This window comes from Serratia sp. TSA_105.2 (genome assembly GCF_052692115.1).
On record NZ_JBQZFT010000004.1, the window covers coordinates 168,474 to 222,794 of the forward strand.

General features: G+C 62.0%; 57 protein-coding genes (2 of these 57 running past the window's edge). 36 read left to right on the forward strand and 21 right to left on the reverse strand.

Annotated features, from left to right (window positions below; all coding sequences use genetic code 11):
* The 4 genes from ACUTSC_RS14980 to ACUTSC_RS14995 all read right to left on the reverse strand — a co-directional run.
* A protein-coding gene (locus ACUTSC_RS14980) for an ABC transporter permease (RefSeq protein ID WP_443006765.1) crosses the window boundary here: on the reverse strand, positions 1-1,033 show its 5' portion. Its footprint begins 578 nt before the window's first position; the window shows 1,033 of its 1,611 coding nt (coding positions 1-1,033); its start codon is at positions 1,031-1,033; the stop codon falls past the left edge of the window.
* A 593-nt stretch (positions 1,034-1,626) separates the two neighbouring features.
* Positions 1,627-2,316 carry a trehalose-6-phosphate synthase gene (locus ACUTSC_RS14985; protein ID WP_197658021.1) on the reverse strand — a complete coding sequence of 230 codons (690 nt, stop codon included), beginning with the start codon at positions 2,314-2,316 and terminating at the stop codon, positions 1,627-1,629.
* A 13-nt stretch (positions 2,317-2,329) separates the two neighbouring features.
* Positions 2,330-2,740, reverse strand: coding sequence for a GNAT family N-acetyltransferase (locus ACUTSC_RS14990; RefSeq protein WP_060440842.1), 411 nt, complete (start codon positions 2,738-2,740; stop codon positions 2,330-2,332).
* A 29-nt stretch (positions 2,741-2,769) separates the two neighbouring features.
* Complete coding sequence (locus ACUTSC_RS14995) at positions 2,770-4,140, reverse strand: glutamine synthetase (protein ID WP_197767067.1); 1,371 nt, start codon at positions 4,138-4,140, stop codon at positions 2,770-2,772.
* A 245-nt stretch (positions 4,141-4,385) separates the two neighbouring features.
* Between ACUTSC_RS14995 and ACUTSC_RS15000 the strand changes: the two genes are divergently transcribed.
* The gene (locus ACUTSC_RS15000) at positions 4,386-4,703 is read left to right on the forward strand and encodes a hypothetical protein (protein ID WP_041037744.1); all 318 of its coding nucleotides are present in this window, start codon (positions 4,386-4,388) and stop codon (positions 4,701-4,703) included.
* Here the strand turns inward: ACUTSC_RS15000 and ACUTSC_RS15005 are convergent.
* Genes ACUTSC_RS15005 through ACUTSC_RS15015 form a run of 3 tightly spaced genes read right to left on the reverse strand, consistent with a single transcriptional unit; the run spans position 4,694 to position 6,503 of the window.
* The gene (locus tag ACUTSC_RS15005; RefSeq protein ID WP_197767066.1) at positions 4,694-5,089 is read right to left on the reverse strand and encodes a hypothetical protein; all 396 of its coding nucleotides are present in this window, start codon (positions 5,087-5,089) and stop codon (positions 4,694-4,696) included. The two genes, ACUTSC_RS15000 and ACUTSC_RS15005, sit on opposite strands and share 10 nt — an antisense overlap.
* A gap of 13 nt (positions 5,090-5,102) precedes the next feature.
* Positions 5,103-5,495 carry a hypothetical protein gene (locus ACUTSC_RS15010; RefSeq protein ID WP_123893274.1) on the reverse strand — a complete coding sequence of 131 codons (393 nt, stop codon included), beginning with the start codon at positions 5,493-5,495 and terminating at the stop codon, positions 5,103-5,105.
* A gap of 3 nt (positions 5,496-5,498) precedes the next feature.
* A complete protein-coding gene (locus tag ACUTSC_RS15015) occupies positions 5,499-6,503 on the reverse strand; it encodes a hypothetical protein (RefSeq protein WP_445653419.1) in 1,005 nt (334 codons plus the stop codon).
* A gap of 271 nt (positions 6,504-6,774) precedes the next feature.
* Between ACUTSC_RS15015 and ACUTSC_RS15020 the strand changes: the two genes are divergently transcribed.
* Together ACUTSC_RS15020 and ACUTSC_RS15025 are read left to right on the forward strand one after the other, a co-directional pair.
* Positions 6,775-7,125, forward strand: a complete 351-nt coding sequence (locus ACUTSC_RS15020) for a type II toxin-antitoxin system RelE/ParE family toxin (RefSeq protein ID WP_033645671.1) — start codon at positions 6,775-6,777, stop codon at positions 7,123-7,125.
* Between the two features lie 3 nt (positions 7,126-7,128).
* Positions 7,129-7,428 (forward strand): helix-turn-helix domain-containing protein, encoded by a 300-nt coding sequence (locus ACUTSC_RS15025; protein WP_019453270.1) that lies wholly within the window; start codon positions 7,129-7,131, stop codon positions 7,426-7,428.
* Here the strand turns inward: ACUTSC_RS15025 and ACUTSC_RS15030 are convergent.
* A complete protein-coding gene (locus ACUTSC_RS15030) occupies positions 7,418-8,335 on the reverse strand; it encodes a LysR family transcriptional regulator (RefSeq protein WP_047572821.1) in 918 nt (305 codons plus the stop codon). The genes ACUTSC_RS15025 and ACUTSC_RS15030 overlap by 11 nt on opposite strands.
* Before the next feature lie 168 nt (positions 8,336-8,503).
* Here ACUTSC_RS15030 and ACUTSC_RS15035 point away from each other — a divergent pair, with 168 nt between their 5' ends.
* The 7 genes from ACUTSC_RS15035 (at position 8,504) to ACUTSC_RS15065 (ending at position 15,734) form a co-directional block, all read left to right on the forward strand.
* Positions 8,504-9,202, forward strand: coding sequence for a CoA transferase subunit A (locus tag ACUTSC_RS15035; protein WP_049212496.1), 699 nt, complete (start codon positions 8,504-8,506; stop codon positions 9,200-9,202).
* 11 nt (positions 9,203-9,213) lie between these two features.
* On the forward strand, positions 9,214-9,867 hold the full coding sequence (locus tag ACUTSC_RS15040) for a CoA transferase subunit B (protein ID WP_197767065.1): 654 nt from the start codon (positions 9,214-9,216) through the stop codon (positions 9,865-9,867).
* Between the two features lie 14 nt (positions 9,868-9,881).
* Positions 9,882-11,066: an acetyl-CoA C-acyltransferase gene (locus ACUTSC_RS15045; RefSeq protein ID WP_197767064.1), complete on the forward strand. Its 1,185-nt coding sequence runs from the start codon at positions 9,882-9,884 to the stop codon at positions 11,064-11,066.
* Positions 11,067-11,084: 18 nt separating this feature from the next.
* Entirely contained in the window at positions 11,085-12,008 is a 924-nt protein-coding gene (locus tag ACUTSC_RS15050; RefSeq protein WP_060422138.1) for a 3-hydroxyacyl-CoA dehydrogenase family protein, read from the forward strand.
* Between the two features lie 45 nt (positions 12,009-12,053).
* Positions 12,054-13,445 (forward strand): GntP family permease, encoded by a 1,392-nt coding sequence (locus tag ACUTSC_RS15055; protein ID WP_033641736.1) that lies wholly within the window; start codon positions 12,054-12,056, stop codon positions 13,443-13,445.
* 12 nt (positions 13,446-13,457) lie between these two features.
* A complete protein-coding gene (locus tag ACUTSC_RS15060; protein WP_197767063.1) occupies positions 13,458-14,228 on the forward strand; it encodes a 3-hydroxybutyrate dehydrogenase in 771 nt (256 codons plus the stop codon).
* 369 nt (positions 14,229-14,597) lie between these two features.
* Positions 14,598-15,734, forward strand: a complete 1,137-nt coding sequence (locus ACUTSC_RS15065; RefSeq protein WP_060440835.1) for a porin — start codon at positions 14,598-14,600, stop codon at positions 15,732-15,734.
* Between the two features lie 38 nt (positions 15,735-15,772).
* Here the strand turns inward: ACUTSC_RS15065 and ACUTSC_RS15070 are convergent, their stop codons facing one another.
* A complete protein-coding gene (locus ACUTSC_RS15070) occupies positions 15,773-16,594 on the reverse strand; it encodes an AraC family transcriptional regulator (protein WP_019453262.1) in 822 nt (273 codons plus the stop codon).
* Positions 16,595-16,714: 120 nt separating this feature from the next.
* On the opposite strand from ACUTSC_RS15070, the gene ACUTSC_RS15075 reads away from it, so the two are divergent.
* From ACUTSC_RS15075 to ACUTSC_RS15085, 3 genes are all read left to right on the forward strand, one after another.
* Positions 16,715-17,092, forward strand: a complete 378-nt coding sequence (locus tag ACUTSC_RS15075; RefSeq protein ID WP_033648561.1) for a hypothetical protein — start codon at positions 16,715-16,717, stop codon at positions 17,090-17,092.
* A gap of 10 nt (positions 17,093-17,102) precedes the next feature.
* Positions 17,103-17,978, forward strand: a complete 876-nt coding sequence (locus ACUTSC_RS15080; protein WP_033652832.1) for a helix-turn-helix domain-containing protein — start codon at positions 17,103-17,105, stop codon at positions 17,976-17,978.
* A gap of 232 nt (positions 17,979-18,210) precedes the next feature.
* On the forward strand, positions 18,211-19,131 hold the full coding sequence (locus tag ACUTSC_RS15085; RefSeq protein ID WP_063991649.1) for a L,D-transpeptidase family protein: 921 nt from the start codon (positions 18,211-18,213) through the stop codon (positions 19,129-19,131).
* A 92-nt stretch (positions 19,132-19,223) separates the two neighbouring features.
* Here ACUTSC_RS15085 and ACUTSC_RS15090 read toward each other — a convergent pair whose 3' ends face one another.
* Entirely contained in the window at positions 19,224-19,640 is a 417-nt protein-coding gene (locus tag ACUTSC_RS15090; RefSeq protein ID WP_060422158.1) for a MarR family winged helix-turn-helix transcriptional regulator, read from the reverse strand.
* Positions 19,641-19,823: 183 nt separating this feature from the next.
* On the opposite strand from ACUTSC_RS15090, the gene ACUTSC_RS15095 reads away from it, so the two are divergent.
* From ACUTSC_RS15095 to idi, 4 genes are read left to right on the forward strand one after another with little or no spacing between them, the layout of a single operon-like run.
* Positions 19,824-20,411, forward strand: coding sequence for a non-oxidative hydroxyarylic acid decarboxylases subunit B (locus ACUTSC_RS15095; RefSeq protein WP_197767062.1), 588 nt, complete (start codon positions 19,824-19,826; stop codon positions 20,409-20,411).
* Positions 20,412-20,413: 2 nt separating this feature from the next.
* Positions 20,414-21,841, forward strand: coding sequence for a non-oxidative hydroxyarylic acid decarboxylases subunit C (locus ACUTSC_RS15100; RefSeq protein ID WP_084826895.1), 1,428 nt, complete (start codon positions 20,414-20,416; stop codon positions 21,839-21,841).
* Positions 21,842-21,850: 9 nt separating this feature from the next.
* Positions 21,851-22,078, forward strand: coding sequence for a non-oxidative hydroxyarylic acid decarboxylases subunit D (locus ACUTSC_RS15105; protein WP_149570994.1), 228 nt, complete (start codon positions 21,851-21,853; stop codon positions 22,076-22,078).
* 42 nt (positions 22,079-22,120) lie between these two features.
* A complete protein-coding gene (idi, locus tag ACUTSC_RS15110; protein ID WP_197767061.1) occupies positions 22,121-22,702 on the forward strand; it encodes an isopentenyl-diphosphate Delta-isomerase in 582 nt (193 codons plus the stop codon).
* Positions 22,703-22,752: 50 nt separating this feature from the next.
* On the opposite strand, the gene ACUTSC_RS15115 is transcribed toward idi, so the two are convergent.
* Positions 22,753-23,055, reverse strand: a complete 303-nt coding sequence (locus tag ACUTSC_RS15115) for a DUF5862 family protein (RefSeq protein WP_004933246.1) — start codon at positions 23,053-23,055, stop codon at positions 22,753-22,755.
* Between the two features lie 530 nt (positions 23,056-23,585).
* Here ACUTSC_RS15115 and ACUTSC_RS15120 point away from each other — a divergent pair.
* Genes ACUTSC_RS15120 through ACUTSC_RS15140 form a run of 5 tightly spaced genes read left to right on the forward strand, consistent with a single transcriptional unit; the run spans position 23,586 to position 28,955 of the window.
* Complete coding sequence (locus tag ACUTSC_RS15120) at positions 23,586-23,993, forward strand: ExbD/TolR family protein (RefSeq protein ID WP_033636945.1); 408 nt, start codon at positions 23,586-23,588, stop codon at positions 23,991-23,993.
* Position 23,994: 1 nt separating this feature from the next.
* Positions 23,995-24,732: an energy transducer TonB gene (locus ACUTSC_RS15125; protein ID WP_197767060.1), complete on the forward strand. Its 738-nt coding sequence runs from the start codon at positions 23,995-23,997 to the stop codon at positions 24,730-24,732.
* A 39-nt stretch (positions 24,733-24,771) separates the two neighbouring features.
* Entirely contained in the window at positions 24,772-27,015 is a 2,244-nt protein-coding gene (locus ACUTSC_RS15130) for a TonB-dependent receptor domain-containing protein (RefSeq protein WP_197767059.1), read from the forward strand.
* A gap of 46 nt (positions 27,016-27,061) precedes the next feature.
* A complete protein-coding gene (locus tag ACUTSC_RS15135; protein ID WP_197767058.1) occupies positions 27,062-27,712 on the forward strand; it encodes a MotA/TolQ/ExbB proton channel family protein in 651 nt (216 codons plus the stop codon).
* Positions 27,705-28,955 (forward strand): phospholipase D-like domain-containing protein, encoded by a 1,251-nt coding sequence (locus tag ACUTSC_RS15140; protein ID WP_197767057.1) that lies wholly within the window; start codon positions 27,705-27,707, stop codon positions 28,953-28,955. Before ACUTSC_RS15135 ends, ACUTSC_RS15140 begins: the two co-directional genes overlap by 8 nt.
* A 36-nt stretch (positions 28,956-28,991) precedes the next feature.
* On the opposite strand, the gene ACUTSC_RS15145 is transcribed toward ACUTSC_RS15140, so the two are convergent.
* The 4 genes from ACUTSC_RS15145 to ACUTSC_RS15160 all read right to left on the reverse strand — a co-directional run bounded on the left by ACUTSC_RS15145 (position 28,992) and on the right by ACUTSC_RS15160 (position 34,467).
* Positions 28,992-30,101, reverse strand: a complete 1,110-nt coding sequence (locus ACUTSC_RS15145) for a P1 family peptidase (protein ID WP_197767056.1) — start codon at positions 30,099-30,101, stop codon at positions 28,992-28,994.
* A gap of 2 nt (positions 30,102-30,103) precedes the next feature.
* A complete protein-coding gene (locus ACUTSC_RS15150) occupies positions 30,104-31,480 on the reverse strand; it encodes an APC family permease (RefSeq protein ID WP_060440827.1) in 1,377 nt (458 codons plus the stop codon).
* A gap of 127 nt (positions 31,481-31,607) precedes the next feature.
* Positions 31,608-33,116 (reverse strand): CoA-acylating methylmalonate-semialdehyde dehydrogenase, encoded by a 1,509-nt coding sequence (locus ACUTSC_RS15155; RefSeq protein ID WP_197767055.1) that lies wholly within the window; start codon positions 33,114-33,116, stop codon positions 31,608-31,610.
* Positions 33,117-33,126: 10 nt separating this feature from the next.
* Positions 33,127-34,467: an aspartate aminotransferase family protein gene (locus ACUTSC_RS15160; protein ID WP_047729079.1), complete on the reverse strand. Its 1,341-nt coding sequence runs from the start codon at positions 34,465-34,467 to the stop codon at positions 33,127-33,129.
* Between the two features lie 135 nt (positions 34,468-34,602).
* Between ACUTSC_RS15160 and ACUTSC_RS15165 the strand changes: the two genes are divergently transcribed.
* Positions 34,603-35,532, forward strand: coding sequence for a LysR substrate-binding domain-containing protein (locus tag ACUTSC_RS15165; RefSeq protein WP_197767054.1), 930 nt, complete (start codon positions 34,603-34,605; stop codon positions 35,530-35,532).
* A gap of 134 nt (positions 35,533-35,666) precedes the next feature.
* Here the strand turns inward: ACUTSC_RS15165 and ACUTSC_RS15170 are convergent, their stop codons facing one another.
* Positions 35,667-36,794, reverse strand: a complete 1,128-nt coding sequence (locus tag ACUTSC_RS15170; RefSeq protein WP_197767053.1) for an iron-containing alcohol dehydrogenase — start codon at positions 36,792-36,794, stop codon at positions 35,667-35,669.
* 229 nt (positions 36,795-37,023) lie between these two features.
* Between ACUTSC_RS15170 and ACUTSC_RS15175 the strand changes: the two genes are divergently transcribed.
* From ACUTSC_RS15175 to ACUTSC_RS15185, 3 genes are all read left to right on the forward strand, one after another.
* The gene (locus tag ACUTSC_RS15175) at positions 37,024-37,782 is read left to right on the forward strand and encodes a LuxR C-terminal-related transcriptional regulator (protein ID WP_197767052.1); all 759 of its coding nucleotides are present in this window, start codon (positions 37,024-37,026) and stop codon (positions 37,780-37,782) included.
* Positions 37,783-38,002: 220 nt separating this feature from the next.
* Positions 38,003-39,304 carry an NAD(P)/FAD-dependent oxidoreductase gene (locus tag ACUTSC_RS15180; protein ID WP_064291110.1) on the forward strand — a complete coding sequence of 434 codons (1,302 nt, stop codon included), beginning with the start codon at positions 38,003-38,005 and terminating at the stop codon, positions 39,302-39,304.
* An 18-nt stretch (positions 39,305-39,322) separates the two neighbouring features.
* Positions 39,323-39,688: a cupin domain-containing protein gene (locus ACUTSC_RS15185; RefSeq protein WP_019454941.1), complete on the forward strand. Its 366-nt coding sequence runs from the start codon at positions 39,323-39,325 to the stop codon at positions 39,686-39,688.
* Positions 39,689-39,729: 41 nt separating this feature from the next.
* Here ACUTSC_RS15185 and ACUTSC_RS15190 read toward each other — a convergent pair whose 3' ends face one another.
* The 4 genes from ACUTSC_RS15190 to ACUTSC_RS15205 form a co-directional block, all read right to left on the reverse strand.
* Complete coding sequence (locus tag ACUTSC_RS15190) at positions 39,730-40,536, reverse strand: alpha/beta fold hydrolase (protein WP_197767051.1); 807 nt, start codon at positions 40,534-40,536, stop codon at positions 39,730-39,732.
* A 94-nt stretch (positions 40,537-40,630) separates the two neighbouring features.
* Complete coding sequence (locus tag ACUTSC_RS15195) at positions 40,631-41,743, reverse strand: class II histone deacetylase (RefSeq protein WP_060428708.1); 1,113 nt, start codon at positions 41,741-41,743, stop codon at positions 40,631-40,633.
* On the reverse strand, positions 41,740-42,927 hold the full coding sequence (locus tag ACUTSC_RS15200) for an MFS transporter (RefSeq protein ID WP_197767050.1): 1,188 nt from the start codon (positions 42,925-42,927) through the stop codon (positions 41,740-41,742). Before ACUTSC_RS15200 ends, ACUTSC_RS15195 begins: the two co-directional genes overlap by 4 nt.
* A 140-nt stretch (positions 42,928-43,067) precedes the next feature.
* The gene (locus tag ACUTSC_RS15205; protein ID WP_197767049.1) at positions 43,068-43,715 is read right to left on the reverse strand and encodes a LuxR C-terminal-related transcriptional regulator; all 648 of its coding nucleotides are present in this window, start codon (positions 43,713-43,715) and stop codon (positions 43,068-43,070) included.
* Positions 43,716-44,197: 482 nt separating this feature from the next.
* Between ACUTSC_RS15205 and ACUTSC_RS15210 the strand changes: the two genes are divergently transcribed.
* From ACUTSC_RS15210 to ACUTSC_RS15240, 7 genes are all read left to right on the forward strand, one after another.
* Complete coding sequence (locus ACUTSC_RS15210; RefSeq protein ID WP_197767048.1) at positions 44,198-45,910, forward strand: sulfatase-like hydrolase/transferase; 1,713 nt, start codon at positions 44,198-44,200, stop codon at positions 45,908-45,910.
* Positions 45,907-47,091, forward strand: a complete 1,185-nt coding sequence (locus tag ACUTSC_RS15215; protein ID WP_197767047.1) for an anaerobic sulfatase maturase — start codon at positions 45,907-45,909, stop codon at positions 47,089-47,091. The genes ACUTSC_RS15210 and ACUTSC_RS15215 overlap by 4 nt, the downstream gene beginning before the upstream one ends.
* Positions 47,092-47,220: 129 nt before the next feature.
* Positions 47,221-48,714, forward strand: a complete 1,494-nt coding sequence (locus ACUTSC_RS15220) for an APC family permease (protein ID WP_100396024.1) — start codon at positions 47,221-47,223, stop codon at positions 48,712-48,714.
* Positions 48,689-49,279 (forward strand): DUF3156 family protein, encoded by a 591-nt coding sequence (locus tag ACUTSC_RS15225; protein ID WP_197767046.1) that lies wholly within the window; start codon positions 48,689-48,691, stop codon positions 49,277-49,279. The genes ACUTSC_RS15220 and ACUTSC_RS15225 overlap by 26 nt, the downstream gene beginning before the upstream one ends.
* Entirely contained in the window at positions 49,272-50,054 is a 783-nt protein-coding gene (locus ACUTSC_RS15230; RefSeq protein ID WP_197767045.1) for an SDR family oxidoreductase, read from the forward strand. Before ACUTSC_RS15225 ends, ACUTSC_RS15230 begins: the two co-directional genes overlap by 8 nt.
* 11 nt (positions 50,055-50,065) lie before the next feature.
* Entirely contained in the window at positions 50,066-50,863 is a 798-nt protein-coding gene (locus ACUTSC_RS15235) for a MoaF C-terminal domain-containing protein (RefSeq protein ID WP_197767044.1), read from the forward strand.
* 4 nt (positions 50,864-50,867) lie between these two features.
* Positions 50,868-51,659 (forward strand): SDR family oxidoreductase, encoded by a 792-nt coding sequence (locus ACUTSC_RS15240; RefSeq protein ID WP_197767043.1) that lies wholly within the window; start codon positions 50,868-50,870, stop codon positions 51,657-51,659.
* A gap of 56 nt (positions 51,660-51,715) precedes the next feature.
* Here ACUTSC_RS15240 and hpaR read toward each other — a convergent pair whose 3' ends face one another.
* Positions 51,716-52,168, reverse strand: a complete 453-nt coding sequence (gene hpaR / locus ACUTSC_RS15245; protein WP_004933183.1) for a homoprotocatechuate degradation operon regulator HpaR — start codon at positions 52,166-52,168, stop codon at positions 51,716-51,718.
* A gap of 327 nt (positions 52,169-52,495) precedes the next feature.
* Here hpaR and ACUTSC_RS15250 point away from each other — a divergent pair, with 327 nt between their 5' ends.
* The 3 genes in view from ACUTSC_RS15250 to hpaE are tightly spaced (each overlapping or abutting the next) and all read left to right on the forward strand, a layout consistent with a single transcriptional unit that may run on beyond the window.
* Complete coding sequence (locus ACUTSC_RS15250; protein ID WP_197767042.1) at positions 52,496-53,128, forward strand: fumarylacetoacetate hydrolase family protein; 633 nt, start codon at positions 52,496-52,498, stop codon at positions 53,126-53,128.
* Complete coding sequence (locus ACUTSC_RS15255; protein WP_197767041.1) at positions 53,125-53,889, forward strand: fumarylacetoacetate hydrolase family protein; 765 nt, start codon at positions 53,125-53,127, stop codon at positions 53,887-53,889. The genes ACUTSC_RS15250 and ACUTSC_RS15255 overlap by 4 nt, the downstream gene beginning before the upstream one ends.
* A protein-coding gene (gene hpaE / locus ACUTSC_RS15260) for a 5-carboxymethyl-2-hydroxymuconate semialdehyde dehydrogenase (RefSeq protein ID WP_033636981.1) crosses the window boundary here: on the forward strand, positions 53,886-54,321 show its 5' portion. The gene runs 1,019 nt beyond the window's last position; only the first 436 of its 1,455 coding nucleotides appear in the window; its start codon is at positions 53,886-53,888; its stop codon lies off the right edge, out of view. Before ACUTSC_RS15255 ends, hpaE begins: the two co-directional genes overlap by 4 nt.

A 54,321-nucleotide genomic window follows, 5' to 3' on the forward strand; every position in this document is an offset into this window, starting at 1 on the left:
TGAGCAGCATGGCCGCGGCCACGCGCGCGGTGGTGAGCAGCATCCATTCCGGCAGCATCGCGAAGTACTGTTTGGGGAAGTATTCCCACAGCCGGTAACCGAACCAGACGCAGGCCAGCACCACGCCGAGATACCACAGGCTGCGCCACAGCCAGTTCCCCTTGGCGGCGAGCCTGAACAGGCGGTGCAGGCCGAGGGCGTACCACAGCCGCGGCAGCTTGAACAGCCACAGATCAGCCAGCGCGCGCAGCGCGCGGCCGAGCGCCGCGCCGACGTGCGAGAAGGCCAGGCTGTTGTAAAACCACGGATTGCCGAGCGGCCGGCTGGCGGTGACGTCCTCATATTTGAAGCGGGCGGTGTAGCGTACCAGCGGGCGGAAAACCAGCTGATCGAGCAGCACGATGTTGGCGGCCAGCGCGACGATCGCATACAGGATCGCCGGCACGTTCTGCTGCGCCAGCGCTTCGGCGATGTAAGAGCCGACTCCAGGCAGTTCGACCGAGCGATCGCCGACCGGAATGGCCTCGGAGGCCACCAGGGCGAACCAGGCGGCGGATTGCGACACCATGGCGTTCCACAGCAGGCCCGGCACCGAATAGATGAACTCCAGCCGCCAGAAGCGTTGCCACGGGTTGTAATTGAAGCTGCGTGCGGCTTCATCCAGCTCCTTGGGCACGATGCGCAGCGTCTGATACAGCGTCAGCATCATGTTCCAGGCTTGGCCGGTAAACACCGCGAAGATGGCGGTGCACTCCAGCCCCATCACGCTGTGCGGGTAGAGGTTGAGAAAATACACGGTCGTGAAGGTCAGGAACCCCACCAGCGGCACCGACTCCATAAAGTTGACGAAGGGCAGGATCACCCGGCGCAGCGGTGTATAGCGCGCGGCCAGCACGGCGAATACCACAGAAAACAGCAGCGACCAGGCCATGCCGAGGAGAAAGCGCATGCTGGTTCTGAGCGAATAATAAAGCAGGTTCCAGGCATCAAGACTGATGGCAGAGACGTTTTGTTCATTGAAGTCACCGTGCATGTCACCCCAGGCACGAATAAAAAAGGCAATGAAAAAAACACCGATGGCGATAACGATAAAGTCGTTTAAATAAGACTTTCTGAAAATAGATGTACCCCGGTTATTTTGCATAACGCAATACCTTATTTTTCCCATAAGAAATCCGTCGCCGCTCGGGGAATATGCCCGGCGACACCAGATAAATACCGCCGTAGCGGTTGAGACAGACGTTGTTTTCGCAGCGGGGCGATGGGTGGGCAGGCAAAGCGGGAAAGGCCGTCAGAAGGGGAGCGGTTGCCGCATTCCGTGTCTTTCAGAATGCAACCTGGATGGCATTACTGAAAGACGCCCAATAGCATTAGCGTAAAACTAAAACTTTCATCGCCCATGGGGCCCTCCTCGGTTTAAATATGGCAGGGAGAGGGTAATGTGTTTTACTAATAAAAAGCAATTGGCGAAATAGGGTTTTTACGGTTGATATGTAACAGGATGAATATTCATTTTTTAATCGCTATATCCGGAAAATGAAATAACGCATGGTGATGGCAATAAAGGCGGTAAAAATAAATCGCGGCGAAATAAAACGGCGCGCCTGAAGGGCGCGCCGCCGTAAATCAATAAACCTGCCTGCCGTTGATGCCGGCGGGGAAAATGCCGGTGGCGAACAGATGCCCGTTGGCCTGGATCTGATCGTCGGGCAGCATCTCCAGCGGGAATTCGGCCGCCAGGCAGCTGAGAAAGGCGTTGCGATCGTCGGTGGTGGTAAAGCCGATCAGATCGTAGAACAGCAGCGAAGCGATCAGCTGGCGATGTTCCGGGATGCGCCGCAGCAGCGCCGCCGACGGGAACGGCAGGTGGAAGAAGAACGCGCAGGCGTTCAGCAGCCCTTGCTCCTTCAGCGCCTGGGCGCAGGGCAGCAGCTGATAGTCGTCGATGCAGACGATGTCGCCGGGGCACAGGTGCTCGCAGGCGATATCGGCAAAACGGAGGTTCAGCTGCCGGTAGGCGCGGTAGTTTTCCGGCGTGAAGTGCGCCTTCTCCGGCTGGTTGTGAAACACCGGCCACAGGCCGTCGTGGTAATAGCCCTGATAGTGGCGGCGAAACTCCTCGATCGACAGCGGAAAGGTCACCTGATCGTAACCGGTACCTTGACGGCAACTGATCGGGCGCTGTGCGAAATTCTGCACGTCGCCGTTCCAGCCGAGCCATAGCCCCGGTTCGGCGTCGGCCGCCAGCGTCTGGCCGGCGCAGGCCAGATCCTTACCGTCGCACTGCTTGTTGGAAATCAGCACCAAACGAGACATGGAGGCCTCCTTATCAGTGAAGGGCGCGCAGGGCGTGCGCCGAACCATCGGCGCGCCAGGGCGCCTGCAGCGCGGGCAGCGTGACGCGCAGGCCGCGCAAGGCCGGATGCGCCAGACAGCAGCGCGTCAGCCAGCTTCCCAGCCCGACGCCGCGGTATTCGGCGCTGACGAACAGTTCGCTCACCGACGCGAAGGTGGCGTAATCGGTCACCATGCGGGCGAAGCCGAGCAGGTGGCGCTTGCGGTACAGCCCGAAGCACAGGCCGTGGTGCACCAGACGCTCGGCCGCCGCCCGATCCGGCAGGCTGAGGAAACGCTGGATCGCCTCGATATCCAACAGCTGCCGATCGGTGCTGATATGAAAAACGCCTTTGCGCCAGCAGAGCAGCGGCTGTACGGGCGCCCGTTGCGATTGCATATTCATGATTATCCTTAGGTTAATGAACCGGGTGGTTACAGCATCCAGCCGAGTTCGGCGGCGGTGACCTGTTCCTCGAAGCGGCGCAGTTCGGCGCTTTTGCAGGTGTGCCACAGGGTGCAGAACGCCGGGCCGAGCAGCTCACGCAGCGGATCGCTGTGGCGGAACAGAGCCAGCGCCTCCTGCTGGCCGAGCGGCAAGGGCGCGGCGTTGTCGCTCTCGCAGCCGTTGGCTGCGGGCGGCAGCGGCAGCGGGTTTTCCAGCCCGTGCAGCAGGCCGCCGAGCATCACCGCCAGCGCCAGATAGGGGTTGGCGTCGGCGCCGGCCAGGCGGTATTCGATGCGCTGGTTGGCGCTGTCGGCGCAGGGTAGGCGCAGCGCCACCGTGCGGTTGTTGTGGCCCCAGGAGGCGCGCAGCGGCACGTGCATGCCGGGGCGGAAGCGGCGGAACGCGTTGATGTTGGGCGCCAGGATCGCCATCGAGGCCGGCATCAGCGCCAGCATGCCCGCCATCGCCAGCTGCATATTGTCGCTCAGTTCGCCCGGCGCGCCGGTCAGCAGGTTCTCGCCGTGCTCGTCCTGCAAACTGATGTGGAAATGCAGCCCGCTGCCGGCTGCGTGGGCGCAGGGCTTGGCCATAAAGCAGGCGTGCTGGTGATGTTGCTCGGCAATCTGCCGCGTCAGGCGTTTCAGCGCCATGATCTGGTCGCAGGCTTCCAGCACGCGCCGGCTGTGATGCAGATTCAGCTCGTACTGGCCGGAGGCGGCTTCGGCCACCACGCCGGTCAACGGCAGGTTTTGCAGGCGGGCGTGCCGTTCGATGTCGCTCAGCAGCGCATGGTGGCGCTCGGGCGCATCCACCGCGAAGCTCTGCGTTGGGCAGGTTTCCGCCTCGGCGGGGTGCTGCGGATCCTGCAGGTAGAACTCCAGTTCGGCCGCCACCACCGGGAAGCAGTTGCGCTCGTGCAGGCGCTTCAGCACCCGTTGCAGCACCACGCGCGGCTCCAGCTCGCAGGCGCCGCCGTCGGCATTTTGCATCGTCAGCAGCAGTTGGGCGTGGCGTTCGGGATCGCGCGCGCAGGGGCGCAGCGTGCCGGGCACCGGCAGGCACAAACGGTCCGGCTCGCCCGCCCGCTGCCCCAGCCCGCTTTCTTCAATCACCCGGCCGTGCAGATCCAGGGCGTAGATCGACAGCGGGAAGTAACAGCCTTTCTCCAGCCCAAAGGCTTCGGCGATCGGCAGCCGCTTGCCGCGCAGCTGGCCGTTCAGATCGTGCAGATAAATATCCAGCTGCTCGGTCTGCGGATAGCGCTGCAGGTAGTGTTCCAGCTCTTTGTGGAAGGCGCGCGTTGGCGAAGCGGGCAGCTCCGCCAGCAGCGGATTGAAGCCGATGATATTAGAATGCATGGCGCGCTCCAGAACGACGGCCGGTCACGGCCAGAGGCAGGGATAAACGCATGGGACAACTCTCTTGTGAGGCCATAGCGGCGATGTGAAAAGGGTATCTGCGGCGGCAAAAACTGTCTGTAAAAACGCCGTAACGTTAACGGGGCGCGGAATAAAAATGCCGTAAAGAGTACGGCGGCGTTGGCGGGTTGGCCGCGCCGGCACGGTCTATACTGGCGAGACGGGCCGTTGAAGGAGAGATAACGATGAAGAGAATAGGGCTGCTTATCGCCGCGCTGGCCGCGTTCAACGCCACCGCGTCTTCCCCACAGGCGTGGGCCGAGAGCGAAAGGGCGATGCGCGCCGCCTGCCTGAAAGCCAGCGGGCTAAAAAACGCCAGGGTGGAAGGGGCGATCGTTCACTACGGTGATGACGTCGGCTATTCGGCGCTGTTTATCGGCGGGCGCTACCCGCAGCCGTTTATGAAAAACAAGCCGGGCAGGGAGCTGTGCTTATATCAGCGCGCTACGCAGAAGGCGGCGGTGCAGGCGGTGGAGGGGAGCAACGCGTCTGCTCAACCTTGATGCTTGATGAGGTAAATAAAAATACAACCCACGGCGATAATAACGGCCTCTACGAGCAAAAGTATAAAATCCATCACCAGCCACTTCTGTAGCTCAGGAGAGGCAGTTTTTTGCACGAAATCGTAGGTTTTCGCATCGAGCCAAACTTGATCCTTTATTTTTATTTTTTTCCTTTTCAGAATCCAAAGAAACCACTGTGCTTTCAATGAGGTTCCAAGCATGCCGAGGCTATCGGCAAAGGCGACGTAGGGCGGAATAAAATGTCCGCTGCCGGCGTAACGTTGATAGAAAGCGTCAAACTCTTTTTTATGGCGACGGTAACCAATGAACTGGATGAAGGCGCTTAAAACCAGCAGCGTTAAGCATAATATGACAAGGGTTTTCATTGAGTAGCCTGAATCACGATATTCTCGCTATCATCATAAAGATCAATGCCATGATGAAGAGCACGCCTTCCAGCGCCAAAAGCGTGCCGTTGTTTTTCATCCAGGTCTGCAAGCGTTCAGATGATGAAAGACGAACAAATTCATAGGTCTTGGCGGGAAGATATTGGTTTTTCTTCACCTTGATTTTCTTGCCGCAAAGGATCCATCTGAACCATTGGACTTTGATGGAAGTACCTAAAGAGCCAAGGCCATCGGCAATCGCGACGTGGGCAGGGACAAAGTGGCCCTGTTGGGTATAGCGTTGATAAAAAACATCGAACTCACGTTTATAGCGACGAGAGTAAATATATTGAACAAGCCAACAAAGTAAGAGCAGCACGGCTGCAATAAGTGATGCTGTTTTCATGAGTCAGTCACCAAAAATAAAACCTGTAGCCGTATCAGATAAAGAACCACCGAGCCAACCACCGGCGGCTCCACCAGCAGCCGCACCCGCTATGCCACATGCTAACGACCCAACGCCACCAGTGGCGACGCCTAATACAACTCCGCATAGTAACATTCCCCCAGCGGCACCTAATTCGCCGCCTTTGATACCGAAGGCAGTACTTGCCGCAAAATGACTGTACCCCTTCACCGCGATCTTGGCGCACTCCTGTTCGCGGCCGGTGGTGCAAGCATTGTAGACGTCGTTGGTGGCATTCAGCCCGCTCAATCCGATGCCGATCCAGCCGCCGGCTTTCATAAACTTGGCCGCACGGCTGGCGCTGTCGACGTAGTTCGAATAGCCCTTGATGGCGCCGACGCCGGCGGTACTCCATTCATGCACCAGCGATTTACTGGAGAGCCCCAGCGCGTGTTTGATTTGCGCATACTCTTTCATATTGAGTTGAGCACGAGTAAGGCGATTCAGTAACGGTTTTAATGTACCGAACAGCCGCGCTCGTTCCACCTGAAACTGAGTACCAATCAAAGCGCCACTCGTGCGGAACTGATTTTGGTAGGTTGTTTCAATTTCGACCAAGATATTTTTGATCTGACTGAAGTAGCGTTCTCCGGCATCCGAAGCCAGCCCGACGACCGTTTCCCCATAGCTGGTGAAGGCGGCGATAGCGGCGTAATTGCGGTGCAAGAAGGCAGAGAAATCGCTGTCACCGGCTTTCACCGCTTTGCTGGTGCGGCTCTTGGCCTGCATTAGGGCGGCGATCTGCGTAGATTGATGATGATTGCGCGGATCGGCGACGATCAGCATTTGCCCCAGTTGAACCAGCGTCGTATCGGCATTGAGCTGCATAAAAAAGCGTGCCGCTTCCGATGGCTTGCCACCGAACAGGTAGTTGGCGTGGAAGGCGAGCGGGCCGGTTTGTTGGGCGATGCAATAGCCCGGTGCGATGTTGCTGGACTTCTGTTCCATGTCGAAAAGCCTCCTAATTTTTAGGAAACTTAACATTTTCTACAGGGTGGTAACAGGTTCTGGCTCACGCTCTCGATCGGAGAATCATCTGAAAACATCGACATTTCGCTAAATTTGCCTCTCCTTTCCTTATTTGGTTGAACTGATAGGCGATGGTCCTATCGGTTACTTTTGCGAGCTGCCAGGCAAAACGCCAATGGCGGTCTGGAGAAAATTATATATTCCGGTCTATCGTCTTGTCATAGATTGTAATCTATAATCAGGAGATGCCATGTGGACGGTAATGACAACGGAAGAGTTTGATCGGTGGCTCTGTGAACAGGATGAATCGACGCAGGAAAAGGTGTTGGCCGCGCTGGTGATGCTCGAGCGTGCAGGGCCTTCTCTTCGGCGGCCTTTTGTCGACGTGCTGAAAGGCTCGTTGCATCCCAACATGAAAGAGCTGCGTATTCAGCACAAAGGGCGGCCGATTCGCGCTTTTTTCGCCTTTGATCCGGCGCGGCAGGCGATTGTGCTGTGTGCGGGCGACAAAACGGGTAATGAGAAGCGGTTTTATAAAGTGATGCTGCCCATCGCGGATGCGCAGTTCACCCAATATTTGATGTGTTATTTCAAGGAGTAACCCATGAGCACCTTAAAGCAACTGCTGGCCTCCCGCACCCCGGAGAGCCGCCGGCGCATCGAGGAAATGGCCGAAGAGATGCTGTTTGAAGCGCACCTGCACCAGTTGCGGGAAGCGCTGAATATTTCCCAACAGGAATTGGCGAAAACGCTAGGCATTTCCCAGCCTTCGGTCGCGGCCATCGAAGGGCGCGGCAATGAGCTGAAGATTTCGACCCTGAAACGCTACGTGGAAGCGATGGGCGGCACGCTGCGCCTGGACGTTGAGCTGCCGGGCGGCAAGCACGTCGGGTTTACGGTTTAAGCGCAGGCTGCCCGCCACTCCCCGCCATTTCCCGTTCGATCACCGTCGCCAGCGCCTGCGCGGCGGAAGAGAGTTGGTGCTGCGCCAGGCGGATCAGGCCCACGCGCCGTTCGATGATCGGGCCGATCAGCGGCACGCAGACCGCCCCCAGCTCATCCATCTGTTGCTCGCACAGCGCCGGCACCGCGCTGGCGCCGAGGCCGTTGGCCACCATGCGCCCGACCGTCACCAACTGGTGGCTTTCAAACGCCACCTCCAGCGTTCGCCCGCTGCGGGCCAGCTCCTGCTCCAGCAGCAGCCGCACCGCCGATGGCCGCTGCAGGGTGATGAAATCCAGCGTCAGCAGCTCCTTCCAACTGACCTGCGCCTTGCGCGCCAGCGCCGAATCCTTCGGCACCACCGCCAGAAAGCGATCGCGGCACAGCGGGGTGAAGTGCAAGGTGTCGCTCGGCTCCGGCTCGAAGGCGATGCCCATCTCTACCCGGCCTTCGCGGATCATTTCAAACACCTGTTCGTTGATGACGTCGTGCACCGCCACGTTGATGCCGGCGTAACGATCGCGAAACGCTTTGAGGATCGGCGGCAACGGGTTGCCGGCGAACGACGGCATGGCGGCGATCGCCACCTTGCCCATCTGCAGGGTGAAGCGCTGGCGCATCGCCTCTTCCGCGTTGTCCCAATCCGCCAGCAGCTGGCGCGCCATCGGAAAGAAGGTTTCCCCCTCCGGCGTCAGCGTCACCCGGCGGGTGGTGCGCAGCAGCAGCGGCCCGCCCAGCGCGTCTTCCAGCCCACGGATCGCCAGGCTGAGCGCCGGCTGAGAAATATTCAGCCGCTCGCTGGCCTGGGCGAAATTCAGAGTGTGAGCTACCGCTAAAAACGCGCGTAACTGCTTGATGCTCATTTTCATTTTGGCTGGCGTTAACTCTTTGTTAATTGTCGGTTAACGAGTGATTAATAAAAATTCTAAATGAATGCGGCATAAAAACAAAATTAACAAATCATTTTTGTGACCTGAAGATGCCCTCACGCAAGCCAGGGCATTTCGCCCTGCGCCGCAACATGCAGGGGCAACGATATGGCAGGGCTCGACAAACGCGTCGGCAGCTACCAGGAAGCGCTGGCAGGCCTGACGGACAACATGACGGTGCTGGCGGGCGGCTTTGGCCTGTGCGGCATCCCGGAAAATCTGATCGAAGAGATCCGCCGGCGCGGCGTGCGCGGGTTGACGGTGGTCTCCAACAACTGCGGCGTCGATGGGTTCGGCCTCGGGCGGCTGCTGGAAACCCAGCAGATCCGCAAGGTGGTGGGATCTTACGTCGGCGAAAACGCGCTGTTCGAGCAGCAGGCGCTCAGCGGCGAACTGGAGGTGGATCTCACCCCACAGGGCACGCTGGCGGAGAAGATCCGCGCCGGCGGCGCCGGTATCCCGGCGTTCTTCACCGCCACCGGTTACGGTACGCCGATCGCCGAAGGCAAAGAGGTGCGCGAGTTCAACGGCCGCCCTTACATCATGGAAACCGCCATCACCGGCGATTTCGCCATCGTTAAGGGCTGGAAGGCCGATCACTTCGGCAACGTCATCTACCGCCACACCGCACAGAACTTCAATCCGCTGATGGCGACCGCCGGGCGCATCACGGTGGTGGAAGTGGAAGAGATCGTCGCGCCGGGCGAGCTGGATCCGGCGGCGATCCATACCCCCGGCATCTACGTCGATCGGTTGATTCAGGGCACCTTCGAAAAGCGTATCGAACAACGCACCCTGCGGGCATAAGGAGAATTCGCATGCTTACCCGTGAACAAATGGCGCAGCGCGTGGCGCAAGAGCTGAGGGACGGTTACTACGTCAACCTGGGCATCGGCATCCCGACGCTGGTGGCCAACTATGTGCCGGCGGGCATGGACGTGATGCTGCAGTCGGAAAACGGCCTGCTGGGGATGGGCGAGTTCCCGACCGAGCAGCAGCTGGACGCCGACATGATCAACGCCGGCAAGCAGACGGTCACCGCGCGCCTCGGCGCGTCGATCTTCGATTCGGCGCAGTCGTTCGCCATGATCCGCGGCGGCCACGTCGATCTGACCGTACTGGGGGCGTTTGAAGTGGACGTCGGGGGCAACATCGCCTCGTGGATGATCCCCGGCAAGATGGTCAAGGGCATGGGCGGCGCGATGGATTTGGTGGCGGGGGCGGAGAACATCATCGTGGTGATGACCCACGCCTCGAAGGGCGGCGAGTCCAAGCTGCTGCCGCGCTGCACGCTGCCGCTGACCGGCGCCAACTGCATCCGCAAGGTATTGACCGATCTGGCCTATCTGGAAATTGAAGACGGCGCCTTCGTGCTGCGCGAACGCGCGCCGGGCGTCAGCGTGGCGGAGATTGTCGCCAAAACCGCCGGCCGGCTGATCGTGCCGGAGCATGTGCCGGAAATGCGTTTCTGAAACGGGAGGTGAATGTGCAACAACGTGAAGTGGTGATTGTGGCGGCGACGCGCACGCCGGTCGGCAGTTTTCACGGCGCGCTGGCGCCGCTGACGGCGGTGGAACTGGGCACGGCGGCGGTGCAGGGGCTGCTGGCGCAAAGCGGCGTGGCGCCGCAGCAGATCGATGAAGTGATCCTCGGCCAGGTGCTGACCGCCGGCTGCGGGCAGAATCCGGCGCGCCAGACCGCGCTGAATGCCGGGCTGCCCGTGACGACGCCGGCGCTGACCATCAACAAGGTGTGCGGCTCTGGTTTGAAGGCGGTGCATCTGGCGGTGCAGGCGATCCGCAGCGGCGACGCCGAGGCGGTGATCGCCGGCGGCCAGGAGAGCATGAGCCAGTCGCCTTACCTGATGGCCGGCGCGCGCGCCGGTCTGCGCCTCGGTCACGCGCAGATGGTCGACAGCGTGATCCACGATGGCCTGTGGGATGCCTTCAACGACTACCACATGGGCATCACCGCCGAGAACCTGGCGGAGAAATACGCCATCAGCCGCGCCGAGCAGGACAGCTTTGCGCTGCGCTCGCAGCAGAAGGCGCAGGCGGCGCAGCAGGCCGGGCGTTTCGCGCAGGAGATCACGCCAGTGACGGTGCCGAAGCCGAAGGGCGAAGCGTTGCTTGTTAAGCACGACGAACAGCCGCGCGACACCAGCCTGGAGGCGCTGGCGCGGCTGCGCCCGGCGTTCCGTAAGGAGGGCACGGTAACCGCCGGCAACGCCTCGTCGCTCAACGACGGCGCCGCCGTGGTGCTGCTGATGAGCGCGGAAAAAGCCGCCGCGCTGCGTTTGCCGGTGCTGGCGCGCATCGCCGGTTACGCGTCGTCGGGCGTCGATCCGGCGATCATGGGCATCGGCCCGGCGCCGGCCGCGCGCCGCTGCCTGGAGAAAGCCGGCTGGCGGCTGGACGAGGTCGATCTGATCGAAGCCAACGAAGCCTTCGCCGCGCAGGCGCTGGCGGTGGGCAAAGAACTGGGCTGGGAGGCGGAGCGGGTCAACGTCAACGGCGGGGCGATCGCGCTGGGGCATCCGATCGGCGCGTCCGGCTGTCGCATTTTGGTGTCGCTGCTGTACGAAATGCAGCGCCGCGGGGTGAACAAGGGGCTGGCGACGCTGTGCATCGGCGGCGGGCAGGGCGTGGCGCTGGCGGTAGAGCGCCCGTAAACAACCGAGGAGGGCACGATGCAGTCATCTGACTATGCGGTACTGGGCGCCGGATTGATGGGGGTGGGCATCGCCACCCACTTTATTCGCCACGGCCATGAGGTGCTGCTGTATGACCCGGATCCGCAGCGGCGGGTGGAGGCGCCGGCGGTGGCGAGCGGCATTCTGGCCGAGCTGAGCGACGTCGGGCAGTTTGATAACGCTGAGCGCGACGCGGCGCTGGCGCGCCTGCGCGTGACCGGCGAGCTGAACGACGTGGCGCGCGCCCGGCTGCTTATTGAGGCGATCCCGGAACGGCTCGAGCTGAAGCACGCGCTGTATGAGCAGTTGGAAGGGCTGATCGCCGACGACGCGGTGATTGCCAGCAACACCAGCGGCCTGCCGCCGGACGAGCTGGCGGCGCGCATGACCCACCCGCAGCGCCTGCTGATCGCCCACTTCTGGCACCCGCCGCACCTGATCCCGTTGGTGGAGATCGTGCCCGGCCGCGCCACCGATCCGCGCCATCTGGCGGCGGTGCAGGCGCTGCTCGGCGGGATGGCGCTGGAGGCGGTGCTGCTGGAGCGCGCCGCGCCGGGGTTTGTCGGCAACCGGCTGCAGTTTGCGGTGCTGCGTGAGGCGCTGCACATCGTCCACAGCGGCATCGCCAGCGCCGAGGTGGTGGATCAGGTGATGCGCGCCTCGCTGGGGCGGCGCTACGCCATGGTCGGCCCGCTGGAGGCCGCCGACATGACCGGGCTGCCGACGGTGGCGGACATCGCCCGCCACCTGTTCCCGGAACTGGCGACCGGCGACGAGATGATGGCGCTGGTGGAACAGCGGCTGCAGCGCGGCGATACCGGCCAGCGCAGCGGCCGGGGATTTTATCTTTGGGATGACGCACGCAGGGAACGCATTCAACGGCGACGGGCGCATCAGCTGCGCTTTGCGCTGAAACCGTAATTTCGCACTCCGTACCTGACAATAACAACGATACTGAGGTGACCGATGAGCGTTTTGATTGCCCTGGCAGCACTGGGATTACTGATGCTGGCCGCCTACCGCGGCTACAGCGTGATTTTGTTCGCCCCGATCGCCGCGCTGGGCGCGGTGCTGTTGACCGATCCCGGCGCGGTGGCGCCGACTTTCACCGGGCTGTTTATGGAGAAGATGGTCGGCTTCGTGAAGCTCTACTTCCCGGTGTTCCTGCTGGGGGCGGTGTTCGGCAAGCTGATCGAGCTGTCCGGCTTTTCCCGTTCGATCGTCGCGGCGGCGATCCGCATTCTCGGCCGGCGTCACGCCATTCCGGTGATCGTGCTGGTGTGCGCGCTGCTGACCTACGGCGGGGTGTCGCTGTTCGTGGTGGCGTTCGCGGTCTATCCGTTCGCCGCCGAGCTGTTCCGCCAGAGCGGTATCCCCAAGCGGCTGATCCCGGCCACCGTGGCGCTCGGCGCCTTCTCCTTCACCATGGACGCCTTGCCCGGCACGCCGCAGATCCAAAACATCATCCCGACCAGCTTCTTCGGCACCAATGCCTGGGCCGCGCCGTGGCTGGGGCTGATCGGCTCGCTGTTCATCATCGCGGTCGGTCTGCTGTATCTTGAACGCCAGCGGCGCAAGGCGCAGCTGAAGGGAGAAGGGTACGGTACCGATCTGCTGAACGAGCCGGAAACTCCGGACGACATCAACCTGCCGAACCCGCTGATCGCCATCCTGCCGTTGATTTTGGTCGGGGTATTCAACCTTGGCTTCACCCATTGGATCCCGCAGTGGTACGGCGCCAGCCACGAGCTGACGCTGCCGGGGCTGGCCAAACCGATCACCACCGACGTGGCGAAAATCACCGCCATCTGGGCGGTGGAAGCGGCGCTGGTGTCGGGTATTCTGCTGGTGGTGGTGTTCGGCTTTCGCAATATTCGCGGCCGGCTGGCGGAAGGCAGCAAGACGGCGGTCGGCGGCGCGATCCTGGCGGCGATGAACACCGCCTCCGAATATGGCTTCGGCGCGGTGATCGCCGCGCTGCCGGGCTTTTTGGTGCTGTCGCAGGCGCTGTCGGCGATCCCCAATCCGCTGCTGAACGAAGCGATTAGCGTCACCCTGTTGGCCGGCATCACCGGATCGGCCTCCGGCGGCATGAGCATCGCGCTGGCGGCGATGTCCGACAGCTTTATCGCCGCCGCCCATGCGGCACAGATTCCGCTGGAGGTGCTGCACCGGGTGGCCTCGATGGCCAGCGGCGGCATGGACACCTTGCCGCACAACGGCGCGGTGATCACCCTGCTGGCGATCACCGGCCTCAGCCACCGGCAGGCCTACGGCGGCATCTTCGCCATCACCCTGATCAAGAGCGCCGCGGTGCTGTTCGTGATCGGCGTGTTCTACCTGACCGGCATTGTTTAAAGGAGCGATACCATGAGTGTACAAGGCAAAACCGCGCTGGTGACCGGCTCGACCAGCGGCATCGGCCTCGGGATAGCGTCCGTGTTGGCCGCCGCCGGCGCGCGCGTGATCCTCAACGGCTTCGGCGACGTGGAGCAGGCGCAAGCGCAGGTCGCGCGGCTGGGCGCCGCGCCGGGTTATCACGGCGCCGATCTCGGCGATGCGGGCCAGATAGCTGACATGATGCAGTATGCCGAACGCGAGTTCGGCGGCGTGGACATTCTGGTGAACAACGCCGGCATTCAGCACGTGGCGCCGCTGGATCAGTTCCCGGTGGAGAAATGGAACGCCATCCTCGCCATCAACCTGTCGGCGGTGTTCCACACCTGCCGATTGGCGCTACCGGGGATGCGCGAGCGCAACTGGGGGCGCATCATCAACGTGGCGTCGGTACACGGGCTGGTGGCGTCGAAAGACAAGTCGGCCTATGTGGCGGCCAAGCACGGCGTGGTGGGGCTGACCAAGACGCTGGCGCTGGAGACCGCGCGCACGCCCGTCACCTGCAACGCCATCTGCCCCGGCTGGGTGCTGACGCCGCTGGTGCAGCAGCAGATCGACAAACGCATTGCCGCCGGGACCGATCCGCAGCAGGCGCGCGATGAACTGTTGGCGGAGAAGCAGCCTTCGCAAGCGTTCATCACGCCTGAGCAGCTCGGCGAGCTGGCGCTGTTCCTGTGCAGCGATGCGGCGGCGCAGGTGCGCGGCGCCGCCTGGAACATGGACGGCGGCTGGCTGGCGCAGTAGTGAATTCTCTCTCGGAGCGCGCAACGCGCTCCGTCGTTATTTCCCCTCATCAGTTAATTCCACTGCGTGACGGTTTACCTGCGGCAATAATATTTATTTGTTATTTGCTATTTTTATTCCCGGATAATCACGCCGGTTTATTTTGGGTGAAACGTGCGGATTGGTTTGTTTCGTGCTGCGGTTATTACATTATTTTTCTCCGCGTTACAGATGAACACGTTTTTGCTGAAATTAAATCCAACCTGAAATAATGACAGGTTATGGCGTGAATTTTTATATCTTGAGTGCGCTGTTCACATCGGGTAATTATTTCTGCGTGGCTTAAGACCACCGTGTTTATAACAATAATTTTTTCGGGCAGGGGTAATAATGAGAAAAAATACAACGCCAATATTCATTGGCGGCGTCTTGCTGTCGGCGTTATCCGCCGGCGCACAGGCCGAGATCACCATTCTGGATAAAAACCCGCAGAGCAATGTGTTGCTGGCGCCGCTCAGTGTAAAGGTGGGCGGCAGCATTCGCCCCGAGTGGATCTTCAATAACGGCCCGGAGCCGGGCTATGACAAAAACGGCCACGACGGCGGCACGCGTTTTCGCTTCAGTGGCGACTATGCGCTGACGCAGGATACCTCGATCATCGGCTATTACGAGTGGGGTGTCGATCTGGCGCACGCGCTCAGCTGGGACGGGCACTATAACGAAGACGGCAAGCGCGACTATCAGCGCCAGCTGTACGCCGGTTTCAAAGACGATCGTTACGGCACCCTGACCTACGGCCATCAATACGGCATCTATTATTCGGTGGTCGGTATCAAAAGCGACGTCTGGGATAACGATGGCCATGCAGGCGGCACCGGCATCGGTATTTCCGGCGATTATGACGGCGGCAATAAACCGAAAAACAGCATCAAGTACACCAATGATTTCGGGCCGGTAACGCTGTACGCCAACTATTTATTGCCGGAAGACGATCTGCACACCGCGGATAACCTGATTTATCGCCGCAAGGGCGGTGGCGGGCTGGGCTTCGATTACAAGGTGACGAAAGATTTCACCTTCAGCGCTGCCTACAGTTATACCGACGCGAAGATCAAAGACAATCTGTACAGCGAAAAGGATTATCACCAGCAGCTGTCCGGCACCGCGTTGACCTGGCAGCCGAACAACTGGTACATCGTCGGCACCGCCAGCTACTACAAAGACTATGTGCCAAGCACCCGCCAGCGCACGCTGTCGCACTTCTTCGCCGGTGACGGCTACGGGCTGGAAGGCTTCGTCGGTTACACCTTCAATATCGACAAGCCATTCCTCAAATCGATCCAGCCTTACGTGGCGGCGGACTCGCTGCGGCTGAAAGGTGACGAGGCATATCACGCCAACCACGTTTACCTCGGCGCGGGCACCACCATCGGTTACGGTCTGTCGGTGTATGTGGAGCGCACGCTGGCCAACAGCAGCGACAACGAGCCGGACTCCACCTGGATTACGGTGTTCTACGACTTCTGATTCTCACCTGCTCCAAGCCGGCGCCTGCGCCGGCTTTTTTACATGGTGATCGCGCCGCCCAGGGTTTCTCCAGAGGCGTTGCGCTCCGCCAGGTAGCGCGCCGGCGGTTTGCCCACCGCCTTTCTGAACATGGTGACGAAGCCGCTGGCGCTCTCGTAGCCCAGATCCAGCGCCACCGTCTGTACGCTCTCGCCCTGCGTCAGGCGCTGCAGCGCCAGCATCACGTGCAGCTGGCGTCGCCAGTGGCCGAAGCTCATGCCCATCTGCTGTTGCAAGGTGCGGCTGAGGGAGCGCTCGCTCATGCCGATGCGCTGCGCCCACTGCCCGAGGGTGGATTTGTCCGCCGGGCTGCTCAGCATGCCTTCGGTCAACTGCCGAATGCGCGCGTCGTCGGACACCGGCAGATGCAGGTTCTCGATCGGCGCGGCCGCCAGCTGGTCCAGCAATACCGCCGTCAGGCGCCCTTCGGCGCCCTGTTCGTCGTAGAGCGGCTCGAAGGTGCTGGCCTGCAGCAGCAGCTCGCGCAGCAGCGGCGAGACCGACAGCGTGCAGCAGTTTTGCGGCAGACCGGCGGCGGCATGTTGATCGACGAACAGGCAGTAGGCCTCGGTGGAGCCGGCGCCCTGAGCGTTGTGCAACACGTTGCCCGGCATCCACAGCGCGCACTGCGGCGGCACCAGCCACAGCCCGTTTTCCACTTCGCAGCGGATCATGCCGCGTACCGTATAGATCAGCTGCGCCTTCTGGTGGCGGTGCGGCTCGACTTCCCAATCCTGCTCAAGGGTCGAACCTTGCAGGGCAAACAGCGGACGCGGCACCTGATCGATATCCAGACAGTGACGGGGGATCTGTACTTTCATGAGAACAATTCTCAATTTGGCGGAATTGAAAAGTATTATGTCCTGATTGCGCAATGTGGTCTAGCGCCGGTGCCGATAAAGTAAGCGCCAGTCCTAAACCATTTCCTGAGGAAACTGATTATGTCATTGGATACCGCCGATTTTCCGCTGGTATGGATGCGCCAAAGCGGGCGCGATACCCAGGCCGAACTGGCCGAATTCAGCGCGCTGCTGGCACGCGCCGAACCCTTTGTCCTGATGACCGACCGCAGCGTCGGCGATGAAGAACAAGAACATGACCGCGATGCCCGCACCCAGGTCGCGCTGTGGAAGCGCGATAACCGCGAGGCGCTGAAGCTGTGGGTGAAAGGCATGATCATGCTGGAGCCGGACGACGCCAAACGCGCGGCGGCGGAAGAGTTTGCCGAATACGGCGCCAAATTTTGGGGCTACCCGGTGCTGGTGGCCGCCGATGAAGCCGCAGGCCGGGTATTGGCGCAGACGTTATTGTTAAAATAAGGGGAATACCATGCACCAGCAACAGGTGATTGAACAGCTGCTGGCCTGGATCGAGCAGAGCCTGGATCAGCCGCTGACGCTGGACGACATTGCCGCCAAGTCCGGCTACTCCAAGTGGCATTTGCAGCGGATGTTCAAGCAACATACCGGCCATATTCTCGGCACTTACGCCCGCCGCAGAAGGCTGACCGCCGCCGCGCGCGAACTGCGCCTGACCGGCACCAGCGTGGCCTGCATCGCCGATACTTACCAGTTCGATTCGCAGCAGACCTTCACCCGTTGCTTCCGCAAACAGTTCGGTCTGCCGCCGGCCAGCTATCGCCGCAGCCAGGATTGGTCGAGCTACGGCCTGCAGCCGCCGCTGCGGCTGACCGAAACGCCGTTGCCGCAGGCCGACATCGTGACGCTGCCCGCCATGCAGCTGGTGGGCAACACCCAGCGCCGCAGCTTTACGCTGGGGCAGCTGGCGGCTTCCAAGTGCGAGCTGCGCCGCCATGCCTGGCGGCAGCTGCTGCAGCCGCAGGCGCTGCCGGAGGTGGTATACGGCCTCACCAGTCTGGAGGTCGACAGGCAACGCCGGGGTAACCCGCGCATGGCCTATACCGCCGCTCTGCCGGACGAAGGGGCGATGGGGGAGCGGGTGACTATCGAACAGGGGGAGTATGCCCGTTTCACCTATCAAGGGCAGGCGGAAGGGTTACAAAACTTTATCGTGCGGCTGTACGACACCGCGATGCCGCAGATGAACGCCGTTCGCCGGCCGGGGCAGGATATCGAGCGTTTCTACCCGGCGCAGGAGGGCAGCTGCCCGCTCGGCGGCGCGGCGATCCGCTGCGAATATCTGATCCCTATTCGGCGGGTGGAAGCGTTGGCCGCCGCCGGTTAGACGGCGGTTCTCGCAAAAAGTCGCCTTCGTGGCGCGTCAGGTTACAAAAAATTGCGATATTACATCGGTAATGGTTCACACTTTGATTGATGTGCACATATAATGCGCATCCGGTCAAATCCCCCTGGCTTTTCAGGCCGCAGCGCCGTTGGCTGCCGGCTGAAATTCATCGGGGCAAGGTGGCCGTAGAAACCGATATCCCTAATCGCCAGTGGCCTTGACCAACACGAAGATGAAAATGAGCATTCGCGCGTTATTAACCCTGTTTACGGCACTGGTTGCATTCAGCCAGGCTGCCTTCGCCGTCGTTTACCCGCTGCCGCCAAAAGACAGCCGTTTGGTGGGCGAGAATATCCAAATCACCGTACCGGAAGACAGCAAACTGCCGCTGGAAAGCTTTGCCGCCCAGTATCAGATGGGGCTGAGCAATATGCTGGAGGCCAACCCGGGCGTGGATCCGTTCCTGCCAAAGGCCGGCAGCACCCTGACCATCCCGCAGCAGTTGATCCTGCCGGATGCGCCGCGTGAAGGCATCATCATCAACAGCGCCGAGATGCGTCTGTACTACTACCCGAAAGGGTCCAACACCGTGGTGGTGCTGCCGATCGGTATCGGCCAGCTGGGTAAAGACACCCCGCTGAACTGGACCACTACCGTACAGCGCAAGAAAGACGGCCCGACCTGGACGCCGACCGCCAAGATGCGCGCCGAATATGCGGCCGACGGTGAAATTCTGCCTGCGGTGTTCCCGGCCGGCCCGGACAACCCGATGGGGCTGTATGCGCTGTATGTCGGCCGCCTGTACGCCATCCACGGCACCAACGCCAACTTCGGCATCGGCCTGCGCGTGAGCCACGGCTGCGTGCGTCTGCGCGCCGACGACATCAAGTACCTGTTCGATAACGTGCCGGTCGGCACCCGCGTGCAGTTCATCAACGAACCGATGAAAGCCACCGTCGAACCGGACGGCTCGCGCTACGTGGAAGTGCACAATCCGCTGTCGGCCAACGAAGAGCAGCTGCAATCGAAAGATCCGGTGCCGCTGACCATCTCCGCGCCGGTCGGCAAAGTGCTGATGGACGCCGGCGTCAACCAGAGCGAAGTGGACGCGGCGATCAAGGCCCGTTCCGGTATGCCGGTGAAAGTGAACTGATCGCCTCGGGCTTCAGTGAACGCGATAAAAAGACGCCTGCGGGCGTCTTTTTTTATGGCTGTTGAACCTTTATCTCTGCCGAGAGGGTTAATTTATTTTTTTCCCACCATCGTCTGTAAAGCGAAAAGCGCCGACTCATATTGCTCTTTATTGACCCGTTCAAGGTACCTGTTATCAATCGCGTCGGCGATTGGGCGGCTGGCTTCGAACAGCGCCTGTCCCGCAGGCGTCAGGTAAATAAATCGGCGGCGCTTGTCCTGCTCGCCTGCTTCACGCTTTAACAGACCTTTCCCTTCCATTCGGCTGAGTAATTCAGCCAGCGCGGCTTTACTGCTGATTGCCGCCTCCATTAACTCGACTTGCTCAATACCCGGAGTTTCTGAAACGGTGGCCAGAATGGAATATTGCTGTTTACTGAGTTCAGGGAGCGATTTCTGCCATTGAGAACTATGATCCTGAAGCAACTCGCGGATGAGATGGAAAAAAGTATTGGCCAGCGTTCTGTTCATACGTTTATTCCTTAAGAGGAAAAAAGCGAGCAATAATATCAATATAACAAAACTGACCGCTAAGAGATACTTGCCCTGGCAGGTCGTTCGTTTACGAACGGTTACATCTTGCCCGCTTGTTTTATCCCGATCCCAGGGCTAGATTTGACATATTGTTCGTATACGAACTTTGTCGGGGTAGGCATGAGATTAACGATCGCGATGACGGGCGCTACCGGGGCACCGCTCGGTACGGCGCTTCTCCAGGCCCTGAAAGATATCGAAGGTATAGAGACGCATTTGATCTTGAGCCGGTGGGCCAAAAAGACCATTGAACTTGAAACAAAGCACAGCGTACGTGACGTGATGGCGATGGCTGATGTCACACACAGTGCGGCCGACCAGGCCGCCACGATCTCCTCGGGTTCATTTCGCATGGATGGCATGATCATTATTCCCTGCAGCATGAAAACGTTGGCGGGAATTCGCGCGGGTTATGCCGAGGGGCTTATTGGCAGAGCGGCGGATGTCATGATTAAAGAAGGGCGGAAGCTGGTGTTGGTTCCAAGGGAAACGCCGCTGAGCGCTATCCATCTGGAAAATATGCTGGCGCTCTCGAAGCTGGGCGCTTCATTGGTCCCCCCGATGCCCGCTTATTATAACCATCCCACTCATATTGATGACGTCACCGATCATATTGTCGCACGGGTTCTGGACCAGTTTGGCCTTGATTACAGCCGGGCAAAACGCTGGGCTGGATTAAAAAAAGAGGTTTACAGTCAGGAGGGTTAAATATGGCTTATGACGATCTTCGAAGTTATTTGGCGGCATTGGATAAGGCCGGGCAATTACTCGACATTGCCGAGGAGGTGCAGGCGGAACCGGATATCGCCGCGGCGGCCAACGCCACCGGAAGAATCGGTGAGGGCGCCCCCGCCATTGCATTCAGGAACATTAAAGGCTTTGAACATGCGCATGTGGTGATGAACACCCTCGGCTCATGGCAGAATCACGCCATCGCGCTGGGCCTGCCGCCGACCACGCCGGTGAAACAGCAAATCGATGAGTATATTCGCCGCTGGGATCATTTCCCTGTCTCTGCAGAGCGCCGCGATAATCCGCCCTGGGCGCAGAATGAGGTCAACGGCGAGGAGATTAATCTGTTTGAAATCCTGCCGTTGTTTCGCCTAAACGACGGCGACGGCGGTTTTTATCTGGATAAGGCCTGCGTCGTTTCCCGTGATCCTGAAGATCCCGCTCATTTCGGCAAGCAAAACGTCGGCATTTACCGTATGGAGGTGAAGGGCAAACGCAAGCTGGGTTTGCAACCGGTGCCGATGCACGACATCGCGCTGCATCTGCATAAAGCCGAAGAGCGCGGTGAGGATCTGCCGATTGCCATTACGCTGGGCAATGATCCCATCATTACGCTGATGGGGGCGACGCCGTTGAAATACGATCAGTCGGAGTATGAGATGGCCGGCGCCCTGCGCGAAAGCCCCTATCCGATAGCGACGGCCCCTTTGACCGGCTTCGATGTGCCGTGGGGGTCTGAAGTGATCATCGAAGGGGTGATTGAAGGCCGCAAGCGCGAGATTGAAGGCCCGTTCGGCGAATTTACGGGCCATTATTCCGGCGGCCGCAACATGACGGTGGTGCGTATCGATAAGGTTTCTTACCGAACACGGCCGATTTTTGAATCCCTGTATCTGGGCATGCCCTGGACAGAAATCGACTATCTGATGGGGCCGGCCACCTGCGTGCCGTTGTATCAGCAGCTGAAAGCCGAGTTTCCGGAAGTGCAGGCGGTCAATGCGATGTATACCCACGGGCTGCTCGTCATCATTTCCACCAAAAAGCGTTACGGCGGCTTCGCGCGCGCGGTGGGGATGCGGGCAATGACCACGCCGCACGGATTGGGCTATGTGAAAATGGTGATCATGGTCGATGAGGATGTCGATCCCTTCAATCTGCCGCAGGTCATGTGGGCGCTGTCCGCCAAGGTCAATCCGGCCGGCGATCTGGTGCAATTGCCGAACATGTCCGTGCTGGAACTGGATCCCGGCTCCAGCCCTGCGGGGATTACCGACAAGTTGATCATCGACGCGACAACGCCGGTGGCTCCGGATGCGCGTGGCCACTACAGTCAGCCGGTCAAGGATTTACCTGAGACCGCCCTGTGGGTGGATAAATTAACCGCCATGTTGGCTAACCGTCCTTAAGGAGCTCCTATGATTTGTCCTCGTTGTGCCGATAAACAGATAGACGTCATGGCGCGTTCACCGGTCAAGGGCGTATGGACGGTATACCAGTGCCAGCACTGTCTTTATACCTGGCGGAATACCGAACCCGCCCGCAGAACGGAACGGGAGCATTATCCGCCTGAGTTTCGTATGACTCAGCAGGATATCGATAATGCGCCGGAAGTGCCGGCCATTCCTCCTCTTTTGACGAAATGAACCCAAAGACGGGCAAGAGCCCGTCTTTTGATGGAAATCGCGATGATGAATAACGAAGACGTCGTTTTGCTCGATGCCGCCTGGCAGCCTTGCGGAACGATGCCGAAAAATCAGGTGCACACGCATCATACGCCGCTGCATTTGGCCTTTTCATGCTATCTCTTTACCCCAGAGGGCAACGTGCTGGCCACAAGACGTGCGTTGAGTAAAACCGCCTGGCCGGGGGTTTGGACCAATTCCTTTTGCGGCCATCCTCTGCCGCAAGAGGCGCTGGCACAGGCGGTGATGCGCCGTGCCCAGGTTGAACTGGGCACGGAGGTGGAGCAGATAATGTTGCTGAGCGAAGCTTTCAGCTATCAGGCTACCGATGCGTCCGGCGTAATGGAAAATGAAGTTTGCCCGGTATTTGCCGCGCAAATAAAAGGCGCGCTCCATCGCAATCCGGATGAGGTCGCGGATTATGCCTGGGTCGAGCTCAATCATTTAATGGCGGCGGTAAAATTAACGCCTTTCGGTTTTAGCCCGTGGATGGTTTCGCAATTAAATACCGACGCGATAGCCGCAGGTTTGAAAGAATATCGGGATGCGATAATGGTCAAGTATTCAGCGGGCGGCGTAGGGTGAGGGCGGCAATAAAATAAATAGCCACCGCGGGGGTGACTATCTATTCGTGCTTACAGGCTGCCGCCGACCGAGGTCGAGGTGGAGCCGATAGTTTCGCGGAAATGTTTTGCGTAGTCCGCCACTTCCTGCTGCGTATGGGTCAGGCCATACAGCCCCAGCCCCACACCGCCTGCGACGCCGCCGATGATGGTACCGACCAGTTGGCCGACGGCACCGGCAATAAAGCCGCCGGCCCCTGCGGATTTGCCTGCAATCAGCGCGCCGGTCATGGCGCCGTCCAGCAACCCATCCCAGGCCGCGTTCAGATCGCCACCGCTAACGTACTGCTCTTCATATTGACTAAGTACTTTCATATACAATCCTTATAAATAAAAGGGTGACTTAGTGGGGTTAATTAATACCGAGAATAACGCTGTGGCGCTATTCCACTTTAAAAATATAACAGCTGATAATCTGTTGGCAATAATATATCCAATGAGGAATGTTGTTTGGTTATATATGCGACTATTTATTTTCTGTCGATATTTTTATGACAGGGGTTGAGAATATTCTTGGTTAAAAAAGGCGATATCACTGGAAACCCCATCATGCCCTTATTGCGGACGGGCTGAGGCGATTTCTTCTTGTCGTTGCCGTGGGCCCGCCGTGGCTGTCACTATTTTCACATTTCAGGCCCTGTCACCGGTGAGGAGAGTACGTCCGCCCTGTGATTATTCCATTAAAAACTATAGCTAATTAATGGGTTATATCTCCGCGCTCGCCTCCCGTCATTGAAAAAATTCTCGCAAAAAAAACCACACTGTGAAAATAAGATCACACAAGCGTAACAAAAGTTAAACATACCCCTCCTATATTGGCTGCTTCGCTTTTGGGAGGGAGTGTCATGCGTAACTGGAACGAACCGAAAAAGAACAAAGCGCACATCGAACTGATCCCGATGATCGACGTGATGATGTTTTTATTAGTGTTTTTCGTCTTGATTAGCCTGAACGTCATTCCGGCGCTCGGGCTGAAAACGCAGCTGCCGTCCGCCGGCAGCGCGCAACAGCTGAAACCGCAGAAGAAAGCGATCATCACGCTGGGGGCCGACGAACAGCTGCAGCTGGATGGCCAGCCGATCGCGCTCGGCGCGTTGGTCAACACGCTGAAGCAACAGCAGCAGGCCAACCAGACCACCACCATCATCGTCAACAGCGACAAGGGTGTGGCGGTCGAGCGGCTGGTGGCGGTCATGGACAACCTGCGCCAGGGCGGTTTCTTCTCCGTCTCCATCGCGACACGGAAGCTGTGACATGTATCTGCTCTATCGCTCACGTCATCTTTTCAGCTGGCTGCCGGCGCTGATTGTCGCCGGTTGCCTGCTGTTCGCCAGCCAGCAGGCGGCGCTGAAGATCCAGCCGCGCTACGACGAAACCGCCATCGAACTGGCGCTGGTGGAGCCTGAACCGGCGCCTGAACCCCAACCGGAAACGCCGCCGGAACCCCAGCCCGAACCGCCGCCGCCCGAGCCGGAGCCGATCCCCGAACCGGTGGTGCCGGCGCCGGAGCCGATCGTGGAAGCCAAACCGGTGCCGAAACCGCAGCCGAAGCCCAAACCCAAACCGGTGAAAGAGAAAGCCAAACCGGTAGAGAAGCCTAAAGCGACGCCGGCGCCTGCCGCCCCGCGCGCGCTGGTGAGCAAACCGGCGGCGCAGCCCGCACCGGCCGCGCCGAAGGTGAACGCGCAGGCGATTGAAAACGGCTATCTGCTGGCCTTGCGCCGCGAGCTGGAACAGCGCAAGCGCTACCCGAGCGGGCGCCAGGCTTCGCTCGAGCGCCCGCAGGGCAACGTCGAAGTGTGGCTGGAGGTCGATCGCAGCGGGCGGGTGCTCTCTTCCGGCATCGCCAACAAAGCCGCCAGCATGTTGCTGAACCGCGCGGCGATGAGCAGCCTGCAAAGCATCAGTTCAGTAAAGCCGTTCCCGAGCGAGGCATTCGCCGGGCAAACAACCAAAAGATTTACCGCGACGTTCAATTATCAGGCGCCTTAGCGCAAGGGTTAATCGTTTGATTTTTATGGGATGCACACAATGAAATCGTTTAATCGTTCTGGGATCTATCTGGCGGTGATGTCGGCGATGCTGCCGGGCACCGCGCTGGCGGCCGACGCCACCGATGTCGGCACCATCAGCGTCAAGGGGCAGTCGCTCGGCGGCGGCATGATGGTGCAGGATGACAGCGCCAAGGCGCGCTCCACCGTCACCAAAGAGGCGATGGAAAAAATGCCGTCGGCGGCCAACGCCATCGACAAGTTGAAATACACGCCGGGCCTGAACGTCAACAGCAACGACGCCAGCGGCCTGAGCGGCGTGGACTACACCATGCGCGGCATGAATTCCGATCAGATCGGCCTGTCGATGGACGGCATTCCGATCAACGACTCCGGCAACTACGCGGTATACCCGAACCTGCTCGGCGATGCCGAGAACCTGGAAGAGGTGTTCGTCACCCAGGGGTCTTCCGAAGCGGACGGCCCGCACATCGGCTCCAGCGGCGGCAACATCGGCCTGGTGACGCGCCGCCCGGCGAAAGACTTCGGCGGTTTCGTCAAGCAGACGCTGGGCAGCAACAGCCTGAGCAAAACCTTCGCCCGCCTGGAGACCGGCGAGTACAACGGCTTCAGCAACTGGCTCTCCTATTCGCACACCGAGGCGAAGAAGTGGCGCGGCGAGGGGCGGCTGTACTCCGACAAGTTCGAGATGAACTCGCTGTACGAAGACGGCAACGGCAACAGCAGCAATCTGGTGATGAAGTACAACCGCCAGAACAACACCAACTACAACACCCTGAGCAAGGCGCAGTTCCAAAACGACGGCCGTGACACCGATTATGTCACCTCGCCGGAGTACAACAGCAAAGGGCAGTTGAACAAGTATTACAAGATTGAACGCAACCCGTTCGAGAACTTTACGCTGTCGTTCACCCAGAAACTGCAGCTGCGCGACAACCTGTCGCTGACTCTGCAACCGTATTACTACTGGGGTAACGGCGGCAGTTTCAACGGCCAGACGGCGTCGGTATTGTCCAGCACCTCGGACAGAGCCGGGCAGTATGACCTCAGCAACCTGCAGTCCAACACCTATTACCGCCCGTCGTGGACCCAAACCTGGCGGCCGGGTATCACCACCAAACTGAAGTGGGACATCAACGAGCAGCACAGCCTGGACGTCGGTTATTGGTACGAGCGCGCGCGTCAGCTGCAGACTCAGCCGTTCATCAGCATCAAGGGCGACGGCAACCCGTCGCAGATTTGGGGCCAGCCGGGCGACTCCGATCAGGTGAAGGACGCCAACGGCAACACCGTTCAGGGGCGCAACCAGTACACCATCACCCCGGCGCAGAAGGTGTGGCTGCAGGACACCTGGTTCGCCACGCCGGACTGGACCTTCGTCGGCGGCCTGGCCTATCAGTACGTCGAGCGCAAAGGGGACAACCGCGGCAGCCTGTACAACGTGCCGGAGAAGCGTAAAGCCACCTATCACGAATTCCTGCCGAACTTCAGCGCCAGTTATAAGGTGAACCAGGAAAACCAGGTGTTCTACAACCTGACGCGCAACATGCGCACACCGCCAAACTACGTGCTGTACAACGTCGGCGACTCGCTCAGCACCAAGCCGGAACTGAGCTGGAACCACGAACTGGGCTGGCGTTTCCAGCAGGAAGACATGCTGCTGAGCGCCACGCTGTTCTACATGCGCTACAGCGATCGCCAAATCTCCACCACCAACGCGGCCGGCGACTACGAGATGATGAACATCGGCAACGTGGAGAACAAAGGACTGGAGCTGGAGTGGAGCGGCCAGTTGCCGCATAACTTCAACTACTACACCTCTTATACCTACACCGAGTCGAAGCAGAAGAGCGACATCGTCAGCAACGGCGGACTGCCGCTGCCGACCTCCGGCAAAGAGGTGCCGAACGTGCCGAAAAACCTGCTGAACATGACGCTGGGTTACGACGACGGACTGTATTACGGCAGCGTCAGCGGCAAGTACGTCAGTTCGTTCTACGGCGATCTGACCAACGACGAGAAGATCGGCGGCCGCACGGTGTTCGATCTGGCGGCGGGGGTGCATCTGCCGGTGGACAAGAAAATCGTCAAAAGCGCCGCGCTGCGCTTTGGCATCAGCAACCTGTTTGACAAGGAATACCTGACCTCGGTGCGCACCACCACCTTTAACGCGGCGCCTTACGGCGGCGTGAAGGCCAGCACGCCGTATTACAACGTCGGCGAAGAACGCACCTTCAGCGTCTCGCTGGAAGCCACCTTTTAACTGAATACCCCGCCGCCTGCCGGGCGGCGGGGAAGAGGAGCCCTGTATGGACGCCAATTTGTTGCACGACATTATTTTCTACGTGATGTACGCCGCGCTGGCGATTGCGCTGGTGATCATCATCGAACGCACGCTGTACTTCGCCTATACCCAGCGCCAGGCACGCCGGCTGGAGCAGGCGCTGACGCCGGACGTGCGCCGCGCCGCCGATCTGCCGGACGAGCTGACCCAGCGCAACAGCCTGCCGATGGCGGTGATCGCGCCGGTACTGGCGCAGAAACACCACGCCGGCGACCGTGAGGCGATCGGCGATCTGATCGACGCCCAGTACCTGCTGAGCAAGCCGCCGATGGCGCGTGGCCTGTGGCTGCTGGAAACCGTGGTCACCGCCGCGCCGTTGCTGGGGTTGCTGGGCACCGTGATGGGGATCATCGAAACCTTCAAGGCGCTGGCCGCCTCGGGGGTGTCCGAGCCGAGCCTGGTGTCGGCCGGGATGGGCACCGCGCTGTACGCCACCGGCCTCGGCATCGCCATCGCGCTGCTGTGCTTGGTGGCCAACAACTTCCTGCAGAGCCGCATGGAGCGCATCAACGAACTGCTGAAGGTGCTGCTGATCCGTGCCGGCCAACCGGCCAGCCGCCCGGAGAGCGGCAGCGGCGAACAATGGGTTGACAGCGGAGCGCCGCGCTATGCCTAATGGCCATCCAGTACGGCGGCCGCTCGGCCGCCTTTATACGGCATTGTGGGGCGGTTGTTTGTTGATGTTGAGCCAGAGCGCTGCGGCGCGTTTTGCGATTCCCGGCTACGAGCTGGTGTACACCGCGCCGGTGGAAACCGCGCTGCAGGCCGACGACCTGCGCAACACCGCCGAGGTGTGGCGCGAGATGTTCGACGCGGCGAAAACCCGCATCGATCTGGGGCAGTTTTACGTGGCGAATCAGGACGGTTCGCTGCTGGACGGCGTGCTGCAGCACCTGAAGGCGGCCGGCGAACGCGGGGTGAAAATCCGCTTTTTGGTGGAAGATAAGGGCATTCGCATTTCTACCGCCGAGACGCTGGAACAGCTGAAGGCGATCCCCAATCTGGAGCTGCGCATTATTCCTTACCAGAAGCTGAGCGGCGGCATTCTGCACGCCAAATATCTGCTGGTGGACGGGGAGCAGGCGTTCGTCGGCAGCCAGAACTTCGACTGGCGCGCGCTGGAGCATATTCACGAAACCGGGCTGCGCATCAGCGACGCCAAGGTGGTGGGGCAGATCCAGGCGATCTTCGAGCAGGATTGGCAGGCGCAGGCGCTGCTGGCGCAGGATAAGCCGGTGCCGCCGCTGTCCGATGCGCCGACGACGGCGCTGACGCAGGGCAACTATCTGGTGGCCAGCCCGCGCGCCTACAACCCGGCGGGGGTGATTGACTCGCAGGCCGAGCTGCCGCGCCTGCTGGCCAATGCCAAACGGCGGGTGCGGGTGCAGGTGATGGATTACGCGCCGCTGTCGTTCGGCCCCGAACGCAGTCGCCCCTTCTACGCGGTGATCGACAACGCGCTGCGCAGCGCGGCGGCGCGCGGGGTGCAGATCGAGCTGATGGTGGCCAACTGGAACACCAAAAAGCCGGATATCGCCTGGCTGAAGAGCCTGGCGCTGGTGCCGAACGTGCAGATCAAAGTGGTGACCATACCACCGGCCAGCAGCGGCTTCATTCCGTTTGCCCGCGTGATCCACAGCAAGCTGATGACCATCGACGATGAGATTGCCTGGGTGGGCACCAGCAACTGGACCGGCGGCTATCTGGACAACTCGCGCAATCTGGAGCTGGTGATGCACAGCGCGGCGATGAGCGGGCGGTTGGACCAGCTGTACCAACAGCTGTGGAACAGCGTCTACGCCGAACCGCTGCGGCTGGATTACGACTACCCAACGCCCAAGCCGGGCGGCGAGTCCTGATAAGCAGGGCGCGGTTAACCCCCGAGCCCTGTGTTTTTACCGCCGCCAGCCGGCTTTCTCCAGCGCCGTCACCAGTTGCTCGGCGCTTAACCCTTCCGCCCGATGGCCGTTGCCGCTGACGGTATTGGCCGCCAGCAACGCATTCACGATCGCTTCCTCCACCGCTTCCGCCACTGCGGCGAACAGCGCCGAAATGTAGTCGTTGTTCACCATGCGCAGCGGCGTGGTGAAGGCGCCTTTATTGGCGTAGTCGGCGGGCGGCAGGCCGTCGTTGCCGGTAGCGAAGGCGATGAAAATGTCGCCGCTCGAGTCCTCGGTGCCGCCGCCGGTGCGGGCGATGCCGATGCTGGCGCGCTGCGCCAGCCGCGCACACTGGTGCGGCAGCAGCGGCGCGTCGGTCGCCAGCGCCACCACGATGGAGCCCATGCCGGGATGCGGCAACTGCGGCGTGAACGGCGAGGGGAGATGCCCCAGATGCCGGCCTACCGGGTAACCGCCGACCAGCAGCGACTCGCGCTTGCCGTGGTTGGCCTGCACGATGGCACCCACCGTCCAGCCGCCCTGATCGGCGGGCAGGCGACGCGACGCGGTGCCGCTGCCGCCTTTGAATTCATGGCAGATCATGCCGCTGCCGCCGCCGACCGCACCTTCCTGCGGCAAGCCGCCCTGGGCAGCCTGCTGCGCCAGGCGCACGTGCTCGGCCTTGACGTGAAAGCCGTTGATGTCGTTGAGCAGGCCGTCGAAGGTTTCCATCACCACCGGCATATTCCAATACACCGCGTTGTCGCCCGCGGGCAGCGTTTCACGCTCCAGCGCGATCAGCGCATCGCGCACCACGCCCACGCTGTGGGTGTTGGTGAAGGCGATCGGGCTGGTCAGCAGGCCCGCTTCGCGCACCCATTCCAGGCCGGTGGCGTCGCCGTTGCCATTCAGCACGTGCACGCCGGCAAAGCAGGGCGCGTGGCGGGCGGAGCCGGGGCGCGGTTCGATCACCGTCACGCCGGTGCGCACGCTGCGCCCGTCCGCCAAATCGGCATGAATGCTGGCATGGCCAACGCGCACGCCGGGCACGTCGGTGATGGCGTTCAGCGGGCCGGGCGTGCCCTGTCCGATGATAATGCCCAGATCCTGAGCGCGCTGCGTCATGGTTATTCTCCTTCTATTGAGGGGGCGGCGAGGGGCGCCGTCTGGCGGCCGCGCAGATGGTTCAGCGCCAGCCCGAAGCCGATGATGCCGGCAATGATAATAAAGTCTTTCAGGCTGCTGGCGATCAAAATCGTCCACAGCACGTACAGGCAGCACAGCAGCGCCACCACCACCGGCAGCGGCCACAGCGGCATCAGGTACGGATGGTGGAAGTGGCGGCGACGGCGGCTGATCAGCGCCGCCACCGCCATGATGATGTACACCAGCAGCAGCAGGATCACGGTGAACGAGGTCAGCGATTCGAGATCGGAGCAAAACGCCAGCAGCGCCGAGGGCACGCCGAACAGCAGGGTGGCGATCCAGGGGGTGCCGAAGCGCGGGTGGATGATTTTCAGCGCCCGGTTGAACGTCGGCAGCCAGAAACCGTCGCGCCCGCTGGCGAACATCATGCGGCTGAACTGCGCCACGATGGCGATGATGGCGTTGAACACCGACAGATAAATCGCGCCGCTTACCACGCGCGCCAGCGTCGGGCCGCCGAGCTGGGTGACCACATAGCCGACCGGATCGGCCTGTTTGGCCATCTCGGTCAGCGACGGCGAGCCGATCAGCAGGGCGGTGAACGGCACCAGCTCCACCAGTACCACGATGACCAGCGTCAGCATGATCGCGATCGCCATCGGCCTGCCCTGTTCGCGCATGTCTTCCGCCATGTACACCGCCGCGCCGTAGCCGTTGTAGGAGAACAGCGCGACCCCGACCATGGCGACGATCAGCGGCAGCGACACCGGCGCCAGGCTACCTTGCGCGTCCAGCATCACCGGCGCGGTGAGGATCTCCGTGCTCTGATGCGGATGGCTGAAGCCGAGCCAGGCGATCAGCGCCAGCACCGCCACTTCCACCACCAGAAAGGCGCCGGTCAGCAGGGCGTTGGCCTTGATGTTGAAAATGGCGCAGATGCCGCCGACCAGCACGGTGAGCATGCCGGCGGTCGAGGCGTCGAACTGGGTGCCCAGCGCGGTGTTCAGGTAGGGCACCGCGCCGGTGGCCAGCACCGCCGGCACGAACAGCGAGGCGCTGAGGATAAACAGGTAGGTCTGCAATCCGCACAGGGTGCCGAACAGGCGCTTGATGATGCTGTACTCACCGCCGGCGCTGGGGTGTGCGGCGCCGAGCTCGGCATAGCACAGCGCGATGGCGGCGGCGACGCAGGCGGCGATCAGAAACGACAGAAAGGCGCCGCTGCCGGCGCTGGCGATCGCCAGCGGGGCGATGACGAAGATCGAACTGGCCGGCGTCACGCCGGACGCGGTGATCATCACCACGTCGAGGACGCTGAGATTGCCTTTGAAGGTGTGTTCAGGGGCGGACTCTTTCATGGGATAACGACTCCATTAACGTGTGAGTGAATTATTGTTTTGCTGCACAGGCTGTACGCAGGAATCAAATGGAGCGCGCGGAAATGCCGGGGAGCGTTGCTCCCCGGAAGTTTATTGTTCTTATGTGTTACCCCTGTCCCGACGGGAAGCTGAAGCTGGCGCGCCGGGCATCGCCGGAGGCCGGCCAGCGCTGGGTCACGGTCTTGCGTTTGGTGTAGAACCTGACGGCGTCCGGGCCGTAGGCGTGCAGATCGCCGAACAGCGAGCGCTTCCAGCCGCCGAACGAGTGGTAGGCCACCGGCACCGGCAGCGCCACGTTGATCCCCACCATGCCGACCTGAATGCGGCTGGAGAAGTAGCGCGCTGCTTCGCCGTCGCGGGTGAACAGACAGGTGCCGTTGCCGTATTCGTGGGCGTCGATCAAGGCCATCGCCTCCGGCAGCGACGCCGCGCGCACTACGCCGAGCACCGGGCCGAAGATCTCCTCCTGATAGATGCGCATGCCGGGCGTCACGCGATCGAACAGCGTCGGGCCGAGGAAATAGCCTTGGCTGGGGTGACCGTCGGCGGCCGTCACGCGCAGTTCGCGCCCGTCCACCAGCAGCTCGGCGCCTTCGGCCACACCCTGATCGATATAGCCTTTTACCTTCTGATAATGCTCTTGGGTCACCAGCGGACCCATGTCGTTGCGGTTGTCGCTGCCGGGGCCGACGCGCATGGCGGCCATCTGTTGCCGCAGCCCGGCGATCAGCGCTTCGGCGGTGCCGTCGCCCACCGCCACCACCAGCGGGATGGCCATGCAGCGCTGGCCGCAGGAGCCGAAGGCGGCGCCCATCAGCGCGCCGACCGCGCCGGGGATATCGGCGTCCGGCAGCACCACCGCGTGGTTCTTGGCGCCGCCTAACGCCTGCACCCGTTTGTTCTGCCCGCAGCCGGTGTGATAGATGTGTTCCGCCACCGGTGTCGAACCGACGAAGCTTATCGCTTTGACGCGCCCGTCATGCAGCAGCGTCTCCACCGCTTCGCGATCGCCGTTGACCACGTTGAGCACCCCCGGCGGCAGCCCGGCTTCCGCCGCCAGCCGCGCGATATACAGCGCGGCGGAAGGCACGCGCTCGGAAGGCTTCAGCACGAAAGTGTTGCCGCACGCCACCGCCATCGGCCACATCCACAGCGGCACCATCGCCGGGAAGTTGAACGGCGTGATGCCCGCCACCACCCCCAGCGGTTGAAACTCGCTCCAGCTGTCGATGCTCGGGCCGGCCTCTTTGCTGTGTTCGCCCTTCAGCAGTTCCGGCACATAGCCGGCATATTCGATATTCTCGATGCCGCGCTGCAGTTCGCCCAGGGCGTCGCTGAGCACCTTGCCGTGCTCGGCGGTGATCAGTTGGCAGATGGCGTCGGCGTGCTGCTCCAGCAGATCCTTGAGCTTCATCATGATGCGCGCGCGCTTCAGCGGCGGGGTGTCGCGCCAGGCGGGATAGGCCTGTTCGGCGGCGGCGATGGCGCGCTCCACCGTGGCGCGGTCGGCCAGCTGCACCTCCTGCGCCGATTGGCCGGTGGCCGGGTCGTAAACCGGCTGGCTGCGTTCGCCGCCGGCGGCGGGCTCGCCGTTGATCCAATGGGTAATGGTCATGGTTCTCTCCTTATTCGGTGGCGTTGAGGGCGTCGCCCACGGCGTTGATCAGCGCATCGATCTGCGCTTCGCTGCTGATGAACGGCGGCGCCAGCTGCAGGGTGTCGCCGCCGTAGCGCACGTAAAATCCGCTTTCCCAGCAGCGCATCGCCGCCTCGAAGGGGCGCCGCGCCGGTTCGCCCGGCCGCGCCGCCAGCGTAATGCCGGCCGCCAGGCCGATGTTGCGAATGTCGGCGACGTGTTTGGCTCCCTGCAGGCTGTGCACCGCGCGCTCGAAGTAGGGCGCCAGCGCCTGTACGCGCTCCACCATCTGTTCGCGCTGCAGGATGTCCAGCGTCGCCAGCGCGACCGCGCAGCTGACCGGGTGGGCGGAGTAGGTGTAGCCGTGCGGGAATTCGAGCTGGTAGTCCGGCTCGCCGCCGTTCATGAAGGTGTGGTAGATCTCCGGCCGCACCACCACCGCGCCCATCGGCTGCGCGCCGTTGGTCACCTGTTTGGCGATGTTCATGATGTCCGGCGTGACGCCGAACGCCTCGGCGCCGGTCATCGCGCCGCAGCGGCCGAAGGCGGTGATCACTTCGTCGAAGATCAGCAGAATGTCATGCTGGGTACAGATTTCGCGCAGGCGCTGCAGGTAGCCGACCGGCGGCACGATCACCCCGGCGGAGCCGGAGAAGGGTTCGACGATCACCGCGGCGATCGTTGAGGCGTCGCGCAGCGCGATGATGCGGTTGAGCTCTTCCGCCAGCTCTGCCCCCTGTTGCGGCATGCCGCGCGAAAAGGCGTTGCCGGCCAGCAGGGTGTGCGGCAGGTGGTCCGCTTCGGCGCCGGCGCCGAACGTCTTGCGGTTGCCGGCGATGCCGCCGACCGAGATACCGCCGAAGTTAACGCCGTGATAGCCCTTTTCCCGGCCGATAAAGCAGGTTTTTCCCGCCTGGCCTTTGGCGCGCCAGTAAGCGCGCGCCATTTTCAGCGAGGTGTCCGCCGCTTCCGATCCGGAGCCGGTGAAGAACACGTAATCCAGCCCCGCCGGCGTCAGTGCCTTGATCTTGTTGGCCAGTTCGAACGACAGCGGGTGGCCGAACTGAAACGCCGGCGAGTAATCCAGCGTCGCCAGCTGGCGCTGGGCGGCGTCGGTGATTTCCTGCCGGCCGTGCCCCAATCCGCAACACCATAACCCGGACAGGCCGTCGAAAATCTTTCTGCCGTCATGGCTGGTGTAATACGCCCCCGCGGCTTGAGTAATGATGCGCGGCTGCGCTTTAAAATTACGGTTACCGGTAAAAGGCATCCAATGGGCCTCTAACCCTTCGGCATCGAGACTATTTAGCGGGTGATTTTCAGCGGCCATGTTTTCCTCCGAACAGGAAAATAAGAGCGATTAATGAAATAAACCGAGTTGTTAACGAATTGTTGTGCGAAATTGACTATGTACCGCTTGTTCTCTACTGTGAATAATCATATGTCGAAACTTACTTAAGGTTTTATGCAAGTAAAAAAGCGCGCGCTGTTAGGGCAATTGTCGGATATGGATCTGCGTTTGCTGCGGGTATTCAAGGCCGTGGTCGACTGCGGCGGCATGAGCGCCGCCGAACTGGAGCTGAACATCAGCCTGTCGACCATCAGCAAGCACATCAAGGATCTGGAGCAGCGGCTGGGACTGACGCTGTGCCAGCGCGGGCGCGAGGGCTTTGCGGTCACCGACGAGGGGCTGCTTATCTACCAGGAAACGGTCAACCTGCTGGCGGCCACCGAGGCGTTCCGGCGCGGGGTAGACGAGGTGCACCAGCGCATGGGCGGGCAGCTGCACGTGGCGATATTCGACCATACGGTCAGCAATCCGCAGGCGCAGATCGGCCGGGCCATCGCATTATTCAGCGAGCGTGCGCCGGAGGTTTCTTTGCAAATGTACGTGGAGCCGATTAATACCATTGAACGCGGCGTCATTGACGGGCAATTTCAGGTTGGCGTTATTCCCATGCACCGCAGCGCGGAAAGTTTATCTTATCATTCGTTATTCAGTGAGAGGATGTTCTTATATTGTGGCGCGCAGCATGAATTATTTCCCGCCCCCCATGAAACATTAAATTGGGATCTGCTGCACAATTATGCCTTCGCCGGATTAGGCTACCATTCGCCGAATATGGAACTGAGCCTGCAGCAACATTTGCATCGCAAGGCGACGGGGTTCGCGCAGGAGTCGATCGCCACGCTGATCCTGTCCGGCAAATACGTCGGCTTTTTGCCGGATCACTACGCGGCGTTTTTCGTGGCGCAGAATATGATGCGGGCGATCAAACCGGCGCTGTTCCGCTATCACTGCGAATACTCCAGCGTGCTGCGCCGCTCGCCGGTGCCGCAGCGGGTGGTGAAGCTGTTCCATGAGTGCCTGCTGGCGGCCCACGGAACAGCGTGACGCTTACTGCTCTTTCTTCTTGCCGAAGATTCTGATCAGCGCGCCGACCAGGATGCCGACCGCGATGCCGGCGAAGATCCAGCCGATGATGCCCATTTCCTTACTCCTGCTAGTGCGTTGATCTGATTATATAATCATTCGACGCGAAACGCCTCTTCGATCATCCGTTGCCGCTGTGCCGGCGCATAGTCGATCCAGGAATTCTTGCTGTTGGATTTTTCCAGCGCCACCGCCAGTTCCTGGCCGGAAATCGGCAAATCGTCCTGCCAGAACGGCGCGATGGCGTGGCGGGTGATGAAATCGGTCAGGTAGCTCTCCGGGCTGCCCTGCCAGTGCGGGTACAGGCGCGCGGCCAGCTCGGCCATCAGCGCGCGTTGCTGCGGCTGTTCGCTGCTTTCCAGCAGGGCAAGGAACGGCAGCAGCAGGCGGCCACAGACTTGGCCGTGGTGGTAGTCGCGCAGCGCGCCGATCTCGCCGGCGATGCCGTGGATCACTCCCAGCCCGGCGGCGCTCAGCGTCAGCCCCCCAAGGTACGAAGCTTGCATAATCGCTTCGCGCGCCGCATCGCTGCGGTTGAGCGCCGGCCAGGCGGCGAGGAAGTGGCGGATGCCGCTCAGCGACATGTCGCGCGTCATGGCGCCGGCGGTTTTCGACAGATAGGCCTCGAACAGGTGGATGAAGGCGTCGATGGCGCAGTAGGCCAGCACCTTGTCCGGCGCGCCGGCCAGCAGCTGCGGATCGAGAATGGCGGTGTGCGGCACGAAGTTATTGTGGCGCAGCGAGGCCTTCACTTTGCTGACCTGGGTGTCGGTGATCACCGCGTTCTGCGTCACCTCGCTGCCGGTGCCGGCGGTGGTGGGAATGGCGATCAGCGGCAGGGTGGCGCCGCTGATTTTGCTGTCGCCCACTTTTTCCATATAGCGCAGCGTTGGCAGCGGATGCTCCACCAGCGCGGAGAACGCCTTGGCGGCATCCAGCACGCTGCCGCCGCCGATGGCCACCACGCGCCGTGCCTGGCCGCGCCAGCGCGCCACCCAGGCGTCTATTTCCTGCGGCGACGCCTCGTGGCTGACGATCTCGGTGCCGATGAGCAGCGGCGCCAGCGATTCGCGCAGGCCGGCGTACACCGGGCCGTTGAGAAAAGATCGGCAGCTGAACAGCAGCGTCGGCTGCGGATCGGCAAGCAGCAGCGGCGGCAGTTGCTGGATGCTGCCGTGGCCGAACCAGGTCTGGCGGTTGGCGATGATGTGGCTGACGGACATGAGGTCTCCTTGACGGCGTTGCAGGGCGCGATGCCACAGCATAAGCCAGCGGGCGCGGAGCGGCCACCGCTTTCCCCGCTGCGGCAACTTGTGAGTTGTTTAACATGTAAACGATCGCTTTCTTGCATTTCGGCGCGCCGGATGCTTTTTTTAACAGTACTGGCCGCCATGCGGCCAACCCCATCCGAAATCGGTAGATTGTTAATGTATTAATAATGGCGAGGCGGGTATGGATATTCAGGTTGAACGCTTGTCTGCGGTGATCGATGCGGTGGCCAGCCCGCGCTTTTATCCCAGCCTGTTGAATTGGCTGGAAGGGTTTTTCGCCTTCGACAACGCCATCGTCTATGCCTTCGAACGCGGCCGGCCGCCGCGCTGCCTGATCAAAACCGAGCGGGAAAACAGCGATGCGGTCAACCAGATCTACCAACAGGGCGCCTATCTGCAGGATCCGTTTTACCGCGCGCTGAGCGACGGCGGCGAAGGCGAGGTGCTCACGCTGCGCCAGCTGGCGCCCTGCGGGTTTTATCACAGCGACTATTACCGTAATTTTTATCGCAAGACCGGCTGGCACGATGAGGCCGGCGTGCTGCTGCAGCTGACGCCGGAGTGCGGGCTGGGGGTGTTCTTCGGCTCGGCGTGCCGCACGGTGGCGGTGCGCTACCCGCAGCGGGCGGATCTGCGCAGCGCGCTAACGCTGGTGAAAAGCGTGGCGCGGCTGCACGGCGAAGTGGTGGCGGCGCCGGCCGAGGCCGCGACGGTGAACGATGACGGCGCCCGGGCGCGCTATCTGCTGACGCCGCGCGAGCGCGAGATCGTCGATCTGATCCTCGCCGGCTGCGGTTCGCAGCAGATTGCCGACCGGCTGTTCATCAGCCTAGGCACGGTAAAAAATCACCGCAAGAACATCTACGGGAAGCTGAACATCGGCTCGCAGGCCGAACTGTTCAGCCTGTTGCTGACCGCCCCACAGCGCCGCAGCGCGTGAATGCATCGATCTATCCCCTATAGCTTTCGAACTACAGCCAGGCGGCAAGGACGAGAGTCCCCAGGAGCTTACTTAGGTAAGTGACTGGGGTGAACGTCAGCAGCCAACAACGCTGTAGTTTGAAAGATGAAGGGGAAAAATGTCCCTAAGGGGACATAGCGGCACGGCTGCCGCCTCCCGATAATCCGATGTCATGGCATAGGCAATCGGGAGTGCGGCAGTGAACAACGAAATCGAGTCCTTAACCTACTACGCGGCAACCAAAAAATACGATCTGCGCTTCCCGACGCTGGAAGAGGATCTGGACGTCGACGTGGTGATCATCGGCGGCGGCTTCTCCGGCATCAACACCGCGCTGGAGCTGGCGGAGAAGGGCATCACCAACATCGCCATTCTCGAAGGCCGCTATCTGGGTTACGGCGGCACCGGGCGCAACGGCGGCCAGGTGATGGCCGGCATCGGCCACGATCTGGAGAAGATCAAGCGCCACGTCGGCCCGGCCGGGCTGGAAACCATCTTCAAAATCAGCAACCTCGGCGCCGGCATTATCCGCGAGCGCATCAAGAAATATGACATCGACGCCGACTTCTGCTTCGGCTACGGCTATCTCGGCAGCAACGCGCGCCAGGAGAAGACCCTGCGCGGCTGGCTGAAGGAGTTCAAGGCGGTAGCGCCGCAGGAGGAGATTGAGCTCTACACCGGGGCGGAGGTGAAGCAGGTGGTGGGCTCCGACGCTTACACCTGCGCGCTGAAACACATGGGCGGCGGCCACGTGCATTCGCTCAACCTGCTGCTGGGCGAGGCCAAGGCGCTGAGCGGCTACGGGGTGAAAATCTTCGAGAACAGCAGCGTGCTCAACGTGGAGTACGGGCCGCGCATCACGGTGCGCACCGCCATGGGCTCGGTGCGCGCCAACAAGATGCTGTGGGCCTGCAACGGCTTTCTCAACGGCATGGAGCCGCAGATCTACCGCAAGACCATCAATACCTACGCCTTCCAGCTGGCCACCGAGCCGCTGTCTGACGAACTGATCCGTCAGATCAGCCCGATCCGCGGCGCCTACAGCGACATCCGCCCGGTGATCGACTATTACCGGGTGACCAACGAAAACCGGCTGCTGTTCGGCAGCGCCACCCGGCTGATCGAATATTTCCCGTCGGATCTCAAGGCCTGGAACCGCAACCTGATGCTGAAGGTGTTCCCGTACCTGAAAGACGTGAAGATCGATCTGGCCTGGGGCGGCCCGCTGTGCTGCAGCGCCAACCTGTTCCCGCAGATTGGCACGCTGCCGGATCGCGATAATGTGTTTTACGTGCAGGGCTACTCCGGCTTCGGCGTAACGCCGAGCCACATCGTGTGCAAGGTGCTGGCGGAGGGCATGAGCGAAGGATCCGATCGTTACGATCTGATGAGCTCGATCCCGCACGTCAACATCTTCGGCAAGGACAAGCTGCGGCGGGTGATGACCACCGCCGGTAAGGTTTGGCACCAGACATCCGGCTACTGGAAAGGCCGCCGTTAACCCTCAGAGGAGAATGACATGAAACCGTTACTGCTTAAACAACCGCTGCCGGAACTGCTGGAGATCGGCAGCGTCAGCAACCTGGGCGCCACGGTGATCGCCGGCACGCCGACCGTCGGCGTGGCCAGCATCTTCGGCGAACCGACCGACAACCTGAACTGCGGCGTGTTCAGCTGCACCCGCGGCAGCTTCGTGATGGAATATCCGTTCGCCGAGCACGCCACGGTGTGGGAAGGCAGCGCGACCCTGACCAACGAACGCACCGGCGAATCGGTGCAGTATCAGGCCGGCGATTCCTGGTTCGTCGAGAAGGGCACCCCGGTGCGTTGGGACATCACCTCGGATCGCTTCGTCAAACACTACCTCGCCATCGTCGAGGGCTGACGCCGTCATGCCCCCCTCAGCATGCTCCGAGGGGGAGCGCCTTAGCCTAACGCCCGCGTAATAAAATCGGTCACCCGCTTGAGGATCTGATCCTTATTGGTTTCGTTAAAGCTCTCGTGCCGCCCGCCCGCATTGATCATCCGTTCGAAATCGTCGCCACGCAGTCGGTCGAGCGCGGTTTGCGTTTCGCTCATCAGCACCAGCCGATCGTCGTCGCCGTGGATCCACAGCGTGGGCAGTGCGCCGAAGCCCGGCCCGGCGTTGATGGCGGCGAGGATCCGCTGCATGGCGCGCAGGGTGGGGCGCTTGAACGGCCCGTGCCACACCAGCGGATCTTCCTGATAGGCCGCGCCGACCGCCGGATCGCGCGCCAGGGTGGCGGTATCCAGCGGCGCGTCGGGGATCGTCGGCAGTTCGGCCAGATCGGAGATCGCCGTTCTGTCGCCAAGCAGCGGGCCGGACAGCACCAGCGCACGCACCTCCTCGCCGTAGCGCTGCACGTAGCGGGTGGCGATCATGCCGCCCATCGAGTGGCCGATCACCACCAGCGGCAAGGTGGGGTATTGCTGCCGGAAATAGCTGACCACGCGCTGCACGTCGTCGACCACGGCGTCATAATCCTCGATCAGCACGCGTTCGCCCTGCGACAGGCCGTGGCCGAGATGGTCGGGGCCGAACACCCGCGCGCCCTGCGCCTGCAGCGTGCGCGCCACGTATTGGTAACGGCCGAGATGCTCGCCGTAGCCGTGTATCAGCAGCGCCAGATAGCGCGGCTGGTCGTTTCCCCAGTCGTGCACGGCGATGTCGCCGTGACGGCCTTTGATAAAGCTGACGGTTTGTTCGGGCATCTTATTGTTCTCATAGTGGTAGGGTTGTCCTTCAGCGTAGCGGCTGGCGGCGAGGTTGTCAGGGGCGCCGGGTGCGGCGCCCGCAAAGAGGGGATTACAGGCCGAACTGGCGCGCCAACTCGTCGAGCGCTTCGCGCTGGAAGCGGTTGAAGGCGTCGCGCGGCTGCTGTTGCTGGATGAACGCCAGCAGCGGATCCTGCACTTCAGTGCGCACGCCGCTCAGCTGTTCCATCACCGCCAGCCCGCAGAACGGCACGTAGGATTCGGCGTAGCCGCCTTCATGCACCATCACCAGCTTGCCGCCGCACAGCCGGTCGGCGGCGTCCTGCACCAGCGCGGTCATGGCGCGGAAGCTGTCGCTGTGCAGCTGCATGCGCGCCAGCGGATCGAGGGCGTTGGCATCGTAGCCGCAGGCGACGATGATCAGCTCCGGCTCGAATTTTTCCAGCGCCGGGATAATGATGCGCCGCATGGCGTGCAGGTAGCCGTCGTCGCCGGCGCCGGCCAGCATCGGCACGTTAACGTTGCAGCCCGCCCCGTCGCCTTCGCCGCGATCCCGTTCGCCGGAATAGCCCGCCGGGAAGCAGCCGTCCTGATGCAGCGACAGCGTCAGCACGTCGCCGCGTTGCCAATAGATGTGCTGGGTGCCGTTGCCGTGGTGCACGTCCCAGTCGAGCACCGCCACCTTGCCGAGGCCATGGCGAGCCTTGGCGCGCTCGATGGCGATGGGAATATTGGCCAGGAAGCAGAAGCCCATCGATTGATCCGGCAGGCAGTGGTGGCCCGGCGGGCGCGACAGCGCATAGGCGTTATCCAGCTCGCCCTGCAGCACCGCCTCCACCGCCGCGCAGGCCAGTCCGGCGGAGAGTTTGGCGATTTCATAGCTGCCCGGCCCCAGCGGCGCTTCCTCTCCCAGCAGGCCGCCGCCGCTGTCGCTCACCTGTTTGAAGCGCTGCAGGTAGTGGGCGGGGTGAATGCGCAGCAGGTCTTCTTCCGTCGCCGGTTCGGCGCTCAGCAGGGTGAGCTGGCGCGATAGGCCGGACACGTCCATCAGATTCTTCATGCGCCGTTTGGTTTCCGGCGACTCGGCGTGGCCGGCGCCCGAAGGCGGTTGCACCCAGCCGCCGACCGGCAGGGTGGTGGCGTGCAGGCCGGTGCTGTGCCAGAAACAGCGTTCATCAAACAAGAAACCGGTTGTTCTTTTCACCTTTCTCCTCCTGTTATACGGCGCGGTGCGCGCGGTGAAGCCAGCGAAATCAACAGCAGCGACAGCAGCGCGCAGCCCAGCGCGCCGAACAGCAAGGCGTTGAAACCGCCGGAAGATTCGATCAGAGAGCCGGCCAGCGTCGGGCCGATGGCCATGCCGCCGCCGATCACCAGGTTGATGCCGTTCATCAGCTTGCCGTCGTTATCCAACCCGGCGACCTGCGCCAGAATGAATGGCAGCACGAAGGTCCAGGTGAATTTGAACAGCAGGGCCGCCAGGGCGAAGCGCAGCAGCAGGGGCTGGCCCGTCAGCAGCGCCACGCTGGCCAGCAGCAGGGCGTACCCCAGCACGATCAGGCGCCCGCCGCCGAAGCGCGCGCCGATCAGCGCCGCGGCCCCCGCGCCGACGATGCCGAGCAAGGTGGCGACGGCCAGCACCTGGCCGCTGTGGGCCGGCGACAGCCCGGCGCCGGCGGCGATGCCGCCGATAAAGGTCCAGACCGCGCTCAGGCTGATGTAAAAGGTCAGCACCGCCAGCACGGCGCACAGCTTGCGCGCCAGCGAGGCGGCGGGGCCGCTGCGGGCGGCGCGGGCGGCGGTGAAACCGTTGGGGAATGCCGGGATGAGCGGCAGGCAGCACAGCATGATGGCCGCCAGAATCAGGTAGACCGCCATCAGGCCGAAGTGCGCGAACAGCGGCGGCAGCACCAGCAGCCCGACCGCGCCCAGCACCAGTTGGCCGAGCACCCAGAAGGCATAGACCCGGCTGGGATTGGCGGTGCCGGCGGCGCAGGTGATGCACAGGATCATCAGGGTGCCGCCCGCCAGCGAGGCGATAAAGCGCAGCGGCAGCAGCAGGGTAAAGTCCTGCGCCAGCGCCGAAGCCAGGTTGCCGACGATAAACACCAGCGCCGACAGCGTAGCGACCCGCCGCCAGTTGATGCGCCCGATCCACCACCACGCCGGCAGCGTGGCCAGGCTCATGGCGCCGAGTTCGGTGGAGAACAGGTGGCCGATCTGCGCCGGGCCGAGCTGCCACTGTGCGGCGAGCTGGGCGGCCACGGCGGGGGCGGTCATCAGAATGCCCGGCGCGATGGCGGCGAAGACGATAATGGCGGTCAGCAGCCGCGGCGGGCAGGGGAGCGCCGCGCCGACGGCGGGCGCGGAAACCGAATCACTGGACATAAACCTTATTCCCCAAGCGTTAAGTGACGATGAAATATCCCGCCCGGCCCGATTGCGGGCAGGAGGAAGCCGCGCCATAAATGGCGAATACGTTCTGGCGTTATTTTCCGGCCGCCGGCAGCGGCGGCCGTTATCGGGCGTTAACCGTGGGCGAGAAAGCCGCCGGCGACCAGTTCGGTGCGGTTCACCACGTCGGTTTTGGCGAAAATATTGCGCATATGGGTTTTCACCGTGGACAGCGAAATGCCCAGCTTCAGGGCGATGCGCTTATTGCTGGCGCCTTCGCGCACCATGTTGACGATCTCTTGCTCTTTGGCGGTCAGCAACTGCGCCTCGCCGTCGGGCAGCAGATCGCGCGTCGCCAGCTCGATCAGCGGCAGCACCGCGCGCAGGCGGCCGCGCTCCACGTCGGTAAACGGCGTATCGCGGATCAGCGACACTCCGGCGACGATGCGTTTGCGTTGGCGAATGAAAATCTCCGTAATATCGTGCATGTCGTTCGGCAGCATAAAATCATGATAGTAATGACCATTGGCGGCGATCATCGCCGAACTCATGCCAACCATGACGGTATCTTGCCGGTAGAAATTGGCTGGCTTCATCGGGTCTATTTGCTGGAAGTGGTTCAGATACTGCTGATGGGTGTTATCGGAGACGCCGTGCAGGATGTAGTGATCCGGCCGCAGGTCGCGATCGACCAGATAAAACACCCCGGCGGACACCGGGATCAGATGCGCAATGGTCGCCAAACAACTGTTGATAAAGGCATCGGATGCTGTGCTGTGCATGATTCGTGTTCCTCCCTTTATCGTTCAGTCTGGAGAAGGTTGGCGGTCAATATATGAACGATACAAGCATAGTTATAGCAATTTAGCAACACAATAAAAACATATTAACAACGTGAGGCCGATTGCAATAAAACACATAAATAACAAGATGACACTGCGTTAATCAGGGCTTTTCAGGGCGGATTTTTCGCGATTTTCATTAATAGGTTAATGAAATAATTCACCGCTTTTCCCGCTGAATTTACAGCGCTTTTCAGTGCTTACCCGGACGAAGCCCTCGCCGCCCTGCGCGTGCTACAACCGGCACGAGTGGAGCCGTTCCTCGTTCTTAAGAACGATAGCCAGGCTTTTCCGCCGCTTCCTACACTGCGAATTGAAGATAGCGCCAGGCGGCGCCAAACGTATAAGACGAAAAAATGATGACCTTTCTCGGGCTGAGGCGTCGGGTGGTTCAGTCCGCATGACCATACGGGGAACGAACGATGCAGAAAAAAACGTTGGCGGTGGCGTTGAGCGGCGCCTTATCGGGCCTGGCGCAGGGGGCGGACGCCGATCGCCCCAATGTGCTGATCATTCTGGTGGACGATATGGGCTACTCCGACATCAGCCCGTTCGGCGGCGAGATACCGACGCCCAACCTGCAGGCGCTGGCCGAACGGGGCGTGCGCATGAGCCAGTATTACACCTCGCCGATGTCGGCGCCGGCGCGGTCGATGCTGATGACCGGCAACACCAATCAGCAGGCCGGCATGGGCGGCATGTGGTGGTATGAGAGCACCGCCGCGCAGCCGGGCTATGAAATGCGGCTGACCGACCGCGTGACCACATTGCCGGAGCGTTTTCGCGACGCGGGTTACGCCACCATGATGGCGGGCAAATGGCACCTGGGCTATGTCGACGGCGCCAAACCGACCGATCGCGGCTTCGAGCGCGCCTTCGCCTTTATGGGGGGCGGCACCAGCCATTTCGACGATGCGAAACCGCTGGGCACCGTGGAGGCGTTCCATACCTTCTACACCCTGAACGGCAAACGCGTGTCGTTGCCCAAAGATTTCTATTCCAGCAAGGCCTATGCCGATCAGCTGGAACAGTGGATCCGCGAGACACCGCAGAATAAGCCCGTCTTCGCCTATCTGGCATTTACCGCGCCGCACGATCCGCTGCAGGCGCCGGATGACTGGATCGCCAAATTCGACGGCAAATACGACGCCGGTTACCAGCAGGCCTATCAGCGGCGCATTCAGCGCCTGAAGGCGCTGGGGTTGATTTCCGATCGCACGCCGATGCCGACGCTGGCGCTGGATAAGGCCTGGAATGCGCTGACGCCCGAGCAGCAAAAATATGAAGCCAAGACCATGCAGGTGTACGCGGCGATGATCGCTTACATGGACGATCAGGTCGGCGCGGTGCTGAACACCCTGAAGCAGACCGGCCGCGACCAAAATACGGTGATCGTGTTCGCCACCGACAACGGCGCCAACCCCGCCAGCGGCTTCTACTACGGCTCGAAGCCGGAGTATTGGCGGCAGTTCGACAACAGCTACGCCAACCTCGGCCGCAAGGGATCGTTCATTTCCTACGGGCCGCACTGGGCCAACGTCAGCAACGCGCCGTATGCCAACTACCATAAAACCACCAGCGCGCAGGGCGGCATTAATACCGATTTCATCATCTCCGCGCCGCGGCTGAAAGGGCGCGGCGGCATCGACCGCACGCCGATGGCGGTGTATGACATCGCGCCGACGCTGTATGACTATGCCGGCATCGACGCCAACAAACCGCTGAAGGCCAAACCGACGCTGCCGATGGTCGGCGTCAGCTTCAAGCGCTATTTCAGCGGCGAGGCCGACGGCGTGCCGCGCGCGACCTACGGCGTGGAGCTGCATAACCAGACCGCCTATGTCGACGGCGTCTGGAAGCTGCGGCGGTTGGTGAAGGCCGGGCCGACGGCGCAGATGGCGCCGTGGGGGCTGTTCAACCTGCATGACGATCCGCTGGAAACGCGCGATCTGGCCGCCGCCAATCCGGATCGAGTCAAACGGCTGAGCGAGGCGTATCGCCGCTTTGCGCAGCAGGGCATGGTCATTGAAGCCAAAGGCGCAGCGATCGACTATCTCGGCGTAGACGCCAGCACCGGCGACTACATCGGCCTGGATCCGCTGACCCACAAACCGTTGCCACAGGCGGCGCTATGAACCTGGCCCAGCTGCGCGCGCAGCAGATCCCGGTAGAGAGCGAACCGCGCGCGGCGGCGCCTTTTCATTTGCTGGTGAAGCCGATCGGCGCCGGCTGCAACCTGGGCTGCCGCTACTGTTACTACCCGCAGCGCCAGCAAGAGCGGACGCGCAAGATGGACGACGACCTGCTGGCGGAATTTATTCGCGGCTACATCGCCGCCCAGCCGCGTTACAGCCGCGAGATCAACTTCGTCTGGCAGGGCGGTGAGCCGCTGCTGGCGGGGATCGGCTTTTACAAGCGGGCACTGGCGTTGCAACGCCGCTACGCGCCGCCGGGCGTGCGGATCAGCAACAGCCTGCAGACCAACGGTACCCTGCTGAACGACGCCTGGTGCCGGCTGTTCCGGCAGCATCACTTTATCCTCGGCGTCAGCCTGGACGGCGACCGCGAGGTGCAGGACGCCCACCGGCCGGACAAGCGCGGCGGCGCCAGCTATGACGCGGCGCTGCGCGGCATTGCGCTGTTGCAGCGCCATCAGATCGATTTCAACCTGCTGATGGTGGTGCACGACGGCGTCGCGGATCGCGCCGAGGCGATCTACGATCATGCGGTGGCGATCGGGGCGCGCTATCTGCAGTTCCAGCCGCTGATGCTGGAAGGAGACGCGCCCACCGCCGGCTATGGGCTGAGCGCCGCCAACTGGGGGCGCTTCATGCTGGCGGTGTACCGCCGCTGGCGCAGCCGCGGGCACGTTGGCCAGGTCTTCGTGATGAATATCGAGCAGGTCTACGCGCAGTATTTCACCCACGTTAGCCCCAGCTGCGTACACGCCGAACGCTGCGGCGGCAATCTGGTGATGGAGCCGGACGGGCGGCTTTACGCCTGCGATCATCTGATCAACGCGCAGCACCTGCTCGGCCATGCCGATCGCCACACGCCGCTCGCCACCCTGGCGGCAAGGGCGGCGGAGATGCCGTTCGGTAAAAACAAGAGCCTGCGCCGCGAGTGCCAACGCTGCAGCGTGAAAAGCGTCTGCCAGGGCGGCTGCCCGGCGCATGTGGGCGAAGATCGCTACAACCGGCTGTGTGCCGGCTATTACGCTTTCTTTTCCGCGCTGCTGGCGCCGCTGCGCGCCTACCCGCGCAGCCCGCAGGGGGCGAGGCAGTGGCGCGCCGCCGTGAGCGCGGCCGCAGGTTGAAAGCGTCTCGTCCTTAAGGACGATAGTCAGCATTTTCCTTTCCTCTCTATAGTGAGATTACCGCCGCTGGCGGTGAAAAACCTGCAAGCACCTGCATGCATCAGGCCAAAACTATAAGAGGAAATAACCATGAACCTGTCGTCGCGGTTGCACGCCCACCTGGCTCGAGGCAAGGTCGGCTTTCCCACCACCCTGGCCAGTTCGGTCGGGGTGATCATGGCCAGCCCGGTGATCCTGACGGTCACCAGCGGCTTCGGTATCGGCGGCGACACCTTCGCGCTGGCGATGCTGATCGCCTTCATCATGATGCAGGCGCAGCTCACCACCTTCTCCGAAGCGGCGGCGCTGCTGCCGACCTCCGGTTCGGTTTACGACTACATCTCCTGCGGCATGGGGCGCTTTTTCGCCATCACCGGCGCGCTGTCGGCCTACCTGATCGTGCACATCTTCGCCGGCACCGCCGAGACCATTCTCTCCGGCATCATGGCGCTGGTGAACTTCGAGCATCTCAACACCCTGATGGAAAGCCACAACGCCTCCTGGATGGTCGGCGTCGGGCTGGTTGTCGTGTTCGGCCTGCTCAACGCGTTCGGCATCGAGGCCTTCGGCAAGGCGGAGATCGTGCTGACCTTCGCCATGTGGAGCACGCTGGTGATTTTTGGCATCGTCGGGCTGCTGTCGCCGCATGCGGTGCCGCTCGAGGGCTGGTTCGGCAGCACGCTGAGCCTGAACGATCCCTTCGCGGTGTTCAGCCTGATCGGCATGGCGATGTTCATGTTCGTCGGCTGTGAGCTGGTGACGCCGATGGCGCCGGAGATCAAACGTTGCGATCGGGTGATCCCGCGCGCGATGGCGCTGGGGTTGTGCGGCGTGGCGGTGTGCATGGCGCTGTATGGCGCGGCGCTCAGCCACCAGGTGGAAAACGTGGTGATCGACGCCGCCAGCGGCGCGCGCCTGCTGGAAACGCCGATGGCCATCCCGGCGTTCGCCGGCCAGGTAATGGGCCAGTTCGGCAAATACTGGCTGGGCGTCGGCCTGCTGCTGGCCGGCGCCGCGACCATCAACACGCTGATGGCGGCGGTGCCGCGCATTCTGTACGGCATGGCGCTGGACGGCGCGCTGCCGCGCATGTTCGCTTATCTGCACCCGCGCTTTAAAACGCCGGTGGTCGGCATTCTGGTGGCGGTGTTGATCCCCTGCGTACACGCCTTCGCCATTCAGGGCAACCTCGACAGGATCATTCCGCTGGTGCTGGCGGCGGTGTGCGCCTGGGGCGTGGCCTACCTGCTGGTGACCTGCTCGGTGGTGATCCTGCGCGTGCGCCGCCCCGATCTGCCGCGCGCCTATAAATCGCCGTGGTTCCCGCTGCCGCAGATCGTTTCCAGCGTTGGCATCGTGCTGGCCATCGTTTACATCACGCCGCCGGGAATGAACCCGAGCGATATCTACATTCCCTTCGGCTGGATGATCGGCCTGACCGCCGCCTATGCGCTGTTCTGGACGCTGTGCGTGCAGAAAGTGAATCCGTTCAAGCCGGTGCCGGTCGAGCAGGTGCTGGAGAACGCGTTCGCCAAGGGTGAAAACGAGGAGGCGCAGTTTGATCGGCTTACTTCCCTCACTTAATCGCGCCTGGCGGCGAGCGCCGTCGGGCTATCGGCCGGGCGCCGCGCTGGATCGTCTGGCGCGCAACCTGGAACCCTACGCGTGCGAACGCCTGGCGCCGGGCCTGCTGCGGCTGACGCTGCCGCAGGGGCCGCAGATCGAGATCGGCGAACAGGTGCAGGGGCTGTTTATGGCGCATATCGTCAGCCACCGCTTTCGGTTGCAGGGCGCGTGCGCGATGCAACCTCCGCTGACGCTGGACGTGGTGACCGGCGGCTGGCTGCGGCGGCGCGGGGTGCGTTATCTGCTGCGCCAGCGCCATGCGGCCGCGCAGCGGTTGCTGGACGGCCTGCAGCGCTACCCGCAGATCGGCGAGACGCTGGCGCAGCTGGATTTTCGCCGCGTGCGGCTGACGGCGAACGATGGGCGCTGGCAGGTGGATATTGAGCATTTCGCCGCGTCGGAGGTGGTCAGCCGTTTACCGGCCGGCCGCCGCTACCTGCGGCTGGATGCCGAACAGCGGCGGCTGCTGTTGAGCAGCCTGCTGATGATCGGCCAACTGATGGAGAAGCTGAATCATGAATAGAGTGGTTGTGATTACCGGCGGCGGCACCGGCGTCGGCGCCGCCTGCGCCCGTCTGCTGGCGGCGCAGGGCGATCGGGTGTTTATCATCGGCCGCCGCCCGGAACCGCTGGCGGCGCTGGCGCAAGAGATCGGCGCGCAGGCGCTGGTGGGCGATGCCGCCAGCGGCGAGAGCTGGAACCACGCGCTGCTGCCGGCCATTCTGCGCGAAGCCGGGCGCATCGACTGCCTGATCGGCAGCGCCGGCGGCATGGGCTTCAAGCGCATCACCGAGATGACCGACGCGCAGTGGCAAGGGGCGATGGACAGCAACCTCAACAGCGCTTTCGCCAGCGCGCGCGCCTGCCTGCCGGAGCTGATTAAAAGCGGCGGCAACCTGCTGTTCGTGGCCTCGATCGCCTCGCTGGCCGCCGGGCCGGAGGTCTGCGGCTACGTCACCGCCAAACATGCGCTGATCGGGCTGATGCGTTCCATCGCCCGCGACTATGGCCCGCTGGGCGTGCGCGCCAACGCGGTGTGCCCGGGCTGGGTGACCACGCCGATGGCGGACGAAGAGATGCAACTGCTGATGGACGCCCATCAGATTTCGCTGGAGCAGGCTTACCAGATGGTCTGCCGCGACGTGCCGCTGCGCCGCCCGGCCAGCGCCGAGGAGATCGCCCGCGTGTGCCGTTTCCTGTGTTCCAACGAGGCTTCAATCATTACCGGCGCGGCGCTGGTGGCCGACGGCGGCTCCACCATCGTCGATGTGCCGACCCTGGCTTTCACTTCCCTGTAAGGAGCATTTCCATGAGTTCAGAAGCGGTATTCATTCAGGTTGGCGCGCTGGCGGAAGGCTTTGCGCCGCACAGCAATACGCTGGAACGCCAGCACGACCTGGCGGGCAGTACGTTGACGCTGCGCTTTAGCGACGGCGCGACGCAACGCTGCCGGTTCACCGACGAGCAGACGCTGGAGTGGGGTGAACGGCGGGGCGTCGCCTATCGCGCCACCAGCATTCGCCCCGGCGTGCTGTTCATCGATTTTCTCGATCCTGCCCGCGCCAACGCCAGCATTACGCTGGTATGCGACCGCAATCAGGGCAATTTCACCGCGGTATACGGCCAACTGCCGGACGAAGCGCAGGCGCGGCTCGACGCCTTCAGCCGGGTGGAGCAGGGGCTGCCGCTGACCGCGGTCGAGGCCGAATTCCGATTCGGCACGCTGGATGACGCCGACGTGGCGCCGCCGGGCTTTACCGATGAGCTGATCGGCATGCGCAACATGTACACCTACAGCCCAACCGAACGGTACGAGCATATCTACCTGAACGACAACTTCTACGCCTGGCAGTGTCTGGACGGGGTGGAGAAAGGGCTGGCGGACGTCGATCGCTGCCATTACGTGAAGGTGGCGGAGCAGCTTTATCTGTTCGTCTGGCGCGAGAAGATCATTCCGACGCTGGGCGTGGTGATGATCGATCTGCAGGGCATGCGCACCGACGGCAAGATCCTCGGTTATCAGGGCAGCGATTTCAGCGCGCTGAGCAACTTTGCGGTCGGCGCCCATGCACAGGTGTTGAACACCACGCGCCACCCGCGAGGATAGGCCGATGAGCGCAACCTATGCGGCCGACGCCTTCGCGGGGCAGGCGGTGCTGGTAACCGGCGGCGCTCAGGGCATTGGGCTGGCGATCGTCAGCGCCTTTGCCCGGCTGGGCGCCGAGGTGACGATCGCGGACGTGCAACTCCCGCAGGCGCAGGCGGCGGCGCAGGCGCTGCGGGACGAAGGGCTGAGCGTGCAGGCGCTGGCCTGCGATCTGGCCGAGCCGGGGCAGATTGCCGAGGGGGTGACGGCGGTAGGTGAGCGGCATCAACGGCTGGACGTGGTGATCCACAATGCCGCTTACTTTCCGCTGACGCCGTTCGCCGCCATCGACGCGGCCCTGCTGCAACGCACGCTGAGCGTCAATCTGATGGCGCCGTTCTTTCTGGCGCAGGCGGCGCTGCCGTGGATGCGCCGCCGGGGCGGCGGCTGCATTCTGGTGACCTCGTCGGTGACCGGCCCGCGGGTGGCCTACCCGGGGCTGGCGCACTACGCCGCCTCCAAGGCCGGGGTGAACGGGTTTATTCGCGCGGCGGCGCTGGAATTGGCGGCGGAGAACATTCGCGTCAACGGCGTGGAGCCGGGGATGATCCGCACGCCGGCGATGGCCAACCTGGGCGATGCGCAGGTGAATCAGGCGATCGCCGCCTCGGTGCCACTCGGGCGGCTGGGGGAACCGGAAGACATCGCCGCGGCGATGGTGTTTCTCGCCTCGCCGGCGGCGGCCTACATCACCGGCCAGACGCTGGTGGTGGACGGCGGCGCGCTGCTGCCGGAAACGAATTCTCTGCTTACCTGACGCTGCAGCGTTGTTGGCTGCAACGTCAATTAATTTGAGAATTCCGGTTGGTTAAATCACTGCTTGGCGGGATGCGCGGTGACGTTGGCGGGCAGGCTGTCGCCCAGGGTGATCAGCTCGTCCAGCAGCGTCATCAGCTGGTCCATTTTCTGCCGCGAGAAAGCGGCTTCAATCTCGGCGTAGCCCTGTTCCACCTGGTGGCGTGCCACTTCATACAGATCCTGGCCCTGCTGGGTCAGCGACACGTACAGCTTGCGCTGATCGTTAACCGGCTTCAGGCGGAAGATCAGCTTGTCACGCTCCATGCGCGACAGAATGCCGGTCAGGCTGGGACGCAGGATGCAGGTTTCCGCCGCCAGCTCGTGGAATTCGATCGAGCGGCTGTTGGCCAGCACGCGGATGATGCGCCACTGCTGCTCGGTCAGGTTGTGGCTTTTCAGGATCGGGCGAAAGAACCCCATGGCGGTTTCACGCGCCTGCAGCAGGGCGATGGTTAACGATTCATGCATAAGTTTGGCCTTAGCTATCAAGGTGTTCGTTGTTACGGCGCTCGTTATGGGGGCGCCTGCCCCGCAAAGCCCGATTTTGTTAATAACTTAATAGTAGCCAAAGTTACCCGTAGGGATAAAGCAAAAATGCGTGGCGCAGCGAAAAATGGCGATAAAAATGATTAATACATTGAATAATCACGCTAATGTTCGTTATTTGTGAATATTTTGTTATCACGATCACAAATCACTCCAAGCGCATTGCGTAAAAGCTGCACAGCGTATAAAAGTAATCATTAATATGTTAATGAATGCCGGTTGTCATGTTTTGCCATTGGAGGAGTTCGCATGAAAGGCACCGTTTTTTCCGTTGCGCTGAACCACCGCAGCCAACTGGACGCCTGGGATCAGGCGTTTCACCAGCCACCGTATCAGACCCCGCCCAAAACCCCGGTGTGGTTTATCAAACCGCGCAACACCCACCTCGCCAACGGCGGGGCGATCCCGTTTCCGGCCGGTGAAACCGTGCACAGCGGCGGCACGCTGGCGGTGATCATCGGCGATACCGCGCGCAAGGTGCCGGCGGCGCAGGTGGGCCGTTATCTGGCCGGTTACGCGCTGGCCAACGACGTCAGCCTGCCGGAGAGCAGCTTCTACCGCCCGGCGATCAAGGCCAAATGCCGCGACGGGTTCTGCCCGCTGGGGGAGATCGGCCAACTGGAGACAGCCGATCGGCTGGAGATCGTCACCGAGATCAACGGCGTGGAACAGGATCGCTGGTCCACCGCCGATCTGGTGCGCTCGGTGCCGGAGCTGATCGCCGCCATCAGCGACTTCATCACCCTGCAGCCGGGGGATGCGGTGCTGATCGGCACCCCGCACCAGCGGGTGGAGATCAAACCGGGGGATGAGGTGACGGTGCGCGCCGCCGGCCTGCCCACGCTGACCAACCGCGTCACCCAGGCAGGAGCCGCATCATGAAACATGCCCGTATTCGCCATCATGGCCAGATCTTCAACGTGCAGGTGGACGAGCAGCTGCGCGTCACGCTGCCGAACGGCGAGGTGCTGCAGGAGCGCGAAGTGGAATGGCTGCCGCCGGCGCAGGGCACGGTGTTCGCCCTGGGGCTGAACTATGCCGACCACGCCAGCGAGCTGGAATTCAAAGCACCGGAAGAGCCGCTGGTGTTCCTCAAGGCACCGAACACCCTGACCGGCCATCGCCAGGTGTCGGTGCGCCCGGCCGGCGTGGAGTATATGCATTACGAAGCCGAGCTGGTGGCGGTGATCGGCAAGACCGCGCGCAACGTCAGCCGCGAGCACGCCATGGAGTACGTGGCGGGTTACACCCTGTGTAACGACTACGCCATCCGCGATTACCTGGAGAACTACTACCGGCCGAATCTGCGGGTGAAGAGCCGCGACACCCTGACGCCGATCGGGCCGTATATCGTCGATCGCGACGACATCGCCGATCCGCACCGGCTAGCGCTCAGCACTTACGTCAACGGTGAGCTGCGCCAGCGCGGCAGCACCGCCGACATGATTTTCGACATTCCGTTCCTGATAGCCTACCTGAGCGAATTCATGACGCTGCAGCCGGGCGACATGATCGCCACCGGCACGCCGAAAGGGCTGGCCGACGTGCAGCCGGGCGACGAAGTGGTGGTGGAGATCGAGGGCATCGGCCGTCTGGTTAACCACATTATCAGTGAAAAAGATTACGAGGAGAGCCTGCGATGAAAACCATCAACCACTGGATCAACGGCAAGAACGTCGCCAGCAAAGAGTATTTCACCACCACCAACCCGGCGAACGGTGAGGTGTTGGCGGAGGTGGCCTCCGGCGGCCAGCTGGAGATAGACCAGGCGGTGGCGGCGGCGAAAGAGGCGTTCCCCAAGTGGGCCAACACGCCGATGAAAGAGCGCGCGCGCCTGATGCGCCGCCTGGGCGAGCTGATCGACCAGAACGTGCCGCAGATCGCCGAACTGGAAACCGCCGACACCGGCCTGCCGATCCACCAGACCAAAAACGTGCTGATCCCGCGCGCTTCGCACAACTTCGAGTTCTTCGCCGAGGTGTGCCAGCAGATGAACGGCAAGACCTACCCGGTGGACGACAAGATGCTCAACTACACGCTGGTGCAGCCGGTGGGGGTGTGCGCGCTGGTGTCGC

What these genes read in the sequence shown, in the direction of transcription:
- ACUTSC_RS14985 (WP_197658021.1), bottom strand. Translation starts at nt 2,316, where the DNA reads ATGTCTCGTTTGGTGCTGATTTCCAACAAGCAGTGCGACGGTAAGGAT.
- ACUTSC_RS14990 (WP_060440842.1), bottom strand. Translation starts at nt 2,740, where the DNA reads ATGAATATGCAATCGCAACGGGCGCCCGTACAGCCGCTGCTCTGCTGG.
- ACUTSC_RS14995 (WP_197767067.1), bottom strand. Translation starts at nt 4,140, where the DNA reads ATGCATTCTAATATCATCGGCTTCAATCCGCTGCTGGCGGAGCTGCCC.
- ACUTSC_RS15000 (WP_041037744.1), top strand. Translation starts at nt 4,386, where the DNA reads ATGAAGAGAATAGGGCTGCTTATCGCCGCGCTGGCCGCGTTCAACGCC.
- ACUTSC_RS15005 (WP_197767066.1), bottom strand. Translation starts at nt 5,089, where the DNA reads ATGAAAACCCTTGTCATATTATGCTTAACGCTGCTGGTTTTAAGCGCC.
- ACUTSC_RS15010 (WP_123893274.1), bottom strand. Translation starts at nt 5,495, where the DNA reads ATGAAAACAGCATCACTTATTGCAGCCGTGCTGCTCTTACTTTGTTGG.
- ACUTSC_RS15015 (WP_445653419.1), bottom strand. Translation starts at nt 6,503, where the DNA reads ATGGAACAGAAGTCCAGCAACATCGCACCGGGCTATTGCATCGCCCAA.
- ACUTSC_RS15020 (WP_033645671.1), top strand. Translation starts at nt 6,775, where the DNA reads ATGTGGACGGTAATGACAACGGAAGAGTTTGATCGGTGGCTCTGTGAA.
- ACUTSC_RS15025 (WP_019453270.1), top strand. Translation starts at nt 7,129, where the DNA reads ATGAGCACCTTAAAGCAACTGCTGGCCTCCCGCACCCCGGAGAGCCGC.
- ACUTSC_RS15030 (WP_047572821.1), bottom strand. Translation starts at nt 8,335, where the DNA reads ATGAAAATGAGCATCAAGCAGTTACGCGCGTTTTTAGCGGTAGCTCAC.
- ACUTSC_RS15035 (WP_049212496.1), top strand. Translation starts at nt 8,504, where the DNA reads ATGGCAGGGCTCGACAAACGCGTCGGCAGCTACCAGGAAGCGCTGGCA.
- ACUTSC_RS15040 (WP_197767065.1), top strand. Translation starts at nt 9,214, where the DNA reads ATGCTTACCCGTGAACAAATGGCGCAGCGCGTGGCGCAAGAGCTGAGG.
- ACUTSC_RS15050 (WP_060422138.1), top strand. Translation starts at nt 11,085, where the DNA reads ATGCAGTCATCTGACTATGCGGTACTGGGCGCCGGATTGATGGGGGTG.
- ACUTSC_RS15055 (WP_033641736.1), top strand. Translation starts at nt 12,054, where the DNA reads ATGAGCGTTTTGATTGCCCTGGCAGCACTGGGATTACTGATGCTGGCC.
- ACUTSC_RS15060 (WP_197767063.1), top strand. Translation starts at nt 13,458, where the DNA reads ATGAGTGTACAAGGCAAAACCGCGCTGGTGACCGGCTCGACCAGCGGC.
- ACUTSC_RS15065 (WP_060440835.1), top strand. Translation starts at nt 14,598, where the DNA reads ATGAGAAAAAATACAACGCCAATATTCATTGGCGGCGTCTTGCTGTCG.
- ACUTSC_RS15070 (WP_019453262.1), bottom strand. Translation starts at nt 16,594, where the DNA reads ATGAAAGTACAGATCCCCCGTCACTGTCTGGATATCGATCAGGTGCCG.
- ACUTSC_RS15075 (WP_033648561.1), top strand. Translation starts at nt 16,715, where the DNA reads ATGTCATTGGATACCGCCGATTTTCCGCTGGTATGGATGCGCCAAAGC.
- ACUTSC_RS15080 (WP_033652832.1), top strand. Translation starts at nt 17,103, where the DNA reads ATGCACCAGCAACAGGTGATTGAACAGCTGCTGGCCTGGATCGAGCAG.
- ACUTSC_RS15085 (WP_063991649.1), top strand. Translation starts at nt 18,211, where the DNA reads ATGAAAATGAGCATTCGCGCGTTATTAACCCTGTTTACGGCACTGGTT.
- ACUTSC_RS15090 (WP_060422158.1), bottom strand. Translation starts at nt 19,640, where the DNA reads ATGAACAGAACGCTGGCCAATACTTTTTTCCATCTCATCCGCGAGTTG.
- ACUTSC_RS15095 (WP_197767062.1), top strand. Translation starts at nt 19,824, where the DNA reads ATGAGATTAACGATCGCGATGACGGGCGCTACCGGGGCACCGCTCGGT.
- ACUTSC_RS15100 (WP_084826895.1), top strand. Translation starts at nt 20,414, where the DNA reads ATGGCTTATGACGATCTTCGAAGTTATTTGGCGGCATTGGATAAGGCC.
- ACUTSC_RS15105 (WP_149570994.1), top strand. Translation starts at nt 21,851, where the DNA reads ATGATTTGTCCTCGTTGTGCCGATAAACAGATAGACGTCATGGCGCGT.
- idi (WP_197767061.1), top strand. Translation starts at nt 22,121, where the DNA reads ATGATGAATAACGAAGACGTCGTTTTGCTCGATGCCGCCTGGCAGCCT.
- ACUTSC_RS15115 (WP_004933246.1), bottom strand. Translation starts at nt 23,055, where the DNA reads ATGAAAGTACTTAGTCAATATGAAGAGCAGTACGTTAGCGGTGGCGAT.
- ACUTSC_RS15120 (WP_033636945.1), top strand. Translation starts at nt 23,586, where the DNA reads ATGCGTAACTGGAACGAACCGAAAAAGAACAAAGCGCACATCGAACTG.
- ACUTSC_RS15125 (WP_197767060.1), top strand. Translation starts at nt 23,995, where the DNA reads ATGTATCTGCTCTATCGCTCACGTCATCTTTTCAGCTGGCTGCCGGCG.
- ACUTSC_RS15130 (WP_197767059.1), top strand. Translation starts at nt 24,772, where the DNA reads ATGAAATCGTTTAATCGTTCTGGGATCTATCTGGCGGTGATGTCGGCG.
- ACUTSC_RS15135 (WP_197767058.1), top strand. Translation starts at nt 27,062, where the DNA reads ATGGACGCCAATTTGTTGCACGACATTATTTTCTACGTGATGTACGCC.
- ACUTSC_RS15140 (WP_197767057.1), top strand. Translation starts at nt 27,705, where the DNA reads ATGCCTAATGGCCATCCAGTACGGCGGCCGCTCGGCCGCCTTTATACG.
- ACUTSC_RS15145 (WP_197767056.1), bottom strand. Translation starts at nt 30,101, where the DNA reads ATGACGCAGCGCGCTCAGGATCTGGGCATTATCATCGGACAGGGCACG.
- ACUTSC_RS15150 (WP_060440827.1), bottom strand. Translation starts at nt 31,480, where the DNA reads ATGAAAGAGTCCGCCCCTGAACACACCTTCAAAGGCAATCTCAGCGTC.
- ACUTSC_RS15155 (WP_197767055.1), bottom strand. Translation starts at nt 33,116, where the DNA reads ATGACCATTACCCATTGGATCAACGGCGAGCCCGCCGCCGGCGGCGAA.
- ACUTSC_RS15160 (WP_047729079.1), bottom strand. Translation starts at nt 34,467, where the DNA reads ATGGCCGCTGAAAATCACCCGCTAAATAGTCTCGATGCCGAAGGGTTA.
- ACUTSC_RS15165 (WP_197767054.1), top strand. Translation starts at nt 34,603, where the DNA reads ATGCAAGTAAAAAAGCGCGCGCTGTTAGGGCAATTGTCGGATATGGAT.
- ACUTSC_RS15170 (WP_197767053.1), bottom strand. Translation starts at nt 36,794, where the DNA reads ATGTCCGTCAGCCACATCATCGCCAACCGCCAGACCTGGTTCGGCCAC.
- ACUTSC_RS15175 (WP_197767052.1), top strand. Translation starts at nt 37,024, where the DNA reads ATGGATATTCAGGTTGAACGCTTGTCTGCGGTGATCGATGCGGTGGCC.
- ACUTSC_RS15185 (WP_019454941.1), top strand. Translation starts at nt 39,323, where the DNA reads ATGAAACCGTTACTGCTTAAACAACCGCTGCCGGAACTGCTGGAGATC.
- ACUTSC_RS15190 (WP_197767051.1), bottom strand. Translation starts at nt 40,536, where the DNA reads ATGCCCGAACAAACCGTCAGCTTTATCAAAGGCCGTCACGGCGACATC.
- ACUTSC_RS15200 (WP_197767050.1), bottom strand. Translation starts at nt 42,927, where the DNA reads ATGTCCAGTGATTCGGTTTCCGCGCCCGCCGTCGGCGCGGCGCTCCCC.
- ACUTSC_RS15205 (WP_197767049.1), bottom strand. Translation starts at nt 43,715, where the DNA reads ATGCACAGCACAGCATCCGATGCCTTTATCAACAGTTGTTTGGCGACC.
- ACUTSC_RS15210 (WP_197767048.1), top strand. Translation starts at nt 44,198, where the DNA reads ATGCAGAAAAAAACGTTGGCGGTGGCGTTGAGCGGCGCCTTATCGGGC.
- ACUTSC_RS15215 (WP_197767047.1), top strand. Translation starts at nt 45,907, where the DNA reads ATGAACCTGGCCCAGCTGCGCGCGCAGCAGATCCCGGTAGAGAGCGAA.
- ACUTSC_RS15220 (WP_100396024.1), top strand. Translation starts at nt 47,221, where the DNA reads ATGAACCTGTCGTCGCGGTTGCACGCCCACCTGGCTCGAGGCAAGGTC.
- ACUTSC_RS15230 (WP_197767045.1), top strand. Translation starts at nt 49,272, where the DNA reads ATGAATAGAGTGGTTGTGATTACCGGCGGCGGCACCGGCGTCGGCGCC.
- ACUTSC_RS15235 (WP_197767044.1), top strand. Translation starts at nt 50,066, where the DNA reads ATGAGTTCAGAAGCGGTATTCATTCAGGTTGGCGCGCTGGCGGAAGGC.
- ACUTSC_RS15240 (WP_197767043.1), top strand. Translation starts at nt 50,868, where the DNA reads ATGAGCGCAACCTATGCGGCCGACGCCTTCGCGGGGCAGGCGGTGCTG.
- hpaR (WP_004933183.1), bottom strand. Translation starts at nt 52,168, where the DNA reads ATGCATGAATCGTTAACCATCGCCCTGCTGCAGGCGCGTGAAACCGCC.
- ACUTSC_RS15250 (WP_197767042.1), top strand. Translation starts at nt 52,496, where the DNA reads ATGAAAGGCACCGTTTTTTCCGTTGCGCTGAACCACCGCAGCCAACTG.
- ACUTSC_RS15255 (WP_197767041.1), top strand. Translation starts at nt 53,125, where the DNA reads ATGAAACATGCCCGTATTCGCCATCATGGCCAGATCTTCAACGTGCAG.